The organism is Neorhizobium alkalisoli, from assembly GCF_007829835.1.
In the GTDB taxonomy this organism is placed as follows: Bacteria; Pseudomonadota; Alphaproteobacteria; order Rhizobiales; family Rhizobiaceae; genus Neorhizobium.
The window spans coordinates 1-56,505 of the sequence record NZ_VIWP01000006.1; the positions used below are offsets into that span (position 1 = coordinate 1).

The window sequence follows — 56,505 nt, forward strand, 5'->3', positions numbered from 1 at the left end:
CCCCCGCAACCAAATCTTTCCTCAAAGAATACCGGAATAAACGAAGGCAAACGCAGCGCGACGCGGCGCCAGCCTCAAGGCTCAACCGCGCGGGTTCCCGAAAACCATAAAAATGGCGCGGAGAGTGTAAGCTCACCGCGCCTGAAACGATAATGCTCTCGTCGGAATATCATTCACGACAGGGCATTACAGCTGAGCTCGCCCTTAACCCTTCCGGCCGGCAGCCTCCAGAATGAGCTCTGCGACCTCATGCGGACGCGAGATCAGCGACAGATGGCTTGCCTTCAGTTCTATCGTCTTCGCGCCCATACGCTTCGCCAGAAACCGTTCCAGATCCGGGTTGATCGTGCGGTCTTCGCTCGATACCGCGTAGAAGCTCGGCTTTGAGCGCCAGGCGGCGTCTGTGACATTGCCGGACAGCAGGGCTTTCTGGAACGGATACTGGGTCGCATAGAGAACTTCCGCTCTTGCCCTGGGAATGTCGCCGGCAAAGTCGTGGAGGAAGGCCTCTTCGGTGAGCCTTCCTTCGTCACCATCGAAAACGATGCCGGCGGATGCGGGTGGGGTCGAATAGGTCTTGGCAAGCGCGCCAAAATCCTCGTTGGCGTCGGGGGCGCGGGCGGCGATGTAGACGAGCGAGGACACGTTCGGATGCATGCCGGCCTGCGTGACGATCATGCCGCCGAACGAATGGCCGACCAACACGGTCGGGCCGTCTTGACGCGCGAGAACACGTTCTGCAGCGGCGACCGATTCAGGCAGCGTGGTCAGCGGGTTTTGCACCGAGGTGATGTTAAAGCCTTTTGGCTGCAGGCGGGATATGACATCGCTCCAGCACGAGCCATCGGCAAACAGCCCGTGGACAAAAACGATGTTCTTGGCTTTGGGCGGCTTGGCCACTGCAGGCGCTGCCATGCCTCTGGTGGAGATAAATGTCGCCGCGGCGCCTGCGACCATCGTGGCTGAAAATGTCCGTCTGTTCATGATCATCGGGGACTCCTGTTCAAGATAAAGCACATGCTTCGGTGGAGTCTTTCGACCGGCGGGTCGGTGGCATTACATCCTCACGTTTAAGTGATGATAATGCCTGCCTGGCCTTTTATCTGCCATGGGGCGTAACAAAGAGTCTTGCCGAAGCGAAGTAGGGGCAGATGGATACAAGGGAAGACAGGTGGGCCAGGGCAATGCGCGCCGAGCGTCTCGGCGACAGCGCTGCTTACGAAGCCTTCCTCAGGGATTTTGCCGTTTCTCTGCGGCGTATCGTTGCCCTGCAGTTGCGGCAGATGAGGTTCAGCGTGTCGGAGACCGAGGATGTGGTGCAGGAAGTGCTGATCGCCGTGCATTCCCGCCGTGATCAATGGAACCCGGATAGACCGTTGCGGCCCTGGCTCAATGCCATAACCCGCTACAAGATCATCGATGCCGGCCGCCGCCTGCGGCGGCATGCGCGCGGCCGTATCGATTTCACCGAGGAGGAATGGGCGGCCGTGTTTGCAACCGACGAGGTCGATTTCGATCACAACGTGGCGGACATGGAAAAGCTGATTTCCGAACTTCCGCGCAGCGAACAGGCGGCTGTCCGGGCGCTCGGCCTGGAAGGTGCGTCTGCCAGGGAGGCGGCAGAACAGCTCGGCTCGAGTGAAGGTGCGATTCGGGTGGCGTTCCATCGGTCGCTGAAGAAGTTGATGGCCGCCGCAAAGGAAAGGTTTTGACCATGAGCCAGAAGGACAATGTCAGTAGCGAGAGCACGGATGCCCTGATCAGGGGACTGGCCAGCCAGGCAGGCAAGCGGCGCGCCGGCGGATTGGCCTTTGACGCAGCCTTTCCTGCCGCATTGATCATATCGCTCCTTGCTGCGATTGCGGTGGTTCTCATGACGGCAGGTGCGCGCTCCGATCTGGTGGAAATCCTGTCGACATGGACCTTTCAGTTCAAGGTTTTCGGCATGATCCTGATCGGGGCAGGCGCGCTGCGGGCCGTCAGGGCCTCGGTGCGGCCCGGCAGCGGGGTTCACCCGGTGATCGGCCTTCTTCCGGGTGCAGTGTTTCTGGCTGGAGGCGCCGTGTTCGACCGTAGCGGGTTTCCGATATGGGGCGTGCACACCTTTTCGGTCTTCAATTGCGGCGGCATCATCGTCATGTCGTCCATCCCGGCATTGCTCGGCATCCTCGCTGCGATGCGCAGCGGTACGCCGACGCGTCTGGCACGGTCAGGTGCCGTCGCCGGCCTGCTTGCGGGATCGATCGGCGCCCTTGCCTATACGATCGCCTGCCTGAACGACGGCGCGGCTTTTGTCGCCTTATGGTATTCCCTCGCCATTGCCATGGTCGCGGTACTGGGAGCCCTCGTCGGTCCGCGGGTTCTGGCATGGTAAGGTGATGCAGGTGGGTGTGTCATCATGGACGACTGCCGGCCGGTTCCGGATGACGAAAGGGTTGTTGCCCATCATCCGTCAGTCCATGACGTGTTGTTTCGGCTTGACGTCAATTTTTGGTTGCGCAAAGCTTTGATCATCAGAAATCCGAGTCTGCTCATCGCTGTTTCGGCGGGACTTGATTGCTGCTTTGGGCGAAGGGGGCGAGATGAGGCGTGTTCTTGCATGGGCATCCGTGGCCCTGCTCGCAGGTTGCGTGACTGTCGATTATGCGAGCCTGCAGCCCGGCCAGTTCAAGGGCAGCGTCCTCGTCATGTGGGTGGATGAGGGAAGTACCTCGAGCGGCGATGGCAAATTTGTCTTCGTGCCCGATCCATCCGATCCGCTCACTTTTACGCGTGCGGGTAACGGGCCGGCGAAGGTGATCCGACCGGGTGTCATGTATACGGATGGTGGATCGATCCCGAAGATAGCGCAGGTGTTCAAGGGGCTCAGCCCTTGGGGGTATGCACCGGCTCACATGATCCATGACTGGGTGTTTACCGCGCATCACTGCCTGGTCGATGGTGAGAGCAATGCCGAGTATGACCGGATCTCAGGCGTGGAATTCGAGGATTCCGCCAAAATCCTCGGTGAAGCCATTCGCGGTCTCGTGGCGGCCAACAAAGTTCAGAAGAACGATGTCGCGGGTGGCGCGATCACCTGGGCCGTCGGAACGAGTATCGCCAGGGATCTGTGGGAGGTTAAGGGCGCCTGCAGCCGCGACAAGGTCAGTGCAGTCGATCTCGCCAGGATCGAGCAGGCCGTTCCCGGAAGCTCCGGTCTCGGTGCATCCGCGAGCGGACTGAGGACCTTGCGGAAGGCTCAACGGGCAGCGCCCGGAAGCGAGCCTGCCCGTCTGGTATCGAGAGTATCATTCTAATGTATATCGATCATCAGGCCGCCTGTAACGGCCTGATGAAGCTCGGCGATCCTGATCATAGATCCAGGTAACGCTCGGCGAGACGTGCCCACATGGCGGAACCGGTGGTCAGGCTACCGTCGTTAAAATCGTATTTCGACGAATGCAGGATGGCTGAATCCTTGCCATTGCCGAGGCGCAAAAAGCTGCCGGGGCGGTGTTCGAGGAAATAGGCGAAGTCTTCGCTGCCCGGCAGGAGAGGGCAAGTCGAGACATTGTCCGCGCCGATCAGTTCCTGAGCCACTTCATTGGCAAAGGCGGTTTCCTTTTCGGAATTCACCACGACCGGATAACCGTGCTCGTAGTCGATTTCGGCGGTGGCGCCGTGGCCTTCGGTGACGCTCGCCGTCAGCTTGCGGATGCGCTCTTCGAGGAAGGCGCGGATGGCCGGATCGAAGGAGCGGACGCTCATGGCGATCTTGGCCGTATTCGGAATGACGTTCGAAGCTTCACCGGCATGGATGGTGCTGACCGTGACGACGGCCGTCTGGGTCGGATCGACATTGCGCGAAACGATCGACTGCAGGGTCATGACGAGGTTGCAGGCGACGAGGACCGGATCGATCGTCAGGTGCGGGCGCGAGGCGTGACCGCCCTTGCCGGTAATGGTGATCTTCACCGTGTCGCCGGCGGCCATGATCGGGCCGGAGCGGGTCAGAAGCGCGCCGGCCGGCATGCCCGGATGATTGTGCAGGCCAAAAATCGCGTCGATCGGGAAACGGTCGAACAGGCCGTCATCGATCATGCGCTTGGCGCCGCTGTTCTTGCCTGCCTCTTCCGCCGGCTGGAAAATCAGCGTCACGGTACCGTTGAAGCGCTTTGTGCGTGCCAGATATTCGGCGGCGCCGAGAAGCATGGTCGTATGGCCGTCATGGCCGCAGGCATGCATCTTGCCGGAAACGGTGCTGGCATAGGCAACGCCCGTCTCTTCCTCGATCGGCAGCGCATCCATGTCGGCGCGGATGCCGATGCTTTTCGTGCCCGTGCCGTTCTTCATGACAGCGACGACACCATGGCCACCGACATTGCGGGTCACATCGTAACCCCAGGCTTCCAGCTTGTCGGCGACGTAACGGGCGGTCTCGGCCTCTTCGAATGAGAGCTCCGGATGGGCATGGAGATGGTGGCGGGTCGCCTTCAGGTCGGCTTCCATGGCATCGAAATCGGAGACGCGGGCGTAGAGATTGTCTTGGGCAGGCATCGGAGTTCCAGACTTTTGATATTGCAGGAAAAAAGACCCCGGCCTTTGGGGCCGGGGCGAGTTGGGGAGGAGTTCTAGAGGAAACGCGACAGGAAAGCCTTGGTGCGCGGATGCTGCGGATTGCCGATCACATCCTCGGGCTTGCCCTGTTCGACGATGACGCCGCCATCCATGAAGACGACGCGGTCGGCGGCTTCCCTGGCAAAACCGATCTCGTGGGTGACGACGATCATGGTCAGGCCCTGTTTCGCCAGATCCCGCATCGTCGCCAGCACCTCGCCGACGAGTTCCGGATCGAGCGCCGAGGTCGGCTCGTCGAACAGCATCAGTTTCGGCTTGATCGCCAGCGCGCGGGCGATCGCGACGCGCTGCTGCTGGCCACCGGAGAGCTGGCGCGGATAGTTTTCCGCCTTTTCCAACAGGCCGACGCGCTTCAGCAGCTGTTTTGCGTTTTCGATCGCATCCTTGCGGCTCTGGCCGTGAATGCCGACCGGCGCCTCGATAATGTTCTGCAGCACCGTCATATGCGGGTAGAGGTTGAACTGCTGGAACACCATGCCGATCTTGCGGCGCTGTTTTGCAATGCCGTTGGCGGATAGTTTTTCCAGCCGGTCGTTCTTCACCCGGTAGCCGATCTGTTCGCCATCCACCTCGATAAAGCCTTTCTGGATGGCTTCGAGGTGGTTGATACAGCGCAGGAAGGTCGACTTGCCGGAACCGGACGGTCCGAGAATGACGACGACTTCACCCGGCATGACATCGAGATCGATGCCCTTCAGGACTTCGAGATGTTCGAAGGCCTTGTGGACGTTACGGGCCTGCACGAGGGGCTTTGCATTGGCAATGGGGGTCAATGGCTTGCCTCCTCGGTAACAGTGGCGGCCTTGGCCATGCCGGCATTGCGGCGGTCACTGCGGCCGTAATAGGCCTCGATATAGCTCTGGCCGATATTCAGGACCGAGGTGATCAGCAGGTACCAGAGAACGGCGACCAGCAGCATCGGGATGATCTCGAAGGTGCGGTTATAGATCGACTGGACCGAATAAAGCAGGTCGGCCATGGCGATAACGCTGACGAGCGAGGTCGCCTTGATCATGCTGATCAGCTGGTTTCCGGTCGGCGGCACGATGGAGCGCATGGCCTGCGGAATGATGATCCGCCACAAGGCGCGCGCCTTGGTCATGCCGAAGGCTTCAGCCGTTTCGGCCTGGCCGCGATCGACCGAAAGAAGACCGCCACGGATGATTTCCGCCATATAGGCCGCTTCGTTGAGCGCCAGGCCGACGATTGCCGCCGTCATCGGGGTGATCACCGAATTGGTGTCCCAGCTGATCAGGGTCGGGCCGAAGGGAATGGAAATCGAGATCGCCGGAAACAGCGTCGACATGTTGTACCAGAAGATCAACTGGACGAGCAGCGGCGTGCCGCGGAAGAACCAGATGAACAGCGAGGCGAAGCCGCTCGCGAGCCGGTCGGTCGACATGCGCATGATGGCGATGATGAGGCCGACGATGACACCGAGGATCATGCCGACAACGGTGAGGCCGAGGCTGACATAGAGGCCCTTGATCACGGTCGGATCGAAAAAGTATTTCGCAACGACGGGCCAGCCGAAATTCTCGTTATTGGCGACGATCCAGCCGAAATCGATCACGACAAGCGCGATGACGATCCAGAGGACGAGGCGACCGGTGCGGAACGGCGTGTGGGCGGTTGCCACATCGCGAAAGTCTGCAGCGCCCGAAGGCGCTGCTGGTGTTGTGGTGCTTGTGCTCATTTGGGAAGCTGTCCACCGAGGTTGAGACCGGGCTGCTTGATCATGTTGTTCTCAAGACCCCACTTCTTCATGATCGCGGCATAGGTGCCGTTATCCATGAGAACCTTGATCGTATCGATGAGGAGCGGGCCAAGCGCCGAGCCCTTCGGCACGACGGCGCCCTGGAAGATGTCGTCAAAGCCGTTCTTCTGGCCGACGCCGGTCAGTTCCAGCTGGCCGTTCGCCTGGGAGACGAAATAGGTGAGCGGCGCCTGCGAGGAGAAGAAGGCGTCGGCGCGCTTGGAGCGGACGGCGAGGATCGATGCCGGCTGGTCGGTATAGGACTGGACTTCGACGGCACCCTTGCCATTGGCCACGCACTTGTCCGACTGGACCTTGATCACGCGCTCAGCCGAGCCGCCGGCCATGACCGAGACACGCTGGCCACAGGCGGTGTCGAGCGAGCTGATGCCCTTCGGATTGCCCTTCAGCGTCGCGAAGACCACGAATTCCTGAACCCAGTCGACGAAATCGTTGGCGGCTTCGCGATCCTTGTAGTCACCAACCGGGCCGAAGGCGAACTGGTAGCGGCCCGAATTGACGCCGGCCAGAAGCGCCGGAAGGCCGCCGACCGTTGCATGCTCGATCTTGACGCCGAGAACCTGTCCCATCGCGTCGGTCAGATCGGCGCTGGCGCCGGTCATTTCCGTGCCGGTGACGATCTCGTAGGGAGGGAAGGAACCATTGTTGACGGAGGTCATCTTGCCGGCCGTCTTGATGTCTTCGGGCAGCCGGTCGTGAAGCGCCTTGTTGACTTCCAGCTTCGGCGCATCCTCGGCCTTGGCAAGGCCGGCAAAGGCAGCGCCGGCGAGTGCAAGAGCGATCAGTTTCTTATGCGACATGTTCATTCCCCTTTGTCTTACCAAGTTACGTTTGTTGCGGTGTTTTGGTTCAGGCGCTCGCCATTTCGATGCGGCTGCCATCGGTGTCGTATTCGAAGAGCTCTTCCGGCCGCATGTGGCGCTTCATGATGCCCTGGGCATGCAGCTCGCCGGCGAAATCGTCGATCATCTTGCGGTTGGCGGCAAAGCCGCTGGCATCCCAGCCCTTGGGCAGGTCGCGCGAGGTCTTCAGCACCTCGTCGAACATCCACGGCGTGGTTTCGGCATATTTGCGGCGCTTCTCGGTCCACATCTTCTGCGATTCATCGACAAGCCGGCTGATTTCGGCGATCACCCACGGGTTTTCGGCAACGATCTCGGACTTGATGCCGATCATGTGCATGCCCGGGACATAACCGACAGCATCGAAATAGCGCTGCTCTTCGGAACGGAAATCCGCCAGAACCTGACGGAAGGGTGAACCCGGTTCGAAATAGCCATTCGGCATGAAGGGCGTGAAGATCGCATCGAGGCCACCGTCGCGGAGCAAGTCGACCATCGGGCGCTCGCCCGGGCAGGCTTCGATCAGGCCGGGCTGGCCAAAGCCGTCAAGGCGGTCGGTGATCGGATGTGCTTCCGTCAGGCGGCCAGCATACCACATCGCATCCTTGACCTCGACGCCTTCGCGGCGGATCGCGGCGCGGGTCCAGGTATTGCCGCTGTCGCGCCAGCCGGTGACGCCTATGCGCTTGCCGGCCAGCTGTGAAAGTGTGGTGATGTCGCTGTCGGCCATGGTCATGATGCAGCGATGGCGAAAGCCGCGCATGATGAAATTCGGAATGCCGACAACGCTGTGATCGCCATCATGACGCAGCTGCGTATAGCGGCTGAACGACATTTCGGCGGCGTCATGGTTGGGGTCCTTGCCGACATGCGAGACCAGCGTACCGATACGGTCGACCTCAAGGTCGAGCTTGTCCGAGATGATATCGCCGAGGACCAGCGGCGTCATGTAGTCCCAGTCACGCAGTGCAATTCGAAGGCGCAGTGTCATTTGAGATACTCATGTCAGAAAATGCTGATATACAGAGATTAAAATGTTCATTTACAAATGATCAAATGTTATTACGTTATTGAACATTAAATTTGGTGACAAAATGAGCGATGCCTACGATTCGAACTGGTTTGCCGAAAAATTAAGCGACCGCACAATTCGCGGAATCGCTTTGGAAACCAGTGCCTTGATCAGGGCGGGAGCGCTTCCGGTGGGCGTCAAATTGCCTCCGATCCGGGATCTCGCTTTTTCGCTCGGGGTGAGCCCGGCAACCATTTCGGAGGCCTGGAGCGAGCTTCGGCGGCGAAAGATCATCTCCGGAAGGGGCAGAAACGGCACCTGGGTGAGCGGTGATCGCTTCATTGCCAAGCCCGAACGGCTGGCAAGTTCCGGCCATTACGGCGCCGACGTGCTGGATCTGACGATGGCCGTACCGGATCCTCTGCTGCTGCCGCCGCTGGAAAAGGCGTTGGCCTATGGTGCCTTGGCGGAAAACCTCAACAGCTATGAACGCAGCCGCATCCTGCCCGAACTGGAGGCGGAAGTGCGCAAGACCTGGCCTTATGAGGCGGAGGCATTTCTGGCGACCAATGGCGGTTACAATGCCGTTTATACGGCGATCCATGCGCTGGTAACGCCGGGGGCGCCCGTCGCGATCGAGGAGCCGACGGCCATGCGTCTTCTCGATATTCTCGAACATCAAGGTGCCCGCATCCTGCCGGTGAAATGCGATGAACAAGGGCCATTGCCGTCATCGCTGAAGGAAGCAATGCATTACAAACCGGTCGTCTTCCTGTTCCAGCCGCGGCTGCATTCGGTGACGGGCAGGACCGTGACGACGCAGCGTCTTGGCGAACTTGCAGACGTCCTGCGCGACAGCGATACGCTGATCATCGAGGATGACGGCATTGCCGAAGTTGCAGCGACGCCGCGTCATTCGCTGGGCAACGCGTTTCCCGATCGTGTCATCCACGTCCTGTCTTTCTCGAAGACGCTCGGCCCGGATCTTCGCCTGGCGGTCCTGTCCAGCACCAAGCCGATCGTCGAGCAGATCCAGTCTTATCGCAGCTTCAGCGCCGCCTGGACCAGCCGTATCCTGCAGGCCGCCGGCGCCTGGCTGCTGCGCCATCCCGAAACCGCAGATTGTGTTTCGTCGGCAAGGGCGATCTACAAGAACCGGCGCGAAAAGCTTGCCGAAGCATTGCGCGCCAAAGGTCTCACCATCGGAGATGGCGACGGCCTGTCCCTCTGGGTGCCGGTCGCCTCGGAACCATTTGCGATCGTGACGCTTGCCGCGCGCAATATCGCGGTCAATCCGGGCAGCAAGTTTTCGGTCTCCCAGAGCAACAATATTCGTGTCGCGACATCGATGCTGGAGGACCGTTGCGAGGAAGTGGCCGACGCGATCGCGCTTGCACATGTGATGTAGCCTGAGGCCGGATCACCAGTCCTTTTGCCTGCAGATCCTGATTACCTATCGCCAAAACAAGCCGTTTCGGCGGTCTCGACATTGGTGGATGGCATCGACTTTTGCTGTGGGTTGCCGATAAGCCACAGGTTGTGCCTCCGGGATGTCACATTTGCCTTTTTCTTCGGGCCCGGTATTGCCGGGGTGACATCGCTTGATAGTTATCAATTCACGAAATTCTATCAAAGGTTACGTGATGCGGAAGCTGACCCCACTCGTTTTCCTCGCGCTTCTCACTGCATGCGCATCCCCATCCGATGGACCGGGTGCCGGCAGTTTCTATAGCGCAAAGGATCCTCGTACCGGTCAGCCCATTCCCGTTACCCGGCTTGCGAATGCGCCGATGACGCCGGTCACGGCGACACCACTCGCTTACGCGCCGAATGATCCGGGTCTCAGCAAGCTTTATTCCGGTGGTTTTGCCGATACGCGCCTGCGCAAGGGCGATGTCATCGAGGTGACGATTCTGGACACCGGCGAGGACGGACTGTTTTCGTCGACCCAGGCCAAGACGCTCAATCTCGGACGTTTCACGGTCGACTCGGCCGGCAGCGTCACGCTTCCCTTCGTCGGCAAGCAGCGGGTGCTGGAATCCTCACCTGAAGCTTTGCAGCAGAAGATTGTCAGCGGCCTCAAGGGCTCGGCGGTCAATCCGCAGGCGGTCGTGACCGTCGTGGACAAGCCGAGCAGCGGCTTCACCGTCAATGGCGATGTGCGCTCGGCCGGCCGTTTCCCGCTGACCGCGCGCAAGGAGCGGGTTCTTGACGGTATCGCGCTTGCCGGCGGCTCGTCTTCGGCGGCAAGTGCTGCGAGCGTTACCGTCATTCGCGGCAAGCAGCGCGCCACCGCGCCGCTGCAGCGGGTGATCGACGAGGATCGCCAGAATGTCTATCTCCTGCCGGACGATCAGGTTTTTGTCGGCAAGGATGCTCCGAGCTTCACCGCCTTTGGCGCCTTCAAGAGCGTCGGCGAATTCGAGTTCGAGCCTGGCAAGATGACCTTGATGCAGGCCTTCAGCCGTGCCGGTGGCCTGCTCGACGACCGGGCCGATGCCAGCAATTTCTACGTGGTTCGCAACCAGCAGGTCTATGGGCCGGTCTCGACCGTCAACGGCATTAAGGGCCCGGCTGCGGTCACCACCAAGCCGGCTATCTATCGCGTCGACATGAATGACGTGTCCAACCTGTCGCTGATGCAGCGTTTCCAGATCATGGATGGCGACATCCTCTACGCCAGCAATTCCAAGATGGTGGATTTCGCAAAACTCTTCACGATCTATCAGAAAAGCGCGCCGACGGCTGCAGCACCGCTGCCCGGCAGCAATTGAACCAATCCGCAATCACTTTTGAAAGCCGTCCAGTGCAATGAGGGCGGCTTTTGCATTTTCGGGCCGCGCCGTCCGGTCCTGTTCGCATAGCCTTCCTGCGAAAAATCTGAGCGGCTCGCCATCCGGGCCGCTGGCGTCGGGACAGTGATCAAGCAGGATCAGCAGCAGCCGGCCGGCCGAATAAAGATCGGTGCGCCCGTCCAGCACATCGCCATCCCGCTGTTCCGGCGCAGCCAGATCCGGTTGTCCGGCAAAGGAAAGGTCGAGATCTGCGTGCCGGCGGCCGATCTCGAGCGCAATTCCGAGGTCCGACAGTTTTATGGAAACGGGGCTGTCTCCGTAAAACAGAAGGTTGGAAGGCGAGACGTCGCAATGGACGTAACCGGCATCGTGCATGGCGGAGAGGCCTGAAAGCAGGCTTTTCATGATGGCTTCGATATCGGTGAGCGATACGGAATGGAGGCGAAGATGTTCCGCCAGACTGTTTCTGCACCATTCGGAGATCAATGCGGGGCGTCCATCCGCCAGGCGCAGCAAGGTCTGCGTGGTAACAAGATTCGGATGACGGAGGCCAAGGCCGATGCCCGCTTCCCGCAGCAGCAACCGTTTTGCCACCGGATCGTCCGCATGCTCCTGCTTCAGCAGCTTGATGGCGTGAAGCGTACCGAGATCCCGGTGGCGGGCGCGATGGATTTCCACGATCCTGCCATCATAAATCCTCTCCTCCAGCGTGAACGTATTGGCAAGGATCGTCGCCTGCTTCTCCGAAAGCCGGTCTTCGGCGCGGTCCAGTGCATCGCGCACCTGATCAACAAGCAAGGCCCGTTCTTCGGCCGGGCGAAGCGCATCGCCATCCTTCGTCAGGACATTCCAGAGCGCTGAAAATCTTTGCCCTATATCGTCGAAACCGGCCGACATCGTCCAGCCTCAGGCCACGCCCGCATCGATCACGATGGCGCTGAAATTGTCGCGGCAATTGGCGATCAGCGCCTCCTGGCCCAGCACGGCTGCGGTTTCGTCGAGATCGGTCGAGATCAGAATCTCGGCAATGCTGCGCTCCGGCAGAACCCGGCAGAGCGGATTGCTGCACAGAAGCAGCCGGTCGCCGTCATGGAGATTGTCGACGAGGGTTTCGGGGCTGAACTGGCCGGGCCGGCCGAGATAACGCGAAAGGCCGCGTTTCAGCCCGACCTCCAGATGATCGCGGGTGATGCAGCGCATCATGCCGTCGCGCAAAAGATAGCAACGAACATCGCCTGCCCAGCTCAGTGCGAAATCCCCGCCATGAACGGCGAGAACCGCGATGCTGGCCGCGGGCGGCTCCCTGTCGGCGGACATTCTGGCTGCCTGGATCAGCCCATGCGCGCGCCCGAGCTTGCCTTTTACGGTTTGCAGCAGGTCGTCGACCGTTTCCTGCGGGGTGATTTCCTCGAGCGCGGTGATCGCGATCCTTGCTACCTCGACTGCCGCATTGCCTTCTCCTATGCCGTCGGCAAGTGCGAAAAGGCCGCGTTTCGGCGATGCGAGCAGATGATCGGCATTGATCGAGAGCCGCGTGCCGGGATGGGAGACATCGCTATAGGCAAGCCGCAGCCTTGGTCGGGACGCGGATGTCGGTGCCGGTCTTTGTCCTGGTGTCGCAGCCGCGGCTGGCGGAGCGATAGCCGGTTCGGGGCGGGCAAGTGGTGCCGGATGGACAGGTCTTGCGGCCGTCCGGGTGGGCGTCTGATGCTCGCCAAGCAGTTTCAGAACGTCGGCGGGTTGTGGTGCGCCGGAGGTGCGAAAGCCGATCAGGCGCCGGTCATCGCCGCTGCGCCACCAGAGCGTGCCACTTGATCTGCCAGTTCCGGCTTCCGGCTCGATATCGCCGGGATGCGGGCTTCTCAGCCGTCTCAGCCTTGCGATGAACGCGTTGATGTCAAAATCCCGATGGGCAGAGGTTTCGGCAATTCCTTCCGCCGCGGTGAACCAACTGTCGTCGAGGCAAAGGCCGCGCGGGTCGCCGGTAAAGCCGGGGATCTGGGATGCGATGACGAGCGGAAAGCTGCGCCCGACCCGGTCGAGGCTCGGCAGGATGATGCCGACAAGGGTCGAAGGACCCCAATGGCCGCGCTCGACAACGAAACGCCAGGTCGGCATCGCCTTGAACCACGCTTCCCAGTCGTCCGGAAAGGCCTGCTGCAGGCGTTGCAGTCCCGACTGCAGCCAGATGTCGAGCATATCCTGCAACCCGCGGCCAAGGCCGGTCGAAACGAAATCGCCGTGGCTCGGCAGCTTGCCGAAAAAGCCGATCCGGTCGGCCTCCGTTGTGGTCGGTGTCGTCGTCTGGCGAAGGGCGGCCCGCTCGTTCATGTCCGTCCGATCAGAATTGCGTCGGGCAGGCAAACGCGGACAGCGCCTCCAGCCGGAATGGATTGAGGATCGAGCCGAACTGCACGTCGAATTCCGCCGTCTGGTTGCCCTGGGTGAAGGCGGCGCGGAAGAGGTCGCCGCCCTGTGTGTTGACCTTGGCATCATCGAACAGGCGGAAGGGCGACCAGTCGCCGCTTTCCGTCAGAGCCTGCTGAAGGCCACCCGGCTGGAAGGCGAGACGGGAGACATTGGTTGCCTTGTCCGAAGGCCAGTTGATCGTTTTCGATTGCACCCGGCCGTTAAAATAGAGGATGCGTTCGCCCTCGATCTCGAGCATGACGGCCGTGGCGGCTTCCGACAGCGAAACCGGCTTGATGTTGATCGCCACGGACGGGTTCTCGCTGCCGGCCGGGAAGAAGGCGCGATTGATCTTGTCGGCATTTTCGAACTGGGCGATCGCCGCGCTCGGAATGCTTTTTGAACCGAACGTGCCCTTCCAGCCCCAGGGTGTCGAACTGGTATCGACGAAGGCGGCCAATTTTTCGGTAAAGAAGGTCTTGAACAGCCCCTGCGGACCGAACAGCCGGATGAAATCGGTCATGGTCACGTCGCGCGGCGATTCCCGGTCGAACGGATAACGGCCGGCAACGACGCTGGAGCAGAAGCTTGCGCCCTCGGCGGTCCAGGCCTCGCTGATGCGGCCGCGTGCCGATTTGACGGCCAGCGATCCGACATCGGCCGCCACGCCCGCCATCCATGTATCAACCGGCGCCGGCAGGCGGCGGGCCTGCTGCAACAGATCCTGATTGGCGGTTGTGAGCTGGCTGTCGACATCGAAGACCTTTGCCACTTCGGCGGTCGAGGTCGCAGCGCGCGACAGTTGCTCATGCACTTTCTGCAGTAGCGGTTTCAGCTGGCCGACCGGTGATTTCGGTGCGTCCTTCGATTGCTCGGTCAGAGCCTGGCCGGTGGGGGCTTCAAGGGCGGACCGCAGAGGGCCGAACGGATCCGGCGCATTGACGGCGCCGGCAAGTGCGGTCGTTGCTCCGGCAAGGCCATCATCGCTTGTGGAGGCGACTTCGGTGCCGGGCGCTCGCAGATCCGTGGAAGCGACGATAGATTTTACCAGGGTCTCGACCGGGCTCGGTTCGCTCGACAGGATGCGTGTCGTCTCGGCGGCGTCACCAATGGTTTGCGACGGCTTTACCCGCATATCGGTCAGCATTGCCGTCCAGCGCTGTTCGAAACTGTTGAAATAGAGCTGGATTGCGGCCTGGGCGGTCATATCGATCGTGCTGCCGGCGGGGTTGGCCTCACCGCGAACCCATTGTTCATCGAGCGCCTCGCGCGAAGCCTCGGTGATTTCGGGCAACACGACGGTTCGATAACCGGTGGTCGAGAAAAGCCCGGGAATGCCATCCTGCAAAGGTGTTTTCGAGGCGCGTTCGAAAGCCTGTTCACCAAGCGGGCCTAGAGCGCTTGCGGGCGTCCATGCCGGCAATATCCGGGCCGCCGGCCCATCGCCGAGAATGTCATAGGCGCGGCTTGCAAGACTTTGCGTGCGGATTGTCTCGCGGGCCTTGGTGATCAGCGCATTGTCGAGCTCGATCGGCGGAAGGGCGCCCTGTGCCATTGCCCTGGCATGGGCGATCAGCGCCTGGCGGGTGGCGGTGCGTCCCTCGCCGGGATAAAGGGCGGTGAACATGTCCTCGGCCTCGACAGCCACGAAGCCCGGGTTCATCTCGCCGAGACCACCAAGCATGCCATAGAGTTTCAGGGCATTGAACGTCGTCTTAACGTCCGTCGTCTCGGTCATCTGTTTTTGCAGCTGCACCAGCATGCGCGGCAGGAGCAGCGCGTTGAGGGCACGCTGATAGGCGTCGCGCTGGCGGCCGGCGATCTTGCCTTCCTGATCGAGGCCGAAACTGACCGGCCAGACACGGGTTTTCGAAAAGCCGGTGGTGACGGCGGCGAGATTGTCGAGCGCGGGCAGGACGCGCAGGAAATCTGCATCCGTTACGTCGCGCACCTGCACGCCGCGTATGGATTGTTCATAGGCGTTGATGCGCTGGTCGGCGGCGGCGATCGCGGCCGTGTTCTGGAAATAGGTGGCCGTCCAGCTGGTCAGCACGACGGCGAGAGCCAGAACCGCGGCGGCATAGGCCGCCCGGCGGAAATAGAGTTGTCGGCGCGAGAGCCGCTTGTCGCGTGCAACAAGCGAGGCTTCCTCGAAGATCACGTCCTTGAACAGGCGCGAGAGGAAATAGCTGCGGCGCGACTGCGCGGTGGCCGTGACGGTTTCGCGGCCCTGGGTGCCCGAAGCAAAATAGATGCCCCGCAGCATCGGCGGATCGATGAGCTTTGATCCGGAGCAGAGCTCGGTCATCACCTCGTGCAGTTTTTCCTTCAGCGCCGCAAGTTCGGCCGGGAAGCGAAAAATGCGGCCGCGCAGTTCCGGGTTCGGCTCCTGCTGCAGGCGCTCGATCAGCATCGAGCCGACCCGTTCCTGGAGAAGGGTGAATTCCTCGAGATAACGATCGGGCAGGCTTTCCGCCTTGTAGCTCTCGTCGAGGCCGAAGGTCGTGCCCCAGACCTGTTCGCGGTCCGACTTGTTGAAGCCGTCGAAGAATTCCACGAAACCGGTCAGGAGATCGGCTTTTGTCAGAACGAGATAGACCGGGATGCGCGCCTGCAGATGCTCGTCGAGTTCGGAAAGCCGCTGGCGGATAGCGCGGATTTCCTCGCGCTGGGCTTCGGAATCGCGGGTCAGGAGATCGCCGATCGAAAGGGTCAGAAGCGCGCCATTGATCGGCTGCGAGCGGCGGTATTTGCGTAAGAGGCCGAGAAAACCTTCCCAACCGGCCTTGGCGGTGCCGTTCAGGTCGTCCTGTGTCGTGTAGCGGCCGGCGGTATCGATCAGGATCGCCTCGTCGGTAAACCACCAATTGCAGTTGCGCGTGCCGCCAATGCCCTGAACCGAATTGGCGCCGAGTGCATCGCCGAGCGGGAATTTCAGGCCGGAATTGGTGAGCGCCGTCGTCTTGCCGGAGCCGGGCGCGCCGAAAATGACGTACCAGGGAAGCTCGTAAATGTAACCGAAGCGCCTCTTGGTGATGCGCCGCAGAAGCTGCAGTGCCTCCTTCAGCCGATTGTGAATCTCGCCGACTTCGGCATTCTGGCTTGCGGCGGCCTCCGCTGCCGCATCCCGCTCTATGCCTTCGACAAGCTGCTTGTCGCGGCGACGGTCGCGGATGACCGTATAACCGAGATAGACCAGCCAGCCGACGATGATGAGGCTGATCAGAATGATCCGGTTATTGGCAGGCGCCAGCGGCCGGAACGTGCCATAAGCGGCAAGCGAACCGTAAAACCAGATGACGACGCAGATCGCGGCGACCCAGATGATCGAGATGAACCGCCGGCCTATCAGGCCGGCATAGGCCTCGACATAGGAGCGGAGCGAATAGAAGAAACTTAACGGGTTCATCGCGAAGCCCCTGGCGCCGGTTGGGTTGCGGGCGTGTTGGTATCGGCATCCGGCCGGTCGGTTTTGCCATCGGTCTGGGATGTGGTCGGTTGCTCGGATCCGACTGCCGGGACCTTGAGACCGGCATCGCTCAGTTTCTCATTCGGGTCCGTGAGAACCAGGATTTCGGTGCGCCGGTTCATCTCACGTCCCTCGGGCGTGGAATTGTCGGCGATCGGATCGCTGTCGGCGCGGCCTTCGGTCAGGATTGCGCCGGGGCCAGTAAACGAGGTCAGCAGTTCGCCGACGGCCTTGGCCCGTGCCTCGGACAGATGCCAGTTGGAGGGGAACTGGATCGTGCGGATCGGCACGTTGTCGGTATAACCAACGACGACAGCGCGGAAATTTTCCGCCGCAAGCGCGTTGCCGATGCGCTGGATCAGGTCGCGGAACTTGTCGCTGACCTCGGCGCTGCCGACCTCGAACAGTCCGGAATTGTTGATCCGTACCAGCAATTTGCCGTTGGAATCCGACAGGGTCACCAGCTTCTTGTCGACTTCCGGCTGCAGGAAGGCGAGGAGGTTTTCCATGCGTGTCGGCGGCGGTGGGCTCAGCGGTGGCGGCTGAACCGGTTCGACCGGCTTTGCCTCCACCACCGGTGGCTTCGGTTCGGGCGCCGGTTCCGGCGTCTTGATCAGCACGCTCGGCGTGTCGCGCGGCGGCAGGCTGGCGAGCCGCTGGAAGGTCCCGTCCGAGGCGCCGTTGAGCGACAGGGTGAAGAAGAGATAACCGAGCGCAAAGACCAGCGCGAGGATGGAGAGAAGCGTCCAGAGCGCGACTGCGGTTCTCAGCGGCTTGTGGCGAGCGGAAACGCCTTTCCAGTGCGGTGAAAGCTCGCGTTCGAAAATGCCGTATTGGCCAAGCAGCGTCTTGTAGAGGCTGTCGCGGATGCGGCCGAGTTCGAGATTGCCGCGCGGCGAGACGCGGGTGCGGCCTTCGAAGGCGAGCGACAGGCTCAGATAGATGAGGAGCAGCAGATCCTTGTTGGCGCCGGGGCTCTGTTGGAAATGGTCGAGAAGGTCGAATACCCGGTCACCGCCGGTGACGTCGTTGTGAAAGGTCGAGACGAGGCCGGACCGGGCCCAGCCGGCGCGTACACCCCAGGGCTTGCTCAGGATCACGTCATCGACCGTGGCGCAGATCACGTAATGGGCGGCGCGGGCGCGTTCCTGGCTGATCCGGGCACCGGCAAGGTCGCGCTCGTAACGGCCGACGGCTTCCACCGCGACACGGCGGAGCTGGTCGATATCCGGCTGTTCGTCGGTATAACGCAGCATATGCGCAAGATTGAGCAGCGGCGCGGCCGAGCGCACCAGCGTCGGCACTTCCTCGCCGCCGAAGCGGAATTCCCTCACCATCGTCTCGACGGACCAGCCGCCGGGCGTCGATGGTCGCGACGACATCGCGGCCGGGGCGTTGTCGGGAAAATCGAGAACGTCGTCGAGCATTTCCGCCATCTTGCGGGCGGACTGCGTCTTCTTCACACCCTCTTCCGTCACTTCGACGAGGGTCGGCTGATCCTGCCAGGTGGATGCGGGTTCGTTCTTCATTCTCTAAGCGCCCACAGTTCCATTTCGAGGCCAGGAAAATCGCCTGCGAGATGCAATGCGATGGCGCCCGAAGTGTCGAGTTGTTTCCAGAGAGGGTTTTTGGTGTCGAGTTCGAAATAGATCGTGCCGGAGCGGTAAGGCAGCTGGCGCGGCAGAACGGGCAGCGGCCTGACCGGAATGCCCGGCAGCGCGACATTGACGAGATCGGCGATGCGCTCGACCGGGCCGACCTTGATCTGCGCCGGCAGCTTGCGGCGGACATCTTCCGCCGACATTTCGGCACGCACGGCCAGCACGAAGCCGGCATCCTTGAGAAGTGTCCGATCATTGATCGTGCCGACCCGCACGCCATGGCGGCGTTCGGCAAGTTCGATCGAAACGGCCGACTGTTCCAGTACCGCCGAAAGCGAAGCGCGCAGGTCGTCGAAGACGGCAGCGAAGGTCGCCTTCAGGTCGTCATGGCGATAAGGCGGAAAATCGGTGGCGCGCTTGCGATCGGTCGTGAAGGTCGCAAGTTCGCCGGCCAGCTGGATGCAGGTCTCGTAGAAATCGATCGGGTGCATGCGCGTCGCATTGGCACCGATATGTTTCAGCATCGGATCGGCGCGGTTGAGGATCTGCAACAGGAAATAGTCACCGACCTCGGCCGTGCCGCGGATAGTCGGATCCCCGATCCGCTCAGCGATCGCCTCGGCGCGGTGGCGGACGATGCCGAGAAGCTCGGTCATCAGCTCCGTCAGCCGCGCTTCGGCGGCGCAGTTGAGGCTCGGCGCAATGAATTCCGGATCGAGGATGACGGCCCGGTCGGAGCGGACCTCGATGATCCGGGCAAGGCCGATCAGTTCGTAACCGGCCAGTTCGTCACCGGTCTTCAGGTAACGCAGGCTCAGCCGGCCGACGTCGATCGGCGCCATGAAATCGGTTTCGACATTGGCGTCGGGAGCTTCGTAATTGGAAGCGACGAGGCGCACGCTGTTCAGCCGCGCGCCGCCGTTCAGCGCCACATCCGCCTTGCCGGGCTGGCGGGCGGGAAGTGCCAGATAGATGACGGCGTTTTTGGTGTCCTCGTCGAGATCGAGCGCCGGCGGCAGGTCCGCGTCGATCGGCGCCTCGAAGGGCGTGCCATCCGGCATGATGCCGCGCAGGTTCGACAGGGCGAACTGACCGATCGCCAGCGCGCTGCGGTCGATGCCGATTTCCGAGACGCCCCAGGGATAGGGCGTCAGCCCGCGCGTGGTGGTGCGCACCAGCCGTTCGGTCCAGCGATCAGCCTGCTGAAAATGCTGTACGCGAAGGAACATGCCTTCACTCCAGGCCACACGGTTTTCATTCCTCATCGCCCAGCCTCATCATTGTGATTCATATGTCCGTTCTCCGCCGCTGCCGTTTCGCTGGTCATCGCGGCGCGAAAAATGTCGCGGACGGAAAGCGGCCTGCCGTTCTTTTCGAATTGCGCCTTATAGGCCTGCCAGAAGTCGCGGTTCTTCGCCCAGGGCAGGCGGCGACCGGCGGCCTCGACGCGCGATTCAAGAATGCGCGGCTCCATCATCCGGCCGGCCTCCTGCATCAGTCCGTCGAGCGCATTAGCAAGCCAGACCTGCTGCGCCAGCAAGGTTTCCGCGCGGCTGACCAGCACGTCCTCGCGACTGCGGCCGAACATATCGGGCTCGCCGCCTGGATGGGGCGGCGCCATGTCGAAGACCTCGAATGTATTCTCCATGGCTTCTTCCATGCGGGCCATCACGGCTTCCATCCGGTCTGCGAGCTCGCCCGAACGACCGATCGAAAGGCGCGGAAAATCCTCGTCCAGGTCTTCGTGCTCGGGTTCCGGTGCCGGGATATTGTCATTGACGATATCGAGGGCTGCGATGGGTTTGGGACGGGAGATCGGCACCGAGACATGGGTTGCCGATCCATGTTCGAGATGGCTGCCAAAGCTCGAGTCTCCGTCGATATTCCAGTCGTCGGGCAGGAGTTTCGTTGCCGATTCAAGCGTCGGCGGGCCATTCCAGCCGATCTCGACATTGCGGGATGTGCTTTTGCTGTCCGGATCGCGCGACGACATGGACCATGGCTCCACCTCGCGATCGCCGAGAATACCGCCGGCACTGCTGCCGCCCGGCGCGATGTCGGCGAGGATGGCGGAGATCGTCAGCGGTTCGTCGCTGAGCGCAAGGCCTGCCTCGGGATCCTCGATCTCGCGGCTCCGTTCGCCTGAAATCGATACCGAGAAGGCGAGCCCGCCGACTTCAAGGCGCGACTGGTCGGAAAGCCTGGCCGTCTCGCCTTCATGCACGATGATGCCGTCCACTTTCGATCCATTGGCGCTCTTGTCGAGCAGGACGAAACCGTCGCGGTCGCGTTCGATGACGCAATGCAGCTTGGAGACCGAACGTTGCTCCTGCGGCAATTGCCAGTCGCAATCAGCGGAGCGGCCGAGCGTGCGGCGCCCGCGCTCAAAATACCATTTCAGCCGGGCAGCCGAGGATATCGATGAGGATGGCGGCGTATTTCCGCCGATCTGCCGCAGTTCAAGCCGCATGCGCGCCTCCCTCGGATCGGTGCGGTTCGGTGATGATCGCATCGCCGCTGTCTGTCGCTGCCGGCGCTACGCGTGCCCAGGTGTTCCAGCCAAGCCGTGGAAGATCAGTCTCTTTTCCCTGACCAAGCTGGCAGAACGGGACGTCTTCTTTTTTCAGGACGACCTGGATATCGAAATCGAGCGCGCTGCCGACATAAAGCCGCGTCAGCGCGAACAGTTCGGTGATGTTGCGGCCACCGGGGGTGAGCGAAAGATAATCCTGATACCCGAGCGGTCCGATGACCACGCGGAAACCGCCGCTGAAATCGTGGATCGCGGCGCCGGCGGTGGCGTTGACGCCGAGCTGTACGGCCTGGGCCGAGCCCATGCGGCTGCGCTCGTTTTCCGGAATGGTCAGCCATCGGGGCCGGAACAGTTCGACCTCGACCGGCAGGCCGGTGAACTCTTCCAGCATGGCCCGAAGATTGGCCGGGTTGCGGTTGCGCGCGGCGAAAAAGCCGGAGAAACGCAGGATGAGATCCTCATCGACACCGCTGCGTTCGGTCAGGCGTTTGGTGCCGAAGCCGGACAGGGCCAGAAGCGAGGTGACGAAGGCGTTGTTACGCCGATTGCCGCCCCAGCGCAGGCGGCGGGCGATCCGGTATTTCTCGCAGGCATCGGCGAAAAGTTCGGCCATACGGGCGCTGAAGAGGTCGAAGAAGCTCGCAAGCCCGCGTGAGCGGTTGCGCTCCTGGCGCATGATCTGTTCGTTATAGGCCGACGGCATCGAGCCGAGAGGGCCGGTCAGGCCTGCAAGCGCGCTTTTCAATGCGCTGCCGCCGCCCTTGCGCTTGAAGCCGCTGACGGCAAGCGGGGCCGGCGAGACGCCCATCGGGGCGGCGATATCGAGGTCTCCATCCGCTGCCGCCTGGGCGATGCGCAAGGCCGTGACCGGCTCGAAGCGACCGGGGTCGCGTTCGAGCAGATCGACGAGCGCCCCGGAGGGGATCCCGGTCGGCGCATCGTTTTTCTGGGCGGTCGTCAGGTCCATGGAGGCTCAAAAATCCTTTCAGAGAAGCGGTCGCTGGGCGGCGCGGGCCGGCCAGCGGGCGATTGGTTCTGACTGGCCCTTCATCGAGACCGTTAGCCGGGTAAAGCTGTTGACGGATGTGTAGAGACTGAAGAAACGGTCGAGCACGGCGCCGAACAGGTAGGCCGAAGGGCGGTCGATCGCGGCCGGGTCGAATTCCAGTGTGATGTCCGTGCCCGGCACCATGCCGCCGCTGCCGAGCCTCGCGGTCGAGTTTTCGGCGCGGATGCGGATCAGCGCGTCGACGAGCTGGCGGGTCTCGGGGCTGTCGCGGAAGGCGTAAAGCGAAAGAATGTCCTTCAGCGCGCCACCTTCATTGTCGAACAGCGAGAGGTGATTGAGCAGGAGATGTGACATCAGGCGCCAGTTGCGGCCCTCCTGATCGTTCATCCGTACCGAAGGTGTCGGCGGGATCAGTGCCTCGACGCCGGCAACCGCTTCATGTCCGGAAGCGAGCTGCAGGAAGGGATGACCGCCACCGAAGGGCAGCTGTTCCGGCAGGTCGCGGTTGATGCAAAGTGTGTCGACGCTTGCGACCACATCCATCGGTCCAGCGAAACGGCTATTGCGATCGACAAAGGCGATGTCCATGTCGCTGGTGCCGTCATCCTCGTCGAAACGGCGGTAGGACTGCCAATATGAACTGCTGTTTCCGGCGCGTTGCGAGCGGCCGAAAAACGGCTGGCAGAATTCCTCCTGCCCACGCGAGCCGGTTAGCAGCACCCGGTCGATCGAGTAGATCTCGCGGGTCTTCTGGCGGCGGGCATCGGGCAGAAGCCGGTATTCGGTGCGGGTTCCATCGACCGAGATCGGCTCGCAGGTCTGGCGGAAGAGATTGACGACCGGTGCCGCATTGAGCGCGAAATCGCGGGCGGCTAGAGCGCGCTCCAGCTTGGCGTCGGTTTCCTTGAGATAGATGAAGATTTCCAGCGTTTCGCCCTTCCAGGCGCTCAATCCCTCGATGTCGAGGAACAGGAATTTTTGCGGCAGGGCGAAAAATTCCGTCAGCAGCCGGTAGCCGATGAAGCTTGGAGCCGGATAGGGCAACATGGCCTGCTGCGGCTCGAAACCGACTGGTTTCAGGTTACGGGCGGGCAGGAAGATCGGCGCCTGGTCGTCGGCATGTTTGGCAAGCGCAATGCCGAGCGTGTTGTTGGCGAGAAGCTCGTGGATCGCGACCGCCTGCTGCCAGGGCGAAGCGATGTGAAGGCAAAGCCGGTCGAGGCCGAATTCGCCGATCGGTTTGCGTGGATCGAGCGAGCGCAGAGACAGGCGAACACATCCGGCCGCACCGCCATAAGGGGATAGCGGGGCATCGATCGGCTGGCCGGTCAGAGCCGCAGCGGCGATCTCGATCGGCGCCATTTCGACATCCTGGGTGGTGCGGAAACGGCAGGCTTCGCCGCCGATCGGTTCGGCGAGGATTTCCGTATGACGTGGCACGGTCTGGACCGAGGCGAGCGTCGCGCTCGGCTTGAAGCGGACGATGCTCATCGAGGGAAGCGGCGCGAGATAATGCGGGTAGAGCGTTTCGAGCAGGCCGTCGGTCAGTTCCGGAAACTCGTCGTCGAGTTTCTGGCGCACGCGGGCGGCGGAATAGGCAAAGCTCTGGATCAGGCGTTCGACATGCGGATCGTCGGCAACGTCGCCGGTCATTCTGAGGCGCCCGGCGATTTTGGGGAAGGCATCGGCAAACCGCGCCGCCCGGCGGCGCAATGCCAGAAGCTCGTCATTATAGCGGTTCAGGAATCCATCAGCCATTTGCAGCCTCCACGAGGAAACGCTGGGTCGAGGGATCGATGGTGGATTCGAAGCTGATTGGCGGCATGCCTTCATGCAGGCGGAAGGTGGCCTGGATGCGCATCCGGAGCGCCCGTTCGGTCATGGTCCGGCTTTTCAAGATCGTTACGCGCACATCCGAAAGCCGGGTCTCGAACATGGAAATGCGGCGCTCGACCATCTGGGCGAGCCGCAGCTTGGCCTCGTCGGTGGCGAGATTGGCAGACACCATGCCATCGACGCCGTAGCTGACAAGCGCGTCCTTCAGCTCGCTATAAGCTGCAGGCGGTGCTTCGGGACAACGGCGGGTGTTGAGCAGGGCTTCCAAATCGCGGCGGATCGATTCCCGCACCTCGCGGACCTGATCGACCATGTTAATCTGTGGATCGAACAGGCGATCGGGCTCGTCGTCGATCAGCCGGTCAAAGATCGAGCGGGCCAGGATGCGGTCGCGCGGCCGGTAACGTTCGAGCGGATCAGCCATGAACAGCTTTCCTTCCGGCCGAAACGGCCTGCGGTGCGTCGAGGCTCGACATGTCGTGGAAAGAAACGAGATCGTCGCCCGCAAGGAAGCAGCGCTGGCCGCGGCCGCTGGTGATGCCGGTTTTTGTCTCCATCCAGTCGGTCTCGCGGCTGAGTCGCAGCTTGTTGTCGTCCGTCGTGCCGGCATAGATGGCCGGCAGCAGGACATTGGCCATGGCGCCATCGATCAACGACAGTTCGGCGCTGCGGAAGGCGAGGTCGCGTGGCCGTGTGATGGGCTCGACCGAAAGACCGGCAATTTTCGAAAAATCGATCCAGAGATAACCGCCGCCGGACATGATGACTTCGAGCGCATGGGGAATGCGGTCGTCGAGGTCGCGGAAATCGGATACGGGTTTGCCGTTCCAGAGCATGGACCGTTCGCCACGGTTTTCTTCCAGCGCTTCGAGGGTCTTTTTCGCGCCATCGGCATCGCCCATGCGTTCGGCAATGCCGAGGCTGACGGCGAGCTTGTCGCATTCGGTCGGGCCGCCCGGAAATTCCGGCACGGCGCCGGTCGCAAACCAGGCGTCGCGTGCGGCCATGCCGCGCAGCGTGTTGCGCAGCAGAACGAAACCCATGGTCGCTTCCGGCGAGAATGTTGCGGCAAGGCTGCATTGATTGTCGGCGCGCTCGTAATCACCGGCCAGGATCAGCAGGTCGATATAGAGGTGGCGGGCATCCTGATCGGAGGGTTTTGCCTTCAGGTAAGCCTTTGCTTCCTGCAGCGCCTCTTCCAATGCCTCTTCGCCAAGCGCCTTTGAAATGCTTTCGGAGAGCGTCATGCGGACATCCTTTCGGGCATGGAGGCCGAGCGGCTGAGCGCTTCGGCAGCGTTTGCAGTTTCAGCAATCAGGTGGAAGCTGGTGGAAACATCGTCGAGCTGGAAATGCGGCTGCAGCCGGACGGTGCAGGAGAAGGTGCCCGGCTTGCCGGGGATCTCGTGGACACTGATGCCGGCCGAGCGCAATGGAAAACGGGTGCGCAGCGAAAGGTCCGCATCGTCATTGCCGAGCGTGTAACCGGTCAGCCAGTCCTCGAGTTTGCGCTGGATGGAGATGGCGTCGGAGAGCTGACCGATCTCGTCGCGCATGATGACCTTCAGATAATGCGAGAAACGCGAGGCACAGAGCACATATTGCAGCATGGCCGCCAGCCGGGCGTTCTGTCGCGCATGCTCGTTGGAATAATGCGGCGGCGCATGCAGTGACTGGTTGGAATTGAAGATCGCCGAGGCCGACAGGTAGGTGGTGGCGACGGGGATCAGGCCGAGATCGCAGAATTGCTGCTCCTGCACGCTGGTCAGCCGGATTTCCACGGGTGCCTGGGCGGAAAGGCCGTTGCTCTCGGTGCCGAAATCATAAGGCGAAAGCTCGGCCGTGCTCAGCATGCCGCCATCGATCGCATTCTGGCTGACGCCGCGGATATCGGCGAACCAGCCGGATTCGATGAAGTTGCGGATGACGACGGTGGCGAAGGCAAAAACGCCATTGCCCCAGAGAAGCGAACTGCCATCTGCGGCAATGCTTTCGCGGAAGGGAAAGCCGTCGTCGCGTCGGCGATCGAAGGGTTCATGCGGCGAGCGCATCAGGATGCGTGGCGCGACAAGGCCGAGGAACCGAGAATCGTCGCGGGCGCGAAGACCGTTCCAGCGCAGCCGTTTCGGATCGTCGGCCAGCCAGGAGAAATCCTGGACGCGGTTGAGCTCGTCGAATTCCTCCAGCCCGATCGCCTGCGGCGAGGCCCCGGCGACGAAGGGGCAGAAGGCGGCGGCGGCCACCATGCCGAGCTGCACGAGCGTGCTGATCGCATCGCCCTCGGCAGGCTGGGTCGGCGCGAAATGATAATCCCCGACGAGAAGGCCGAAAGGCTCGCCGCCGGGCATGCCGAATTCGCGGCTATAGACGAGTTCGAAAAGGTGGCTCTGGTCGAAATCGGCGGCGCGTTCCATGCTGCGGGCAAGTTCCCGCCAGCTGAAGCTCAACAGCTTGATCTTGACGTCGCCGCTGCGGCCGGATTCGCGCACGAGCATGGCAAGCCCGCGCCAGCGTGCCTCCATCGCCTGGAAATCGGCATGATGGAGGATCTCGTTGACCTGCCGGTTCAGCGCACCGTCGATCAGTGCGATCAACTGGTCCGCCCGGCGCCTCCACTCTGTGCAAGAACCCATCGTCATCCTGGTCTCAAATGCAGATCAGTTCCGGATGAAACGCGGTGCGCTTTCCTGTCGGAACTGCGTGAAACAAAGTCTGGAAGGCACGCGCGGCGAGGGAACGCGCCGCGCGTGTGATCGCATTAGGATTTGGAGGGAATCCGGGCGACCATCCTGAGCGAGGTGGTCAGCTCTTCCATCTGCAGCCAGGGGCGCATCCAGGCCACGGCATTGTAGGCGCCCGGCTTGCCCGGGATTTCCTGAACGGTGACCTTGGCGTCGCGCAGCGGATATTTGGCGCGGGATTCTTCGCCGGCCTCGTCATTGGCGTTGACGTAATTGGAGATCCAGCGGTTGAGCCAGGTCTCGCAATCCTTCGCTTCCATGAAGGAGCCGATCTTGTCGCGGCCCATGACCTTCAGATAATGCGCAAAACGCGAGGTCGCCATCATATAGGGAAGGCGGGCCGAGACGGCGGCGTTGGCAGTCGCTTCCGGACGGTCGTAAAGCTTCGGCTTGTGGGTCGTCTGGGCACCGAAGAACACGGCATAATCAGTGTTCTTGTAGTGGCAGAGCGGCAGGAAGCCGAGCTTGCCGAGTTCGGCGTCACGACGGTCGGTAATGCCGACTTCGGTCGGGCATTTCAGATCGAGGTCGCCGTCGTCGCTGGCAAAGACATGCATCGGCAGGCCTTCGACCTTGCCGCCGTTTTCGGCGCCGCGGATTGCCGTGCACCAGCCGCTTTTGGCAAAAGCTTCGGTGAGACGCGTGCCCATCACGTAAGCGGCGTTCATCCAGCAGTAGTTTTCATGCGGCAGCTCGCCGTTTTTCGAACCGCCGGTTTCGTCGAAATTGAATTCGTCGATCTTGCTGGTCTGCGGGCCATAAGGCATGCGGGCGAGAACACGCGGCATGGCGAGCGTCACGAAGCGGCTGTCGTCGCTGTCGCGCAGGCCGCGCCATTTGGCATATTCGACCGTTTCGAAGATCTTTTCGAGATCGCGCGGCTTTGCCAGTTCGCGATAATCGTCGAAACCGAACATGCGCGGGCTGGCGGCCGAAATGAAGGGCGCGAAGGCGGCGGCCGCGATCGACGAGATGCCCTGCAGGGTCTGCACGTCATCGAAGGAATTGTCGAATTCATAATCGCCGACGAGGGCGCCCATCGGTTCGCCGCCCGGCGTGCCGAATTCGTCTTCATAGACGGACTTGAAAAGGCGCGACTGGTCGAATTCGACAGCCTTTGAGAGATCCTTGCTGATGTCGCGCTTCGACGCGTTCAGCACGCGGATCTTCAGGTTGACGCTCGTCTCGGAATTCTTGATCAGATATTGCAGGCCGCGCCATGTGCCTTCGAGCTTGACGAATTCCGGCGACTGCATGATCGCAGCCAGCTGTTTGGAGATCGTCTTGTCGAGCTCGGCGATCGCGTTGTTCAGCGTGATCGTCAGGTTGCGGTCATAGGTGACCGTTCCTTTCAGAGCCTGGTCGGTCAGGGTGCGCAGCAGATCCTGGGCACGGTTGGGTTCCGTCTGGCGGGTCGCCGCGACGACCTTGGACAGGAGGTCCTGTTCAGGCACGAAATCGACGTCTTGCTTGGCCTGCAATTGCGTATCAGCGCTCATGGGTCAAATCCTTCTTACGGAGCTGCGGCCCTGGTCGTTGGAAAAATTGCTAAAGGTACCGCGTCTCGAACATAGGGATGGTCAGGAATGGCTTTTGGCGCACGGGGGATCCCCCGTGCGGGACGTCAGTTCACGGGATCTTTCTTGCCTTCCGGTCCCTTGTTGCCGAGCTGGGCAACGAGTTCGGAAAGATCGGCCTTGTTCTGCAGGATGTCTTCAAGCAGGCGTTCCAGCTCTTCCGAGCGGTCGGCCTTGCTCATCAGGTCGCGCAATTCGTTGCGGGCATCGAGAAGAGCCTTCAGGGCCGGAACCTGGTTGACGATCGAGCCCGGCTCGAAATCGTCCATGCTTTCGAATTTCAGGGAAACCGGAAGCCGGGTTCCGTCATCCTTCAGCGTGTTTTCGACCGACATGGTGAGGCCCGGGGTCATGCGGCGCATGACGTCGTCGAAATTATCACGGTCGATCTGGACGAACTTGCGTTCGCCGAAAGGCTTAAGCGGCTGGGTCGGATTGCCGGAAAAATCGCCGAGCACGCCAACGACGAAAGGCAGTTCCTTGACCACCATGGCGCCTTCCGTTTCCACTTCATACTTGATGTGGACGCGGGGCTTGCGGACCCTTTCCAGTTTCTCATGCACACTTGCCATCGGAATTCTCCTTCCTGCCATCGGCAGATTACGAGTTCAAATTGTTGCAGATCGCTGTCGGGCAAGGCCCGGTTACGTGTATTTTCTGGATTTAAGCTCCCCGGTTGTCGGTCGAGGGTTGAATGCCGGCCGCGGTCAGCACCGCGTGGCGCATGTTCTGTTCGGGCAGCAATTCGGCGAGGAGCTCGGAAAAATCCATGCGGCCGCGGCGCACCAGCGTCTCTATGGAAAGAGCGATCGGCGAATGCGGTTCGGTGCGGCGGAAATAACGCGCGACCGTCGCCAGGATCTCGAACGCCTGTTCGCGGGAGCGGATCGCATCGACCGTCAGCGGTTTGGCCGCTGCCGGGTCTTCCACCGGATCGTTGACGTTGGCAGCGTGAAGCTCGGGGGCCGGCGCAGCGGGCGTTTCGGCGACACCCGGGTCCTCGATCCCGGCTAGAATACGGATTGCGGCCGCGGCCTCCTGTAGAGCATTGCGTGTGTTCGAACTGGGTGGAGCCTGGTCACCGCAGCGTTCGTCAAGTATTTCGACGAGGCGGTCATAGGCGGAAATGCACTGCGTCAGGGTCGCCAGATGGCCTGCCATGGCTGCGACACCGGCTTCCGTTGCCGCCTGCTGCAGCTCTTCGCGGCGGTCTATCTGGCCCTGGCGCTGGCCGAGCTGGAAGTCCCAAAGCGAAAACTGCGCGAACTTTCCGTTCGGAATCAACGAGGTCAGACGGATCGGCTGGATGATCGTGCCTTCGCCGCCAATACCGTTCAGGCCGGCAAGCGGCGCGAAACGTTCCTCGAAATCATCGTCGCCGATCGAATGCAGGGAATCGAAATAATTGTCTAAAAGCGACACGGTTGCCTCATAGACATCGCGCAACCCTTCGAAGCCCCTGAGCCTCAGCTGGGCCTCGGCAAGCCAGGCCAATACTTCGATGTCCTTGCTCTCGGAAGAAAGAATTTGCAATCCTAGATTGCTGACATCCTGCCAGGCAGGTGAAACGCCAATAGTTTCACCTGGGTCTATTCCTCGTTCTGCGGTCCGCGCAGCGTTCCTTGCATCCTTAATTCTATAGTATATTTCACGAGACGAAGTATTAGTCCGCACGTTTTCTCCGCACGGGCCGTCTTTTTCAAGTGGATCGGCAATCTGGAGCACATTCACGCTTAAAAATTCTCCAAATTTGACAGAATAGTCAGGGTGTCCGGTATCTTGGGAGCCCTATACTGCCTTGTCAACCTCCTGAAGATCGCGACAGATTTATGACAACTGCCGAAATCGCTAATTTTCGAAATAGAGCGTTTTTTGATCTGGACAAGCCCGAATGTGCGCCCTAGTTGTTGCCTCGCATCTCGAAGAACACTGAAACTGCATAAACAGGCAGGACTTGCTGGATGTCGAATATCGATCTCAACCGTCTGATCAGAACGCTTGAGCCCAATCTTCGTGTCGGTCTTGAGACAGGCGCATCGATTGCTGCGCGCCACCGTCACCCGGTCGTGGAGGTTGCCCATTGGCTGCGGGCTCTTACCGATATTCCGGAATATTCTTCGTCATTCGGCGATCTGAACATCTCTGCCGAGGCGCTCCGCACGGAGCTCGACTCGGCGATCGGCGACATGTCGGGCGAGGATGGAAGTTCGCTTGCGCTTTCCCAGAACCTGCTGGCCCTTGCCCGGGAAGCATGGCTCGTCGCATCGCTGCAATACGGTCGTGGCAGCGTGGTTCTGGCCGATTTACTTGCTGCACTAACTATTGATCGGAGCCTGCGCCTTGTTGCCCGTGGCATCGCGCCGTCTCTGCGCGGTATCGACAAGGTGGCACTGGATCGTCTGCTGGAAAAGGCGAGTACCGGACAGCGTGACGACCAGAAGCCGGCGCCGACATTGCCGGCTTTTTCGTCTGCGGATAACGAATTTTTGCGGCTCTATACCCGCGATATGACGGCGGACGCCCGGGAAGGTCGGATCGACCCGGTAATCGGCCGCGATGGCGAACTTCGACAGGTCGTCGATATCCTGATGCGGCGCCGGCAGAACAACCCGATCCTCGTGGGCGAGGCAGGGGTCGGCAAGACGGCGGTGGCCGAAGCCTTCGCGCTCGAGATCGCGGCCGGCAACGTGCCCGACCGGCTAAAAGACGTCTCGCTTCTGCTGCTCGATCTCAGCCTTTTGCAGGCTGGCGCCGGTGTGAAAGGCGAATTCGAGCGGCGGCTTCATGGTGTCGTCGACGCGGTCAAGGCTTCGGCCAATCCGGTCATCCTGTTCATCGACGAGGCGCATGGCCTGATCGGTGCCGGTGGCCAGGCCGGCCAGGGCGATGCCGCCAATATCCTCAAACCCGCGCTGGCGAGAGGCGAGCTGCGGACGATCGCTGCGACGACCTGGAGCGAATACAAGCGCTATATCGAAAAGGATGCTGCGCTGACCCGCCGCTTCCAGACGGTGCTGGTGGCCGAGCCGGATGAGCAGACTGCGATCCGCATGTTGCGCGGCGTTTCGGAAAATCTGAAAAAGCATCATGGAGTGCGCATTCGCGACGAGGCGATCGTCGCGGCCGTGCGGCTGTCGGCGCGTTACATGCCGGCGCGGCAGTTGCCGGACAAGGCGATCAGCCTTGTCGATACGGCGGCGGCCGCAGTTGCGCTTTCCCGCCAGACCACGCCGGAAGCTTTGCAGCAGCTGGCCGCAGAAAACGAGCTTTTAAGCAAGGAAGCGGACTGGCTGAGAAATGAGCCGGAAAGCCCCGAAATGCTTGCCCGGCTGGCGGAAATCGTTGCGGAGCAGATCACAATCGGCGGTGAAATCGAAACCGTTCGTGCCAAACACGACGAAGAGATGCGTCTGGCACGTGAGGCCGATCGTCTGGAAGCCGTTTTCAGCCAGGATGACGCTATCAAGCCGATGGAAATGGCCGACGAAGCAGCGGCGCCCGGCGATAATGTCGCGTCCTTTCCGGCACAGCCCATGTCATCCGAAAGCGCCAGGGCAGCTCTCGCCGCAATCGAGCAGAACCTGTCTTCGGTCGCAGGCGAAAAACCGCTCGTGCCGCGTGTTGTCGACAAGGATGTGGTTGCCTCGATTGTTGCCCGCTGGACCGGAATTCCGGTCGGCAAGCTTTTGTCGGATCAGGTCGAGACGGTGAAATCGCTCGATGCGCACCTGAAGCAACGGGTTCTGGGGCAGGATGCGGCGATCGAACGGATCGCATCGGCCATGAAAGCCGCCCGCGCCGGCCTGTCCGATCCGCGCCGTCCGCCGGCTGTCTTCCTGCTTGTCGGCATGTCCGGAACGGGCAAGACCGAAACGGCCCTGTCGCTGGCCGACATGCTCTATGGCGGACCGCAGCACCTGACGACAATCAACATGTCCGAGTTCAAGGAGGAGCATAAGATCTCCATGCTTCTCGGCTCGCCGCCCGGTTATGTCGGTTACGGCGAAGGCGGGGTACTGACGGAGGCGGTACGTCGCCGGCCCTACGGCGTCCTCCTGCTCGACGAGATCGACAAGGCGCATCAGGGCGTCCAGGAAATCTTCTATCAGGTGTTCGACAAGGGCATTTTGCGCGATGGCGAAGGCCGCGACATCGACTTCAAGAACACCACGATCTTCATGACGGCCAATACCGGATCGGAGCTTCTGACCACGCTTGCGGCAGATCCCGACACGATGCCGGAGGGCGAGGCGCTTGAGACGCTGCTGCTGCCGGAATTGCAGAAACATTTCAAACCGGCCTTTCTTGGCCGCACCACGATCCTGCCCTTCATGCCGCTCGGCACGGAATCCCTGTCGGGGATCGTCGATATCCAGATCGAGCGCATCCGGCAACGCGTCGGTTCCGCCTATGGCACATCGCTCGCACTTTCACCGGAAGCGCGCGACGCTCTCGTCGCCCGTGCGAAAACCAGCGAGATGGGCGCGCGCGCGATCGAGGTCATGATCGCCCGCGACCTTCTGCCGGTTCTGTCGACCTTCTTCCTCGATGCCGTCGCGGAAGGCCGCAAGGTCGCTGAGATCACCATCCAATTTAAGGACACTGCCTTCGGCGTAAACGCCGTCGAGGCCGAGGTCCCGCCGAAATTCGCCACGTCGGAGGAAAACCGGGAGGCGGATGAAAATCCCCGAAACGCCAAGCGCGGTCGGGGAGCAGTAAGACGAGAGGCAAATAGGCCTTAGACGCAACTAGGCAAAAATCCGATCACAGGAGCTTACGCATGCCGATTTATCTGCAGATCGACGGTATCCAGGGTGATGCTACGCACGAGCAGCACAAGAAGTGGATGGATATCGAGGCCATTCACTGGAATGTTGCCCGCAACATGAACACGTCCGCTGGTTCCGCAGCGAACCGTGAAGCTTCCGAGCCGACGATTTCGGAAGTCATCCTCACCAAGGTCAGCGACTCTTCGTCGACCAAGCTTTTCCAGGAAGCGTGCTCGGGCCGTACCGGCAAGCGCACCACGATCCACCTGGTCACGACCGGCAATCCGGGCGACACCTATATCGAATACAATCTCACCAATACGCTGATCGCCAGCTACTCGATCGATTCCAACGGCGACCGCCCGATCGAAACGATCAAGCTCAACTTCACCAAGCTTGAAGTGAAGTACACGCCGTTCGACGAGAACCAGGCGCCGCAGTCGCCGATGATCGCCTCTTACGATCTGGCCACGACCAAGGCTGCCTGACCCCAGAGGTCAGACCCAGAAATCAGAGAAGGGGCGCCGGATTTCCCGGCGCCCTGTTTCCCGATCATTCCGTTCGCAGTGCATCCCGTCCCTATCCCGTTTCCGGCTTTGGAGGAGATTGTCGATGAGCAATCTGGACATCGATAAGGTGGCATTGACCGACTACAATCTGATCATCGAAGAGATCTTCGACGAGAGCACGTTCGGCATGGTTGCGCCGAGCAAGAAGGTTGGCGGCGTAAAAATCATCGGTACCAGCCATAGGCAGGTTTTCCGCCGCGTCTACACGATCACGACCGGCGAGGACGTCTATTTCAAGGGCCGCAAGATCAAAGGCATGCCCGGCGCACGCGAGTGGCTTTCCGAACTTCTGGAACCCGGCAAGCAGATCACGACCAAGCCGAACGGCCATGTCGGCGTGCTGAACCGCTATGTCGGCAAGAAGAACATTTTCACCGCCAAGGCGCTGGAAACCTACAAAAAGTCGGTGACGTTGCCGTTCCTGCGCATCTATGGCGAGGATCCGGCGCCGACGCGGCTGCTCTACGGTAATCCGGCCGTCACCTTCCTGCAGAAGGGCGACGAACATCCGATCGCTGCCGCCTATTTCAACACGCGGACCAACCGGCTGGATCTCATCCATTATTTCGAGCGCCACACGCTGCTCGACAATTTCGTCAAGCGCTTCTCGCAGCCGTCGCTCGCTGCAGCGAGCTGAGGTTCCGGGAAAGAACAGCATTTACGTGACGGCCGGGCCGGAAACGCCATGGTCACAACTGGATTGAACCCATGAACGAAATGTCGTCCGCTGCCGATTTCACTCAGGCAAGCCGTATTCTGAAGATCGTCTCACCGCTCGGCGAAGATCAGCTTCTGCCGGAACGGGCGTCGATCCAGGAAGGCATTTCGCAGCTCTTCGAGATCCGCATCTCGGCGCGCACGAAAAAGCCATCGGTCAAACCGGAAGAGCTGATCGGCCGGCTGATGGATGTCTCGATCGAGGTGAAGCAGGGCGATGGCGAGGCCGGCAGCGCCGTGCGCCGGCCGTTCAACGGGCTGGTGACGGAGCTTAACGAAGGTCCGCCGATCACCCGCGGGCTTCGGGCCTATGCCATGGTGCTGCGGCCGCAGATGTGGCTTTTGTCACAACGTTCCGACTGCCGCATCTGGATGGACAAGACGGCGGTCGAAATCGTCGAGACCCTGTTTGCCGAGCATGGCATCCCGGCGCCTGACACGTCCGGCATCGTGACGCCACCACCGCCGCAGCATTATTCGGTGCAGTGGAACGAGACCGATCTCGCCTATCTGACCCGCCGGTTCGAAGAGGATGGCTTGTTTTACTGGTTCTCCCACGAGGACGGTAAACACAAGCTGCATGTGGCCGATAGCGCATCCGGCTGGCTCGGGCCGTCGCCCTCTTCCGAAGGTGAGGGCCGTGTGCGGCTGGCGCAGGGGTCAGCTGACCGCAACCATATCAGCGAATGGGCGCGGCGGTATTCCTATGTGCCCGGCCAGCGCGCCGGCGCCGACTGGAATTTTGAGACGCCGCGGATGGTGCCGGGCACGATGACGCCGTCGCTGGTACAGATGCCGGAGGCGACGAAGCGTGAGCTTTATGAATATCCGGCACGCATCTCGACCGTGGCCGAGGCCGAGCGGGCGGAAAAGCTCAGGATGCAGTCATCGGAAGCCGATCATGACCGGGTGTTCGGTGCCTCGACCTCGCGCATTCTCGAGACCGGTCGTCGGTTCACGCCCTACGAAGTGGCCCATCCCGATCACGCCTATGAGGAACACGTGATCATCCGGGCGGAATACGAGATCGTCGACCGCTCCTACGAGACGAATACCAACGAGCCGGAATATCAGAACCGTTTCGAGGCGATCCCCGCACGCGTGCCGATGACGCCGCATCGAGACACGAAACGGCCGCGGATCGAGGGAAGCCAGGTGGCGATCGTCGCCGGCCCTTCCGGCGAGGAAATCCATCCGGACGAATATGGGCGCATCAAGGTCTGGTTCCCATGGGACCGCAAGGCGAAGAAGGATGGCTCGGATACCTGTTGGGTACGCGTGAGCCAGACCTGGGGCGGCGGTACCTGGGGTAGTCAGGTCATTCCGCGCATCGGTATGGAGGTGATGATCTCCTATGTCGATGGTGATCCGGATCGACCTCTGGTGACCGGGGTCGTCACGAACCCGTCGAATGGCGTGCCTTACGATCTGCCGGCCAACAAGACGCGCATGGTGATGCGCTCGAACACGCATAAGGGCTCGGGCTTCAACGAGATGACGTTCGAAGACGAGAACGGCAAGGAGAACATGTTCTTCCACGCCCAGAAGGACCAGACGACGCGGGTGCTGAACGATCGTACCAAACGTGTCGACCGGCACGAAGTGGCATCCGTTGGCGGCAACCGTGCCGTGGAAGTGTCCGGCAATCAGAAACACGAGATCGGCGGGTCGGTGAACACGGTTGTCGGCGGCACGGGGCCGATGGCGATGCTGGCCATGGCCGGCGTGCAGGCGCTCTCCGGTCAGACGGCCGGTCTTTTGGGGCAGGCCGCACAGATTGCCGGCGCCGGCGGCGGTAATATCGGCAGTTTCGTCACCTCACTCGCCTCGTCTGCACTCGGTTTCCTCGGTGCAGGCGGACTATCTGCACGGGAAGGCGTCGTCTCGGGACCGAGTCCGAGGGCGGATGCAGGTACCGGACTTGCAGGCTCCGGGACGGGAGTTGGCGCTGATGCCGGCAATCTCTTCCCGTTGCCAGGCATCATGAACACCATTGTCAGCACCTTCAAATCGGACTCGATCGGTGTGGCACGGGCCGAGCAGATAGGCGTGAGCAAGGTGACGAATGTGGGACAAACCCATGTCACGAATGTCGGCAAGGAGCAGCGAACGACGGTCGGCACGACAATTCGGGTCGATGTTGGCAAGCTTTATAACATCGTCTCCGGCGAGAAATATCATGGCGAGGCCAAGGTCTGGGAAATCTTCGCCGATGACGAAATCAGACTTTCGGCGCCCGGCGGCTATATCTCGATCACCAAGAGTGGCATCAAGCTCTATGCGATCAATATCGACATTGAAGGGAATCGCATCAATTTCAAGAAAGGCGGGCCCGGAAAAGGCGCCTCCTGCCTCAAGAACATGTCGCAGTCATCGACCCCATTCGTGAGGATGTAGGATGACGGCCGATAGTCTCGAGTGGCAATCGACGCTCGATGTGTCATCACGGAAAAGGATCCTGCGGCAGGTCCTGGACGAAGCGCCCGCACCGTTGTTTGCGGTTATCGACGGCGCATATTTCGATGATCTGGAAACGGAACTCGCTTCTCTCGATATCGTTTGCAAGTCGCTTTTCCTGGATGGTGGCGATCCTGATCTTAGAAAAGAAGGTCCTTGGATCATCGCTTTGACGGATGAGGCGCGGCGATCGCATGTGGAAATCTTGTCGCTTGAAAAGCCCTGTGTCGTCTTCTGGTCCTGTCAGGAGGGGGAGCGGGCACTGGTGCGGCATCTCCGCAGGATCAACCAGATCCTCGTGCCGGATGACAGGCAATCGAAGGCGGGCGCCGAAAGTCGTGTCCGATATGAGAGAGTTCTCTTCCGTCACTGGGATCCGAACGTTCTCGGCATCATCCTCCCGGTTCTCGATAGGGTCCAGTATTCTCGCCTGCTTGGTCCAGCCGACATCGTCGTTGCCGACGCTACCTATTACGGCGGCTTGAGACGTGGTTCCCGACCAAACGAGGCGGTGGAGCTGGGGGGCGGCGTGCTGCAGCTTCGGCCGGACCAGATCGACAGGCTTTCGCAGGCAATGGCCGATCGCTCCCGCCGCAGAACGCTCGGGTTCCTTCGCGAATATTCAACCCCGCAGATTGCTGCGCTTGATGATGAGCAACTGATTGAGAAAATCAAAACCTATGAGCGCCAGGCGGGTGACTTCGGAATTGATCAACACCGCGCCAGGATGCGTTTTTCCTGGCTGATGATTGCCGGAAACGACCGTTTTCTGGAACAGCGCGGCGTATCCGATTATCTGCGAAAGGGGCCAGGTAATCCAAATCAGCGGATGAACCTTCTTGCGGAAGCAATGGCCGAGGCCTCTTACAGAAGAGGGGCGCCATGAGCGGTGAAGTCGCAATCGCCAAAGCGGTTGGCGGTCTGGCCGCGCGTGGCGGCGCACGTCTGCTTGCCCGTGGAGCGCTGGCGGCATTGGGGCCTGTGGGATGGGTCGCGATCGGTGCCCTGACACTCTATGACGCATATGCCGTTTACAATGCGATTGCCGGAAGCGACGATGACGCAGACAAGAAGCCCGAATGCGAAACCGGCGATTGCGACAAGCCGGCGGAAAAAATCGACAAGAAACCTCCGTTCAAGGGCGAACCGAACTCAACGGTTCAAGGCCCGGACAACAGCAGAACCTATGGCAGCGACGGCTATCCATTGACCGATCGTGACGCCGGGCATCAAAACGAATCCGGGATAGGCGCAGGCGACCACGTTCACGATTGGGGACGTCCGGCGAATGGCGATCCCCCGACCAATGCAGATCGCGGCATATCGCGCCTGCCGCAACCGGGCGATCCTCCGGTGCCGTGGCGCAATACGCCGAGTTCATAGATTTTCAGGAGAATGACATGAATTTCAGTACAGACGACCGCGGGCGGCTTGCGCTGGGCGGTATCCATGACAGCACAATAACGCAGTTTTCTCTGGATGCCGCAGCAAAGCGCATCGGTATCCAGTGCCTGTCCGATGCTGGCATTATAACGGATTTTGCCGCGACCTCTCTTTATACGCTCAATATTTCCGCGCTGTGGGAGGGATCGGTGATCTCGGACATTTTCGTCTGGGATTTCACAGACGTCCCTGACGACTATTTGTTTGATCCCGAAATCGGCTGGCGGCATCTTTTCGAAGGCAGAATTGACGACAGAAACCAGCTTCTCGCTCAGATCGAAAGATATAAGGAGCGACTTCCAAAGGCAAAGCTGGTCTCCATCGGCTGTAGCTATGGCGGAAACATATCCTTCCTCTGCCAGGAATTGCGCATCGAGCAGACACATCCCGTCTCCTCGTCACAGGCCTCCTGAAACCAAAAGAGGACGCCATGCAGGAAGTCTTGCAGACCGATGAGGCACGGATCTCTCCCGAGACGCTGGAACAACTCCCGGCGCCGCTTTTCGCTGTGCTTGACGGAGCCCATTTCGACGATATCGAATCGGAGCTTCTGACCCTCGGCATCAAGAGCCGCTCGCTTTTCCTCAAGGGCGGCGATGATGATCTGCGTCGTGACGGCCCCTTTCTGGTCAATCTCAAGAACCGGGAGATTATCGAGGCCGTTTGCCGGATCGCCAATCACGGCCCTTGTGCAGTCTTCTGGTCCTGTTCCGAAGGAGAGCAGGTTCTGTGGCGGCACCTGAGAACGATCAATGAAATATTGATCCCGGACGAGCGGTTGCCGGACAATGACGGGTCTCAAGGGCGCGCAGTTCAATACGAGCGCGTTCTTTTCCGCCATTGGGATCCGAATGTCCTTGGTGCGATCCTGCCTTTACTGAGCAGGGCGCAGTTCGCGCGCGTCCTTGGACCGGCGAGCCATGTCTGCTTCGATTCGCCGGATTACGGCGGCTGGCGGCGAGCCAGAACCTCCGAAAATCTGCCACGGCCGGAGCGTGGCACGTTACGACTGGAGCCAGAGCAGATGGAGCGGCTCAAGACGGCCATGCTGCATTCGTCACGGTTGCGTATCGCACGGTTTCTCAAGGCGAATGTTCCACCGCATTTCTCCGGTGTCGATGACGAGTTCGTATGGGGGGCAACGCTCGCCAGCGAAAGATCAGCCGATGAACTCGGCATCAAAACGGAGCGTGGTCGTGCGCGCTGGGCCTATGTGATGATGATGTCCGACGGAAAAGCCGCGGGCGCGCCCGAGGTGCGAAACTATGTGCGTGACGGCGGCGATACGCCGGATAACAGGGTCAAATCGCTGATCCAGCACGCGGTCGATTCGCTTCGCTCGGGCTCTTATGCATCGGGAGGGCGGGTATGAGCACGACGACGGAGGTCGCCGGCGCAGGCGGCGCAATCGCGGGACAATGGCTCGGCCGTATCGTCGGCGGCGCGATCGGTACTTTGGTGGGGCCGGAAGGGACGGTTATCGGCGGCTGGATCGGCGGACGTGTCGGCGCCGTCGCAGGTCGCGCAACCGCATCTGCCATCGCATCCTATATGGAAAGCGCCAATGCCGATGCGGAGAAGAAGACAAAGGAAGGGGAGCAAGCCAAGCCCTGCGTCGATTGCGGAGAGATCGATTGCTTCAATCCGCCTGAAGGTGCCGACGATAAGACGAAAGAAGAGTTTCGCCGCCAGCTCAAGGAGCAGCAGGACGAAATCAATCGGATGGATCCCGACGATTTGATCCGAAATATGGACAATTACGCGAAAAATGGGCGACCCGAGAACGATGCAGCAGATCGTCGTTTGGCGAGAGAAAGTTACCGGAGAGCACGTGAACGCGAGCTGTCTGACGAGTATCAAAGCCAAGGGAAAGATAATTTCGAAGAGCTGGCCGCTCAAGAAGTTGCAAAAGAATTGAGCAAGCTGGCGGCAACGCATACGCTGGACCTCGTCGCTGGAGGAGACGGCTCTATTTCGGGATTGGGGAATAAGACAATCAATAGTTCTCTCGGCGCTCAGTGGAAAGGCCGGAGGGCCGCTCAATTGAAAGCGCATGCCCAAAAAGCGAAAGAACAGGGAAAGAAGATGAACGCCAAACTTGAAGAGTGCCCGCCAAAGAGTGGTTCAGGCTCATCAGGCGCGGATGGAAACGGTGGCAAAACGGGTGCCGGCAAGGGTAAAGGCGCAGGTGATATTCCAACGTCCTAAAAACCGGCTTTTGCCAATTCGTTAGCCTATGGAGTGAATATGACGGAACTCTTTATCAATTATCGGCGATGCTTGGAAAAATACGGTGAGCCACTGGGTGGAGAACGCCTGTCGGACGAACGTATTGACAGCTACCAGAACCGTATCCCGGAGACATTTCTGGTATTTTTGCGGGCATATGGCACGGGAAAATGGCTGAATGGATACTTTCAGTTATGCAGTCCCGACAAGTATCAGTCTTTATTGAACTTGGTTTTCGATGGGGACGCTGAATTTTCTAAAGAAAAGACCTACGCCATCGGCTTTTCCGCTTTTGGAGAGATCCTTGCGTGGAATGAGACGCATAGAGTTGTCGAGATAAATTTCTTGTATAATCGGGTCAGTTGTTCCGATCTTTTCAAACCAAAGCCTCATATCAGCGAAGATATTCGCCTGGGTGGTGCCATTGGCGGTGTTTCGGATGAGGCATACGACCTGCCCGATCAAAACGGAAAACCGATGTTCAAACGTGCATTGAAAATGCACGGCGAACTTGAAGTCGGACAGATCTATGCGCCGAAACTGCATCCGGCGCTCGGTGGTGCGATAACCGTCGAAAATCTGAGGCCTGCCGATGCGCTCGTTGCCATGACAATTGCTGCGCAGGCTGGCCCCTTCACGCTTTTCGATACGACTAAACCTAATGTTCCTGCTGTCCGCCATATCGGAGAATAGGTTTAAGCCATGCACTAAATGCTTCTTGCGCATAAATGCCGCGTAAATTTTGCTGCAAAAGGCAAAGGGGCAAGTGCTGTACCTTAACTTGGTTGGAGCTCGATATGTCAGACCTGTCTATTGACTATGTCCGATGCCTGAAAAAGTTTGGCGAGCCTGTCCGAGGAACACGCTTGTCGGAAAACAGCTTGCTCATTTACAAAAACAAGTTGCCTTCGACATTTCTTGCTTTCGAAGAAAACTATGGACTGGGGAAATGGCTGCAGGCTTACTTTCAACTGGCCGAGCCAACGCAATTCAAATCAGTCATCAACATCATTTTCGAAGGAGACAAGCAAATCCTCCCTGAAAAAACCCATGCTATAGGGTTTTCCGCATTCGGGAAAATATTGGCTTGGAACCAGTCTTACGGCGCCGTTCAGATTGACACCTTGTATCAGCGGGTGACCTGCAGCGACTTATTCAAGCCAAAACCAAACGTCGATGAAGATATTAATCTCGGTGTCGTCATGGCGAATGTTGATAGTCCATCTTACGATCCTCCCGATCAAGACGGAAAGCCTATGTTCAAGCGCGCCCTGAAGATGCACGGTGAGCTCGAATTCGGACAGATCTATGCGCCGAAACTGCATCCGGCGCTCGGTGGGGCGATAACCGTCGAAAATCTGAGGCCTGCCGATGCGCTCGTTGCCATGACAATTGCTGCGCAGGCCGGTGCCTTCACGCTCTACGATACGACCAAACCTAATGTTCCCGCTGTCCGCCATATCGGAGAATAGGTTTAAGCCATGCCTGGAATGCCCGTTACTCTCAAAGGCCACATGCATGTTTGTCCCATGGTTGATCCGGGGCCCAAACCTCATGTCGGCGGCCGAGTTTCATCCACGCAGCAATCTTTCGTCTGCGTCGAAGGCGTGCCGATTGCGACCGTCGCCGACAAATGCACCTGCACGGGTGTACCAACGAAAGCCGGCATTACCGGCGGATCATCGGTCGCCAATATCGGCGGCAGGAAGATCGCCCGGTTCGGAGATGCATGCGAACATGGCGGGCGGCTTGTTCAAGGCGTGCCTTGGATCACCTTTGAATAACGGTGCCGCGGAAATTGTGGTCAATCGTTTCGGTTGCTCGATCAATACGCGGCGCCAACAATGTCAAAGCCGCGAGATCGCCCTCAGCTCGTCGGCGCTTGTCGTCGGAAAGTCGAAGAATTCCAGATAGGCCGGGATCTGTTCGAACAGCATGTCGGTGCCGACCTGATAGGCGCAGCCGCGGTCGCGGGCGGCGGCGAGGAATGGGGTGATCGCAACGCTCATGACGACCTCGCCGACAAAGGTCGAGGGCGAAAGGCGTGAAACATCGACCGGCAGCGGGTCGCCCGGCCGCATGCCGAGCGGCGTGGCGTTGACGACGATGTCGAAACCGGCCGGGTCGGGCGGACCGACCGTCACTTCGGTTGCCGGGTAATAAAGATTGAGGCGGTCGCGCAGGCCGGCGCTCGAGGCCTCGTTGCCGTCATAGAGTGCGATTTTTCGCGCACCTGCATCGGCGAGCGAGGCGGCGATTGCGGATCCGACACCGCCAGAGCCGACGATCAGGATGCTGGATCCCGCGATCGCCTGCCCCTTGCGGGCAAGGCCGCGGGCAAAGCCTTCGCCATCGAACATGTCGCCAACGAGACGGCCATCCGGCCCCAGCCTGATCGCATTCGCGGATCCGGCGACCCGCGCCCGGTTCGACGTCTCGTCGAGCAGGTCCATGGTGGCGACCTTATGAGGCATGGTGACGAGCGCGCCATGGATATTGGAGAGGCGGAAGACGAGTTTGACGAAGGCCGCGTAGTCCGCCGGCCTGCATCCCATCGGGATGACGACCGCGTCTATGCCGGCCTTGTCGAAATAGGGATTGTAGATCAGCGGCGCCTTGAAGGACTCGGTCGGAAAACCGAGATGGGCGATCAGTTTCGTGGTGCCGCTAATCATTGTCCTGATGCCTTTGCCTGCGTTTCTGCCGACATGAGATTCGCGCCGATCGCTAATGACGGAGGATTTCGCCGAGGAATTGCCGCGTGCGTTCGTGTTTCGGATTGGTGAAGAACTCGGCCGGATGCGCCTCTTCGACGATCGCACCGCTGGCCATGAAGACCACCCGGTCTGCGACCTGACGGGCAAAGCCCATTTCATGGGTGACGCAGATCATCGTCATGCCCTCATCGGCGAGGCTGATCATCGTATCGAGCACTTCCTTGACCATTTCCGGGTCGAGCGCCGAGGTCGGTTCGTCGAACAGCATGACCTTTGGGCGCATGCAAAGCGCACGCGCGATCGCGACGCGCTGCTGCTGGCCGCCGGAAAGCTGCAGCGGATATTTTTCCGCCTGTTCGAGGATTTTTACGCGGGCGAGCAGGGAGCGGGCGCGTTCTTCTGCCTCCGCCTTGCCGAGACCCAGCGCACGCATCGGGGCGAGCATGCAGTTCTGCAGCACGGTCAGATGCGGGAAGAGATTGAACTGCTGGAACACCATGCCGACCTCGCGGCGAATGGCGTCGATCGCCTTTGCCTGATGGCCGAGCAGCACGCCGCCGACGCGGATCTCGCCCTTCTGATGGGGTTCGAGATAGTTGATGCAGCGGATCAGCGTCGATTTTCCGCTGCCCGAAGGGCCGCAGAGGACGATCTTTTCGCCCTTGCGCACCGTCATGTTGATGTCGTGCAGAGCCTGGAAGGCGCCGTACCATTTTTCCACGTGATCGAGGGTGATCATGGTTTCGGTCGTCGCTGCTGAAACTTGGGTCATGGTCTGGATGTCCATCGGTTTTCTCAGGGGTCAGCGGGCTGAGGCGGCGAAGCGGCGTTCCAGACGGGCGCCCAGGATCGTCAGCGGGCAGCACATCAGGAAATAAAGGATGCCGACGATGCCGAAGACGGTCAGCGGCTGAAAGATCTGGTTGGAGATCATGTTGCCGGCACGGGTGAGTTCGGTGAAACCGACGATCGAGGCGAGAGACGTTCCCTTGATCAGCTGCACGAGGAAACCGACCGTTGCCGGAAGCGAAATGCGCAGCGCCTGCGGCAGTACCACGTCCTTCATCCGCGACCAGTATTTGAGGCTGAGTGCCTTGGCGGCCTCCGTCTGCCCGCGCGGGACGGCCTCGATCGAGCCGCGCCAGATCTCGCCGAGATAGGCGCTGGCATGCAGCGTGAGGCCGATCGCAACGGCGATCCAGGCGTCGAGCTTGAAGCCGATCAGGGCAAGGCCGTAATAAACGACGAAGAGCTGCATCAGGAGCGGCGTGCCCTGAAAGATCCCGATATAGCCGGCTGTGATGCGCTCGACGATGCGGTTTTCGCAGGTGCGCGACAGCGCCACCGCAAGCCCGCCGATACAGCCGCAGACGAAGCCGATGGCGGAGAGAAGCACGGTCCATTTCAGACCGATGAGGAGGAAGACAAATTCGTCGCGACCCATCGTTTCGCTCCTACTTGACCGGATAGGTGAAATAACGGGCAGAGAAGAGCGCGAAGATGCGCATCATCACCCAGGAGATGATCAGGTAGAAAGCCGTCACGGTGAAATAGACCTCGAAGCTGCGGAAGCTTTCCGACTCGATACGCTGCGATACCGAGGTCAGCTCGTAGGCAGAGATGGCCGAGGCGACACTGCTGGTCAGTGTCAGCAGCACGAACTGGCTGGTCAGCGACGGGTAGATGGCGCGCAGCGCTGGCTTCAGGATGATCAGCCGAAAGACCTGCGCCTTGTGCAGGCCGAGCGCGAGGCCTGCCTCCATTTGTCCTTTCGGAATGGATTGCACGCCGCCGCGGATGATCTCGATTGCATAGGCGCCGCCGTTGATACCGAGCGCGATGATCGCCGTCGGGGTCGGGTCGAGCCTCAGGCCCGTAAACGGCAGGGCGAAATAGAGGAAGAAGATCTGCACCAGAAAGGGTGTGTTGCGAATGATCTCGACGAAGCCGATCACCAGGTAGCGGAAAGGCTTGAAATGCGAGTCCCTTAAGGCCACGCCGCCGATGCCGATCACGGTTGCCAGCAGCATGCCGCAGATCGCCAGCAGGAATGTGCCGAGACAGCCGAGAAGCAGGTTTGGCAACCCGTCGATGACGGGGGTGAAATCGAGTTTATAGTTCATGATGCTCCTCTGGCCCGTCTTCCGTTTCCGGCCTAGTGGCCGTTTGCCCGCGCAACCATGCCCGCCATGGCGTCGATCGCCAGCTCGTAGCCGGGCGCGCCGAAACCGATCAGGATCGCCGTCGCGATCCGCGAGATCAGCGAGTTATGGTAGATTTCTTCGCGGGCATGCACGTTTGAAATGTGCAGCTCGATCTTGGGCGGGTCAAACGTCTTGAGCGCATCGAGAAGTGCGATCGATGTAAAGGTGTAACCGGCGGGGTTGATGATGATGCCGCAGGCCGCATTGCGCGCCTGATGCACGCTTTCCACCAGTTCGCCCTCGAAATTCGTCTGGCGAAAATCCACGTCGAAGCCGAGCGACGCAGCCTTTGCGATGCAGGCCGCCTTGATATCGGCAAGCGTGGTCTTGCCGTAGATGGCGGGTTCGCGCTGTCCGAGCAGGTTCAGGTTGGGGCCGTTCAGCACAAATATCGTCTTTGTCATGATCGCGCTCCTTGAACGCGCAGATTTGGGAAAGGCGCCGGCCCTATGACTGGAAATTCCGGAGGGCGCAGAGATCCGGCCGGCGGCCGGGTAAGGGCCGCCGGTTTGTCATTTCGAACGAGAGATCTGGCTCAGTTGACGGTGAAGGGGATGTTCTCAAGACTTGCCGGGAATTCCGGGACCGGCACCTTCATCCACTTGTCGTAGACCTTCTTCAACTCGCCATTGGCCTTGATCTTGTCGACGAAGGCGTTGATCGAGGCGTTGATTTCCTTCTCGCCAAGGCGCGTGCAGGCGCCATTGTAGAGTTTCTGGAATTCGAGCTTGTTTTCGAACTCGCCGGGACGGGCCTTTTCGACGCGGTCCATGTAAAAAATATTGCCGCCCAGCGCCTGAACCTGGCCGGAAGCGAGGGCCTGGACGCTCGGTGCATCGCCGTCATACCGGCGGATCGTGGCAGTCGACGGCGCGTTCTTGGTGACCTGGGTATCCTGTGCGGCACCCTTGGCGACGGCAATCGTCAGGTTGGCCATGTCCTCATTGGTCTTGATCGACATCGATTTCGGGCCGATCAGCACGATCGCGTTGGCGACATAAGGCTTGCTGAACTGCACGGCCTTGGCGCGATCCGGCAACATGGCCATGGTGGCGAAAAGAACATCGACGCGGCCGGTCGTCAGTGCCGGGATGCGGTTGTTGACTTCGAGCGGCACGAATTCCACCGGTACGCCCAGTTCCTTGGCGTAAAGCGTGGCGATATCGGCATCGAGCCCGTCCTGCTTGCCGGCGCTCGTCACAAAACCCCAGGGCGGGTTGTCGCCTTGAATGCCGACAACGAGCTTGCCCTTGGCCTTGATTTCATCGGGTGTAATGGCCGCAGCGGGGCCGGCCAGCCCGGCTATAGTCGCGAAAGCGGCAGCACACAACATCGCGTTGCGACGCGTCAGCATCGACTTGAGCATGATTTCCTCCTCCTTTTGGTGGTCGCGTGGACCGACAGTCGTCCTCACTCGACTGCATGGCTCATATTAGGCAGACGGGACGTGATAAATCAACAGAGTTTTTTAAAATCATATGAGACTTTCAATTTAGCCAATTGAATTGAAATCCTCGTGACATTTGCCATAATGCCTTCAGGAGGAGGATGCGTCGTTGCGGGCCAGGCTGCTTGCGCCGCGTATCCGGCAATACAGCTGGAAAGGTTGGGTATCATGAAGACCTCGATTGCGACGGTAACGCTGAGCGGCGAACTGCCCGACAAGCTGGAAGCGATCGCCAAGGCGGGTTTCGACGGCGTCGAGATTTTCGAGAACGATTTTCTGGCATTTGACGGAAGCCCGTCCGATGTCGGCCGGATGGCCCGCGATCTTGGCCTGACGATCACCCTCTTTCAACCGTTTCGCGATTTCGAGGGCATGCCGGAGGGGCTGCGGAGCCGGACTTTCGACCGGGCGGAGCGAAAGTTCGACGTGATGCAGGAGCTGGGCACCGGCATGGTGCTCGTCTGCTCCAATGTCTCTCCGGCAGCGCTCGGAGGCATAGACCGGGCGGCCGCGGATTTTCGCGAGCTCGGGGAGAGGGCGGCGAAACGCGGGTTGAAGGTGGGCTATGAAGCGCTGGCCTGGGGGCGTTTCGTCAACGACCATCGCGACGCCTGGGAAATCGTCCGGCGCGCCGATCACCAGAATGTCGGGCTGATCCTCGACAGCTTTCATTCCCTGTCGCGCAAGATCGATATCAACTCGATCCGTTCCATTCCCAAGGACAAGATCTTTATCGTCCAGCTAGCCGACGCGCCGCTGATCGATATGGATCTGCTCTATTGGAGCCGGCATTTTCGAAACATGCCGGGCGAGGGCGATCTGCCGGTGACGGCTTTTACGGAAGCGATCGCCTCGACAGGGTATGACGGCTATTTTTCGCTGGAAATTTTCAACGACCAGTTTCGCGGTGGCTCGACCCAGGCGATTGCGGCCGATGGCCATCGGTCGCTGATCTATCTTGCCGATCAGGTCAGGCGGAAGGTCGAGACGCCGATCGGGATCGCCATGCCGGAACGCGCCAAGGTTAAGGGTGTCGGTTTCGTCGAATTCGCGACCAGCGAGGATGAGGCCGACGAGCTGATCGCAATTCTGCAGGCGCTCGGTTTCCGCAAGGCGGCCAAACATCGCTCCAAGAAGGTCAGCCTGTTCGAACAGGGCGAGATTCGCATACTCGTCAATGTCGATACGGCCGGTTTTGCCAATGCTGCTTATGCCGTTCATGGCACCTCGGCCTATGCGCTGGCGATTGCCGTGGACGATGCGCAGGATGCCTATAACCGGGCGCTTGCGCTGGATGCCGAGCCCTTCCGTCAGCCGGTGGCTGAAGGAGAGCTGGAATTTCCGGTCATTCGCGGTGTCGGCGGCGGGCTGATCTATCTGATCGACGACAAGAGCCAGCTTGGGCGGTTTTCAGAGATCGATTTTGAAGTCGTTGCCACGGATCCCGGTACCGATGCGGCGGATGCCGGTCTGCTGCGCATCGATCACATCGCCCAAACGGTCGCCTATGACGAGATGCTGACCTGGTTGCTGTTCTACACCTCGATCTTCGATACGCGCAAAACGCCGATGGTCGATATCATCGATCCGAGCGGCGTCGTGCGCAGCCAGGTCGTGGAAAATGAAAGCGGCGCGCTGCGGCTGACCATGAATGGTGCGGAAAACCGCCGGACGTTGGCCGGTCATTTCATCGCCGAAAAATTCGGCTCCGGCATCCAGCATCTCGCCTTTTCGACGGATGACATTTTTTCGACCGCCGCATCACTGCGCGCGAAAGGTTTTCGACCGCTGCATATCTCGCCCAATTATTACGACGATATTGAAGCCCGTTTCGGTCTCGGTGAAGACCTGACCGAACGGCTGAAGGCGGAAAACATTCTTTATGACCGGGACGAGCACGGCGAATATTTCCAGCTCTATAGCCGGACCTATGGCGAGGGCTTTTTCTTCGAGATTGTCGAACGCCGTGGTTATCGCGGTTATGGCGCGGCAAACGCCATATTCCGCATCGCCGCTCTGAAGAAGCAGATGCGGCCCGAAGGCGTGCCCAAGGATGCCGGCATCTCGCTTTAGGTGATATTGCCGCTTTTCAGCACATGCTCGACGCCGCTCTGCACATGCCGCCGGATGACGGCGCATGCGCCTTCGACATCGCGTTTCAGTGCCAGTTCGAACAGCAGCTTGTGGTCATCGACCACAGGCACGCCGCGAAAACTGCGGGCTAGCATGTGATAGCGCAGAAAGCGGTCGAAGACGGAGGAGAGGGTCTTCATCAGCGTCTCTGAATTGCAGGCGGAAACGATTGCCTGATGGAATTCCCAATCGTAACGGACCCAGTCGACGGTGCGGGATGCATCGCCGGCAAGCAGCTTTTTCTCGGCGGCCGCGAGCTTGTGGTGGGCGGAGACGATGCGCCCCTCCCATTCGAGATTGCCGGCGGCAAAGGAAAGGCTGATCGCATGGGTTTCTAGCACGCTGCGCAGATCCGCCAGTTCCTCCAGTTCCTTGCGGGAGGCGGGACTGACCTCGAAACCGCGCTGGCCTTCGGCGAGAACGAGATTTTCCGTCGTTAGCCGGCTCAGAATTTCGCGCAGCGAGGAGATGCTGATCGAATAGCGTTCCTTGGCCTGTTCGAGCTTGATCTTGGCGCCGGGGGCGAGCGCTCCGGAAATGATGTCCTGGCGGATCTGTCGGAAGACGACGTCACTGACGGTCTCGGAAGTATCAACGACAGTCTTCAGCATGGAATGTCTCGTTGTTCGCGACCGTCATCAAAACGGAGGATGAGGTGATGTTCCGAAGGAAAGCAGGTTCAGAGCAGGCCTTTGCCAAGCGCATGTTCGACGCCTCCCTGAATATGGCGCTGCAGAATCTTTTTGGCGGTGGCGCTGTCGCGCTGGAGTGCGGCTTCCAGCAGCTGCTTGTGTTCCTGTTCGGCGACGCCGCCGCGATAGGAAAGCGCTACCATCTGGTAACGCAGGTATTTGTCGAAGACCGACGAATGGGTTTCCATCAGAAGGCGCGATCCGCAGGCGGCGATCAGGGCCTGATGGAATTCCCAGTCATAGCGTTTCCAGTCTTCCGCATGGCTGGTATCGCCGGAAGCCATCGCCTCTTCCATGCGGGCCAGCTTGTAATGGGCGGAAACCAGCTTTGCTTCCCATTCGACATCGCCCTGCTCGAAGGATTGTTCGAGCGCGTGTTCTTCGAGAAGCAGGCGCAGGGCGGCGATCTCTTTCAGGTCGGTGACCGAGATCGGCGTCACCACGAAACCCTTCTGGCCTTCGGCGACCACAAGGCCTTCCGAAGTCAGGCGGTTGAGGATTTCCCGCAGCGTGCTGACGCTGGTGTCATAGGCGCCTTTGAGGTTTTCCAGTTTCAGCTTCTGACCCGGCAGGAGGCGACCGAACAGGATATCGGCACGAATCTGTCGATAGCCGCTTTCGGCGACAGTTTCGTCTGATATTTCGCGCCGCACGGCATGTCTCCGATATTTCTGGTTTCGTCATATATATGCGTGCGCGCCTTGAAAATGCAATCACGCCGATATCGTCCTACAGGATCGCCGTGTCGCGAAACACATCGGAACGGTTGCTTTTCATCGCCGGCTTTTCGTGTGAAGACTGCCGCTGCAACCAAAGACAGCCTTGCAACAGGAGATGTTTATGTCGCTGAAGCTCAATATCATCATCGGCAGCACCAGGCCCGGCCGCGCCGGCCCGACGATCGGCAAATGGGTCGACGAGGTGGCGAAGGAGCAGGGTGCGTTCGAGGTGGAGCTGGTCGATCTCGCCGATTTCCGCCTGCCGCTGCTGGACGAAGCGGCGCATCCGCGCGCAAGGCAATATCAGCACGAACATACGAAGAAGTGGAGCGAGAGCGTCGCTGACGCCGACGCCTATGTCTTCGTTACACCCGAATACGATTATTTCCCGCCGGCCTCGCTGGTGAATGCCCTGCAGTGCCTTTCGGCAGAATGGGAGCACAAGGTCGCGGCCGTCGTCAGCTATGGCGGCATTTCGGGTGGCCTGCGGTCGAGCCAGGAGCTGCGCCAGCTGATCGGCAATCTCAACATGATGGCGATCCCGCAATCCGTGCCGCTCGTGTTTTATGCCAAGTCGATCAATGACGATCAGGTGTTTGCGCCGGCCGAACAGTCGGTCGAAGGACTGAAGTCGGTCTTGAGCGAATTGCAGAAATGGGCCGCCGCATTGCAGCCGATGCGGGCGAAATAAGCTTCGGCTTTCGCATCATCCGGTCGATGTGATAGCAGTCCGGCCAAGGCGGCTTCCTCAAGCGAAGCCGCCCCCTTGTTCTCAGATCAACGCGAAGGCGTCCGGCATGTTTTGCAAACTCATCGGTGTTCCCCTCCAGGATGGCGCATCGCAGCTCGGCTGCGAAATGGGTCCGAGCGCCTTGCGCGTTGCTGGCCTGCAATCGGCGCTGACGGAGCTTGGACATCAGGTCAGCGATCTCGGCAATGTCGTTCTGCCGCCCGTCTCTGACATCACGCATCCGAATGCCGCAGTGCGCCGCCTGCCGGAAATCGTCGCCTGGACGGAGCTTCTGACCGCAACGGCCTATCGCGAAAGTGCGGAAGGCATGCCGATCTTTCTCGGTGGCGACCATGCCATGTCGGCCGGCATCGTCGCCGGCCTTGCCCGCAAGGCTGCGGAAAAGCAGAAGCCGCTCTTTGTTCTGTGGCTCGATGCCCATACGGATTTCCACACGCTGGAAACGACCGATAGCGGCAATCTGCACGGCGTCCCGGTCGCCTATTTCACCGGCCGGCCCGGTTTCAAGGGCTATTTCCCCGAGCTCACCCATGCCGTCGATCCGGCCAATGTCTGCATGATCGGTATCCGCAGCGTCGATCCGCAGGAGCGGGCGGCGCTGAAGGAGAGCGAGATCATCGTCAACGACATGCGCGCCATCGACGAAAACGGCGTCGGCGCAGTGCTGCGCCCCTTCATAGAGACGGTCGAGGCGGCCGGTGGCCTCCTGCATGTCAGCCTCGATGTCGATTTTCTCGAGCCGGCCGTGGCGCCGGCCGTCGGCACGACGGTGCCGGGCGGTGCGACATTCCGTGAGGCGCATCTCGTCATGGAAATGCTGCATGACAGCGGTCTCGTCACCAGCCTCGATCTCGTCGAGCTCAACCCGTTCCTTGACGAGCGCGGTCGCACGGCGACGCTGCTGGTCGACCTTGCGGCAAGCCTGATGGGCCGCAAGGTTCTGGACCGGCCGACGCGGCGCTACTGATTTCGCTTATTTGCCATCCTGCTGGCGGGCCGCCGCATAACGGTTCGCCGGCATGGAAAGGCCGAGGTTTTTGCGCAGGGTGCTGCCCTCGTATTCCTCACGGAACAGGCCGCGGCGGCGCAGTTCCGGCACGACGAGCTGTGTAAAATCGGTGAGGCTTGACGGCAGGGTCGGGAACATCAGGATAAAGCCGTCGGCAGCGCGGGCTTCGAACCATTCTTCCATGAAATCGGCGATTTCGGTCGGCGTGCCGGTCATGCCATTGCCGGTGCTCTTTTCCGCGTAATGGCGGATCAGGTGGCCGAGTGTGTGGCCCTGCTTGATGAAATCGGTCAGTTCCTCGAACAGCGCCTTCGATCCCTTCGGTTCGGCCGGCAGGCGTTCCATCGGAAAAGGCTTGTCCAGTTCGGCGCCGGAAAGATCCGTTTCCAGGAATTCGCCGAGCATCCAGCGGCCGACATCGGGATGCAGGTTGTCGATCAGGAAATCGACCTTGGCCTGGGCTTCCGCCTTCGTTTCCCCGACATTGACGACGATGCCCGGCATCATCTTCAGGTCGTCGGGGCTGCGGCTGTATTTCGGCATGCGGTCCTTGACGTTGCGGTAGAAGGCACCGTTGCGCTCGATGCTGGAGGCAAGGCTGAAGACGATTTCGGCGGTGCGGGCGGCAAGCTCCATCCCGGCTTCCGATCCGCCGGCCTGGGCGATCACCGGCCGGCCCTGCGGCGAGGCTGCGATATTCAGCGGCCCGCGCACCTGAAAGTGTTTGCCCTTGTGGTTGAGGACATGCAGCTTGTTCTTGTCGTAATAGACGCCGCTTTCCCGGTCGAGCAGCAGCGCATCCGGCTCGAAACTGTCCCAGAGGCCGAAGACGACATCGACGAATTCCGCGCCGCGCTCATAGCGCAGGGCATGCGGATCAAGCCCTTCACGGTTGAAATTGTAGCCCGTCTCGTCATGGTCAGAGGTAACCACGTTCCAGCAGGTGCGGCCACCGCTCAGATGGTCGATCGAGGCGAAGATGCGGGCGAGGTTGAAGGGCTCGTAATAGCTGGTCGAGGCGGTGGCGACGAAACCGAGCTTTTCGGTGAGGGTCGCGAGTGCGGTGATCAGCGTCAGCGGCTCGAAGCGATTCATCTTGGTCGGCGAGCGCGACAGGGCTTCGGCATCGCCGACGGCTGCGGCCGGTGAATCGGCCACGAACATGAAGTCGAGTTTCGCCTGTTCGGAAATGCGGGCGACATTCAGGAGATGATCGATCTTGTTGGCGCCGTTCACATCCGCTGCCGGATGCAGCCAGCTCGCCGGGTTGAAGCCGAAGGTATAAACGAATGTGCCGAGTTTCAGTTTGTCGCTGCGGGCCATCGGACTTTATCTCTCCTATGCTTGTTATTACGGCTATTGAGCTTGGGCTGGCGTAAAGCGCGCCGTCAGGATGTGGCTTTCGCCGGGATAGGTCAGGCGGACACGCGTCACCGATTTTTCTAGCCGCCAGGTCTGGCGCTCGACGACCATGACCGGCGCGCCGGGGACAAGACCGAGATGGCGGGCTGCCAGATCATCGGCGCCGCGGGCGGCAATCGTGTGTTCGGCGGCGCTCCAGGGGACATGGTCGAGCAGCCAGGGGCCGGGGGAGAGCGTCTTGAACTCTTCCTCGGCAGCTTCGGGCACGGTCGAAAGATTGATGAGGCGCTGTTCGAGGCAGAACGGTTTGCCACCGGCGAAATGCAGGCAGGTGATGTCGGCGATCTTCTGGCGGGCGTCGATATCCATCAGGCGTCTCTCGGCCTTGTCGGCTTCGCGCAGGCTGCGGCTCAGGATCTCGTAGCGATAGCCGCGGCGCAGCGCCTTTACCTCTTCGCGAATGTCGTAGATTTCGAGGATGGCACTCTGCGCTCTCTGGGGCAGGACGACGCTGCCAACGCGGCGGCGGCGCTGCACGAGGCCGGCCTGAGCGAGTTGGGTCAAAACCTTGTTCACCGTCATGCGCGAGCAGGCGTAATCTTCCGCCAGCTGCTGTTCGGACGGCACTTTGTGGCCGGGCGGCCAGCGCCCGGTCAGAATGTTCTGTTCGATATCGCCGAGAATGCGCTGATGCAGCGAAAGCGTCGGGACGATATCCTGGCTCTCCTCCGTCGCCATGGCCTCCCTCGTTTCCATGTCAGACAAGCATGCTCGCGCCGCGATCGAGATAGGTATCGAGGAACTGGTCGAGACGCGGGTGTCGAGGTTTTGCAAAAATCTCGGTCGGCGGACCGGAGAAAAGCAGGCGGCCGTGATCGAGGAAGCTGATCTGCTGGCCGACCGTTGCGGCAAAACCGATCTCGTGGGTGACGACGACCATGGTCATGCCTTCGGCTGCCAGATCGCGCATGACGTTCAGCACTTCGCCGGTCAGTTCCGGATCGAGCGCCGAGGTCGGCTCATCGAACAGCATGATTTTCGGCTCAAGCGCCAAGGCACGGGCGATCGCCACACGCTGCTGCTGGCCGCCGGAAAGCTGCGACGGATAATGGTTGGCGCGGTTTTCGAGTCCGACCTTGCGCAGCTGGGCCATGGCCCTTTCTTCGGCTTCCGCCTTCGGAACCTTATGCACTGTCTTCAGAGCCTCGCTGACATTGCCGAGCGCCGTCATGTGCGGCCACAGATTGAACTGCTGGAAAACCATGCCGGTCTGGGCGCGGACAGTGCGGATCTGGGCTGCCGGCAGGCGTTCGCGCTTGCCGTCCGGTGTCTGGAAGAAGCCGAGTGCTTCGCCATTGATGGTGATCATGCCGCTGGTCGCTTCCTCCAGGAAGGCGAGGCAGCGCAGCAGCGTGCTCTTACCCGAGCCGGAGGGGCCGATCAGGCAGGAAACTTTCCCTTGCGGGAATTCAAGATTGATATCCTGCAGCACGGTTGTTTCACCGAACCGCTTGACCAGATCTTTGACGGCGATGGCGGGAAGACTCATGCTTTTGAAAACCTCAATCGGGCAAGGCGGTGTTCGGCGAGACGGCCAAGCCGGTCAGTTGCCTCCACAAGAACCCAGTATATCACCGCCAGCAGGAAGATCGCTTCCAGGAAGGCATATTGCTGGGAACCGATGGCGCTGACGGTGGCGGTAAGTTCGGGAACGGTGATGATCGAAAGGACGGCCGATTCCTTCAGGAGGATGACCGACAGGTTGACGGCCGGCGGCAGCACGATCAGCGCCATTTCCGGGATCTGGATGCGGCGGATGATCTGCATGCGCGTCAGGCCGAGGCATTCGGCCGCCTCGACATGGCCGGGCGGCACGGCGGCGAAACCGGCGCGAAAAATCTCGCTGTAATAGGCGGCGCTGTAGACGGTGAGGCCGATCAGGCCGCAGGGTGTGGGATCGAGCATCAGGCCGACGAACGGGCCGCCGTAATAGAGGAGAAAGATCTGGATCAGGAAGGGCGTGCCGCGCAGCACCTCGACCACGAAGCCGAGCGGCAGGTTAACCGCCGGCCCGCAGAAGCGGCGCAGGGTGGCCACGACGAAGCCAAGCGCCACACCGCCGATCATGCCGGCTGCCCAGAGAATGATGGTGACGAAAAGGCCGCTGCCGATCTCGGGCAGTTTTTCGATGATGACCTGGGGATCGAACATCATGCCGATGTCCCCGCCAGCGACTTTTCGGCATAGCGGCCGAGCATTGCGATAACCCAGTTGATGACGAGATAGATCAGCCCGGCGGACAAGAAGATCGGGATCGGCAGATAGGTGCTGGATGCGAGATCCTGCGCCATCTTGGTAATCTCGATAATGCCGACGACCGAAACCAGCGACGAGGATTTGAGGATCATGATCGCTTCGTTGACCAGCGCCGGCAAAGTCAGTCTCAGCGCGATCGGAACACGGATGCGAAAGAATGTCTGGGTCGGGTTGAGGCCCGTCACTTCGGCCGCTTCGATCAGGCCTTTCGGTACGCTTTCAAAACCGCCGCGCATGTTTTCCGCCTGATAGGCGGCCGTGCAAAGCGACAGGCCGATGATCGCGGCAACGACGCTCGGGACATTGATGCCGATGACCGGTAGCAGCGTATAGATCAGAAGCAGCTGCACCAGCAGCGGTACGCCGCGGAAGAAGCTGATGAACAGCTGCGTCGGCGCAACATAGATCGCCTTTCCGGACAGGCGCGCCGCGGAAAGCAGGATGGCGATGACGAAGCCGATCGCGATCGACACCAGACTGATGCCGACGGTCGAAATCGCCGCCTGAAGGAGAAGCGTGAAAAGTTTCAGCGTCATCGGTCGTTGCTTCCGTCACCACAGATGCAGCGCGCATTGGGGCAAACCTGGGGGCAAACAGAAATGGCGATCATCGGGTGGAATGCGCCAAGCGCATTCCACCCTTTGGATGTCGTCCGGATGCTTAGAATGCCGGGTCGTTGACTTCATCCGGCGTGTCGAACGTGGTGCCGAACCACTTTTCCTGCATCTTGCCGAGACGGCCGTCCTTCTTCATC

The 56,505-nt window shown here is 60.5% G+C and carries 54 protein-coding genes (1 of these 54 only partly in view); 20 read left to right on the top strand and 34 right to left on the bottom strand.

Annotated features, from left to right (window positions below; all coding sequences use genetic code 11):
• Positions 1–204 precede the first annotated feature (204 nt).
• Positions 205–990: an alpha/beta fold hydrolase gene (locus tag FHW37_RS21725; protein WP_145640194.1), complete on the bottom strand. Its 786-nt coding sequence runs from the start codon at positions 988–990 to the stop codon at positions 205–207.
• A 161-nt stretch (positions 991–1,151) separates the two neighbouring features.
• Here FHW37_RS21725 and FHW37_RS21730 point away from each other — a divergent pair, with 161 nt between their 5' ends.
• The 3 genes from FHW37_RS21730 to FHW37_RS21740 all read left to right on the top strand — a co-directional run bounded on the left by FHW37_RS21730 (position 1,152) and on the right by FHW37_RS21740 (position 3,296).
• The gene (locus tag FHW37_RS21730) at positions 1,152–1,712 is read left to right on the top strand and encodes a sigma-70 family RNA polymerase sigma factor (protein WP_145640196.1); all 561 of its coding nucleotides are present in this window, start codon (positions 1,152–1,154) and stop codon (positions 1,710–1,712) included.
• Positions 1,713–1,714: 2 nt separating this feature from the next.
• Positions 1,715–2,374, top strand: a complete 660-nt coding sequence (locus FHW37_RS21735) for an NrsF family protein (protein WP_145640197.1) — start codon at positions 1,715–1,717, stop codon at positions 2,372–2,374.
• Positions 2,375–2,582: 208 nt separating this feature from the next.
• On the top strand, positions 2,583–3,296 hold the full coding sequence (locus FHW37_RS21740) for a hypothetical protein (protein ID WP_145640199.1): 714 nt from the start codon (positions 2,583–2,585) through the stop codon (positions 3,294–3,296).
• A 55-nt stretch (positions 3,297–3,351) separates the two neighbouring features.
• Here the strand turns inward: FHW37_RS21740 and FHW37_RS21745 are convergent, their stop codons facing one another.
• The 5 genes from FHW37_RS21745 to FHW37_RS21765 all read right to left on the bottom strand — a co-directional run bounded on the left by FHW37_RS21745 (position 3,352) and on the right by FHW37_RS21765 (position 8,227).
• On the bottom strand, positions 3,352–4,536 hold the full coding sequence (locus FHW37_RS21745; protein WP_145640200.1) for a M20 aminoacylase family protein: 1,185 nt from the start codon (positions 4,534–4,536) through the stop codon (positions 3,352–3,354).
• A gap of 74 nt (positions 4,537–4,610) precedes the next feature.
• A complete protein-coding gene (locus tag FHW37_RS21750) occupies positions 4,611–5,390 on the bottom strand; it encodes an amino acid ABC transporter ATP-binding protein (protein WP_145640201.1) in 780 nt (259 codons plus the stop codon).
• The gene (locus tag FHW37_RS21755; protein WP_145640203.1) at positions 5,387–6,313 is read right to left on the bottom strand and encodes an amino acid ABC transporter permease; all 927 of its coding nucleotides are present in this window, start codon (positions 6,311–6,313) and stop codon (positions 5,387–5,389) included. Before FHW37_RS21755 ends, FHW37_RS21750 begins: the two co-directional genes overlap by 4 nt.
• A complete protein-coding gene (locus FHW37_RS21760; protein WP_145640204.1) occupies positions 6,310–7,194 on the bottom strand; it encodes an ABC transporter substrate-binding protein in 885 nt (294 codons plus the stop codon). Before FHW37_RS21760 ends, FHW37_RS21755 begins: the two co-directional genes overlap by 4 nt.
• Positions 7,195–7,243: 49 nt before the next feature.
• Positions 7,244–8,227: a nitrate ABC transporter substrate-binding protein gene (locus tag FHW37_RS21765; protein ID WP_145640205.1), complete on the bottom strand. Its 984-nt coding sequence runs from the start codon at positions 8,225–8,227 to the stop codon at positions 7,244–7,246.
• A gap of 103 nt (positions 8,228–8,330) precedes the next feature.
• Between FHW37_RS21765 and FHW37_RS21770 the strand changes: the two genes are divergently transcribed.
• Together FHW37_RS21770 and FHW37_RS21775 are read left to right on the top strand one after the other, a co-directional pair.
• Positions 8,331–9,656: a PLP-dependent aminotransferase family protein gene (locus FHW37_RS21770; RefSeq protein ID WP_145640207.1), complete on the top strand. Its 1,326-nt coding sequence runs from the start codon at positions 8,331–8,333 to the stop codon at positions 9,654–9,656.
• 235 nt (positions 9,657–9,891) lie between these two features.
• Complete coding sequence (locus tag FHW37_RS21775; RefSeq protein WP_145640209.1) at positions 9,892–11,022, top strand: polysaccharide biosynthesis/export family protein; 1,131 nt, start codon at positions 9,892–9,894, stop codon at positions 11,020–11,022.
• 12 nt (positions 11,023–11,034) lie between these two features.
• Here the strand turns inward: FHW37_RS21775 and FHW37_RS21780 are convergent, their stop codons facing one another.
• The 14 genes from FHW37_RS21780 to tssA all read right to left on the bottom strand — a co-directional run bounded on the left by FHW37_RS21780 (position 11,035) and on the right by tssA (position 29,891).
• On the bottom strand, positions 11,035–11,940 hold the full coding sequence (locus tag FHW37_RS21780) for a protein kinase domain-containing protein (protein WP_145640211.1): 906 nt from the start codon (positions 11,938–11,940) through the stop codon (positions 11,035–11,037).
• 9 nt (positions 11,941–11,949) lie between these two features.
• On the bottom strand, positions 11,950–13,374 hold the full coding sequence (gene tagF / locus FHW37_RS21785) for a type VI secretion system-associated protein TagF (RefSeq protein WP_145640212.1): 1,425 nt from the start codon (positions 13,372–13,374) through the stop codon (positions 11,950–11,952).
• Between the two features lie 10 nt (positions 13,375–13,384).
• Positions 13,385–16,861, bottom strand: coding sequence for a type VI secretion system membrane subunit TssM (gene tssM / locus FHW37_RS21790; protein ID WP_145640214.1), 3,477 nt, complete (start codon positions 16,859–16,861; stop codon positions 13,385–13,387).
• Positions 16,858–18,450, bottom strand: coding sequence for a type VI secretion system protein TssL, long form (gene tssL / locus FHW37_RS21795; protein ID WP_145640215.1), 1,593 nt, complete (start codon positions 18,448–18,450; stop codon positions 16,858–16,860). Before tssL ends, tssM begins: the two co-directional genes overlap by 4 nt.
• On the bottom strand, positions 18,447–19,787 hold the full coding sequence (gene tssK / locus FHW37_RS21800; protein WP_145640217.1) for a type VI secretion system baseplate subunit TssK: 1,341 nt from the start codon (positions 19,785–19,787) through the stop codon (positions 18,447–18,449). Before tssK ends, tssL begins: the two co-directional genes overlap by 4 nt.
• Positions 19,784–20,992: an FHA domain-containing protein gene (locus FHW37_RS21805; protein ID WP_145640218.1), complete on the bottom strand. Its 1,209-nt coding sequence runs from the start codon at positions 20,990–20,992 to the stop codon at positions 19,784–19,786. Before FHW37_RS21805 ends, tssK begins: the two co-directional genes overlap by 4 nt.
• The gene (gene tssG, locus FHW37_RS21810) at positions 20,982–22,022 is read right to left on the bottom strand and encodes a type VI secretion system baseplate subunit TssG (RefSeq protein WP_145640220.1); all 1,041 of its coding nucleotides are present in this window, start codon (positions 22,020–22,022) and stop codon (positions 20,982–20,984) included. Before tssG ends, FHW37_RS21805 begins: the two co-directional genes overlap by 11 nt.
• An 18-nt stretch (positions 22,023–22,040) precedes the next feature.
• A complete protein-coding gene (gene tssF / locus FHW37_RS21815; RefSeq protein WP_145640222.1) occupies positions 22,041–23,822 on the bottom strand; it encodes a type VI secretion system baseplate subunit TssF in 1,782 nt (593 codons plus the stop codon).
• Complete coding sequence (gene tssE / locus FHW37_RS21820; RefSeq protein ID WP_145640224.1) at positions 23,815–24,324, bottom strand: type VI secretion system baseplate subunit TssE; 510 nt, start codon at positions 24,322–24,324, stop codon at positions 23,815–23,817. Before tssE ends, tssF begins: the two co-directional genes overlap by 8 nt.
• Positions 24,317–25,147 carry a type VI secretion system accessory protein TagJ gene (locus tag FHW37_RS21825; protein ID WP_145640226.1) on the bottom strand — a complete coding sequence of 277 codons (831 nt, stop codon included), beginning with the start codon at positions 25,145–25,147 and terminating at the stop codon, positions 24,317–24,319. Before FHW37_RS21825 ends, tssE begins: the two co-directional genes overlap by 8 nt.
• A complete protein-coding gene (gene tssC / locus FHW37_RS21830) occupies positions 25,144–26,532 on the bottom strand; it encodes a type VI secretion system contractile sheath large subunit (RefSeq protein ID WP_145640780.1) in 1,389 nt (462 codons plus the stop codon). Before tssC (FHW37_RS21830) ends, FHW37_RS21825 begins: the two co-directional genes overlap by 4 nt.
• A gap of 125 nt (positions 26,533–26,657) precedes the next feature.
• A complete protein-coding gene (gene tssC, locus FHW37_RS21835) occupies positions 26,658–28,139 on the bottom strand; it encodes a type VI secretion system contractile sheath large subunit (RefSeq protein ID WP_145640228.1) in 1,482 nt (493 codons plus the stop codon).
• Positions 28,140–28,264: 125 nt separating this feature from the next.
• Positions 28,265–28,789 carry a type VI secretion system contractile sheath small subunit gene (tssB, locus tag FHW37_RS21840; protein WP_145640230.1) on the bottom strand — a complete coding sequence of 175 codons (525 nt, stop codon included), beginning with the start codon at positions 28,787–28,789 and terminating at the stop codon, positions 28,265–28,267.
• Between the two features lie 91 nt (positions 28,790–28,880).
• The gene (gene tssA, locus FHW37_RS21845; protein ID WP_246690870.1) at positions 28,881–29,891 is read right to left on the bottom strand and encodes a type VI secretion system protein TssA; all 1,011 of its coding nucleotides are present in this window, start codon (positions 29,889–29,891) and stop codon (positions 28,881–28,883) included.
• Positions 29,892–30,178: 287 nt separating this feature from the next.
• Between tssA and tssH the strand changes: the two genes are divergently transcribed.
• From tssH to FHW37_RS21905, 12 genes are all read left to right on the top strand, one after another.
• The gene (gene tssH, locus FHW37_RS21850; protein WP_145640234.1) at positions 30,179–32,959 is read left to right on the top strand and encodes a type VI secretion system ATPase TssH; all 2,781 of its coding nucleotides are present in this window, start codon (positions 30,179–30,181) and stop codon (positions 32,957–32,959) included.
• 38 nt (positions 32,960–32,997) lie between these two features.
• Positions 32,998–33,474 carry an Hcp family type VI secretion system effector gene (locus FHW37_RS21855; RefSeq protein ID WP_145640236.1) on the top strand — a complete coding sequence of 159 codons (477 nt, stop codon included), beginning with the start codon at positions 32,998–33,000 and terminating at the stop codon, positions 33,472–33,474.
• Positions 33,475–33,598: 124 nt separating this feature from the next.
• Positions 33,599–34,192, top strand: a complete 594-nt coding sequence (locus tag FHW37_RS21860) for a hypothetical protein (protein WP_145640238.1) — start codon at positions 33,599–33,601, stop codon at positions 34,190–34,192.
• A gap of 71 nt (positions 34,193–34,263) precedes the next feature.
• Positions 34,264–36,669: a type VI secretion system tip protein TssI/VgrG gene (tssI, locus tag FHW37_RS21865; RefSeq protein ID WP_145640240.1), complete on the top strand. Its 2,406-nt coding sequence runs from the start codon at positions 34,264–34,266 to the stop codon at positions 36,667–36,669.
• Position 36,670: 1 nt separating this feature from the next.
• Positions 36,671–37,615 carry a DUF4123 domain-containing protein gene (locus FHW37_RS21870; protein ID WP_145640241.1) on the top strand — a complete coding sequence of 315 codons (945 nt, stop codon included), beginning with the start codon at positions 36,671–36,673 and terminating at the stop codon, positions 37,613–37,615.
• Positions 37,612–38,112, top strand: coding sequence for a hypothetical protein (locus FHW37_RS21875; protein ID WP_145640243.1), 501 nt, complete (start codon positions 37,612–37,614; stop codon positions 38,110–38,112). Before FHW37_RS21870 ends, FHW37_RS21875 begins: the two co-directional genes overlap by 4 nt.
• Positions 38,088–38,585: a hypothetical protein gene (locus tag FHW37_RS21880; RefSeq protein WP_145640245.1), complete on the top strand. Its 498-nt coding sequence runs from the start codon at positions 38,088–38,090 to the stop codon at positions 38,583–38,585. Before FHW37_RS21875 ends, FHW37_RS21880 begins: the two co-directional genes overlap by 25 nt.
• Positions 38,586–38,602: 17 nt before the next feature.
• The gene (locus FHW37_RS21885) at positions 38,603–39,544 is read left to right on the top strand and encodes a DUF4123 domain-containing protein (RefSeq protein ID WP_145640247.1); all 942 of its coding nucleotides are present in this window, start codon (positions 38,603–38,605) and stop codon (positions 39,542–39,544) included.
• Positions 39,541–40,380: a polymorphic toxin type 15 domain-containing protein gene (locus FHW37_RS21890; protein ID WP_145640249.1), complete on the top strand. Its 840-nt coding sequence runs from the start codon at positions 39,541–39,543 to the stop codon at positions 40,378–40,380. The genes FHW37_RS21885 and FHW37_RS21890 overlap by 4 nt, the downstream gene beginning before the upstream one ends.
• A gap of 39 nt (positions 40,381–40,419) precedes the next feature.
• The gene (locus FHW37_RS21895) at positions 40,420–41,094 is read left to right on the top strand and encodes a GAD-like domain-containing protein (RefSeq protein WP_145640251.1); all 675 of its coding nucleotides are present in this window, start codon (positions 40,420–40,422) and stop codon (positions 41,092–41,094) included.
• Positions 41,095–41,198: 104 nt separating this feature from the next.
• A complete protein-coding gene (locus FHW37_RS21900; protein ID WP_145640253.1) occupies positions 41,199–41,873 on the top strand; it encodes a GAD-like domain-containing protein in 675 nt (224 codons plus the stop codon).
• 9 nt (positions 41,874–41,882) lie between these two features.
• Positions 41,883–42,185 (top strand): PAAR domain-containing protein, encoded by a 303-nt coding sequence (locus FHW37_RS21905; protein ID WP_145640256.1) that lies wholly within the window; start codon positions 41,883–41,885, stop codon positions 42,183–42,185.
• Positions 42,186–42,248: 63 nt separating this feature from the next.
• Here FHW37_RS21905 and FHW37_RS21910 read toward each other — a convergent pair whose 3' ends face one another.
• The 6 genes from FHW37_RS21910 to FHW37_RS21935 form a co-directional block, all read right to left on the bottom strand.
• A complete protein-coding gene (locus FHW37_RS21910) occupies positions 42,249–43,076 on the bottom strand; it encodes a shikimate dehydrogenase family protein (RefSeq protein WP_145640258.1) in 828 nt (275 codons plus the stop codon).
• A gap of 52 nt (positions 43,077–43,128) precedes the next feature.
• A complete protein-coding gene (locus FHW37_RS21915; RefSeq protein ID WP_432442886.1) occupies positions 43,129–43,890 on the bottom strand; it encodes an amino acid ABC transporter ATP-binding protein in 762 nt (253 codons plus the stop codon).
• A gap of 30 nt (positions 43,891–43,920) precedes the next feature.
• Positions 43,921–44,562, bottom strand: a complete 642-nt coding sequence (locus tag FHW37_RS21920) for an amino acid ABC transporter permease (protein ID WP_145640260.1) — start codon at positions 44,560–44,562, stop codon at positions 43,921–43,923.
• 10 nt (positions 44,563–44,572) lie between these two features.
• Positions 44,573–45,241, bottom strand: coding sequence for an amino acid ABC transporter permease (locus FHW37_RS21925; protein ID WP_145640262.1), 669 nt, complete (start codon positions 45,239–45,241; stop codon positions 44,573–44,575).
• 32 nt (positions 45,242–45,273) lie between these two features.
• Complete coding sequence (locus FHW37_RS21930) at positions 45,274–45,726, bottom strand: type II 3-dehydroquinate dehydratase (protein ID WP_145640264.1); 453 nt, start codon at positions 45,724–45,726, stop codon at positions 45,274–45,276.
• Between the two features lie 131 nt (positions 45,727–45,857).
• Positions 45,858–46,688, bottom strand: a complete 831-nt coding sequence (locus FHW37_RS21935; RefSeq protein ID WP_145640266.1) for a transporter substrate-binding domain-containing protein — start codon at positions 46,686–46,688, stop codon at positions 45,858–45,860.
• A gap of 249 nt (positions 46,689–46,937) precedes the next feature.
• On the opposite strand from FHW37_RS21935, the gene FHW37_RS21940 reads away from it, so the two are divergent.
• Positions 46,938–48,842 (top strand): bifunctional sugar phosphate isomerase/epimerase/4-hydroxyphenylpyruvate dioxygenase family protein, encoded by a 1,905-nt coding sequence (locus tag FHW37_RS21940; protein ID WP_145640268.1) that lies wholly within the window; start codon positions 46,938–46,940, stop codon positions 48,840–48,842.
• Here FHW37_RS21940 and FHW37_RS21945 read toward each other — a convergent pair.
• A complete protein-coding gene (locus FHW37_RS21945) occupies positions 48,839–49,513 on the bottom strand; it encodes a GntR family transcriptional regulator (protein WP_145640270.1) in 675 nt (224 codons plus the stop codon). The two genes, FHW37_RS21940 and FHW37_RS21945, sit on opposite strands and share 4 nt — an antisense overlap.
• A 68-nt stretch (positions 49,514–49,581) precedes the next feature.
• Entirely contained in the window at positions 49,582–50,247 is a 666-nt protein-coding gene (locus FHW37_RS21950; RefSeq protein ID WP_145640272.1) for a GntR family transcriptional regulator, read from the bottom strand.
• Positions 50,248–50,434: 187 nt separating this feature from the next.
• Between FHW37_RS21950 and FHW37_RS21955 the strand changes: the two genes are divergently transcribed.
• Positions 50,435–51,004, top strand: coding sequence for an NADPH-dependent FMN reductase (locus FHW37_RS21955; protein ID WP_145640274.1), 570 nt, complete (start codon positions 50,435–50,437; stop codon positions 51,002–51,004).
• 106 nt (positions 51,005–51,110) lie between these two features.
• Complete coding sequence (gene rocF / locus FHW37_RS21960; protein WP_145640275.1) at positions 51,111–52,031, top strand: arginase; 921 nt, start codon at positions 51,111–51,113, stop codon at positions 52,029–52,031.
• A 6-nt stretch (positions 52,032–52,037) separates the two neighbouring features.
• On the opposite strand, the gene FHW37_RS21965 is transcribed toward rocF, so the two are convergent.
• From FHW37_RS21965 to FHW37_RS21990, 6 genes are all read right to left on the bottom strand, one after another.
• On the bottom strand, positions 52,038–53,396 hold the full coding sequence (locus FHW37_RS21965) for an LLM class flavin-dependent oxidoreductase (protein WP_145640277.1): 1,359 nt from the start codon (positions 53,394–53,396) through the stop codon (positions 52,038–52,040).
• 33 nt (positions 53,397–53,429) lie between these two features.
• Positions 53,430–54,173, bottom strand: a complete 744-nt coding sequence (gene hutC, locus FHW37_RS21970) for a histidine utilization repressor (protein ID WP_145640278.1) — start codon at positions 54,171–54,173, stop codon at positions 53,430–53,432.
• A 19-nt stretch (positions 54,174–54,192) separates the two neighbouring features.
• Complete coding sequence (locus tag FHW37_RS21975) at positions 54,193–54,984, bottom strand: amino acid ABC transporter ATP-binding protein (RefSeq protein ID WP_145640280.1); 792 nt, start codon at positions 54,982–54,984, stop codon at positions 54,193–54,195.
• Positions 54,981–55,649 carry an amino acid ABC transporter permease gene (locus FHW37_RS21980; RefSeq protein WP_145640281.1) on the bottom strand — a complete coding sequence of 223 codons (669 nt, stop codon included), beginning with the start codon at positions 55,647–55,649 and terminating at the stop codon, positions 54,981–54,983. The genes FHW37_RS21975 and FHW37_RS21980 overlap by 4 nt, the downstream gene beginning before the upstream one ends.
• Positions 55,646–56,287, bottom strand: coding sequence for an amino acid ABC transporter permease (locus FHW37_RS21985; RefSeq protein WP_145640283.1), 642 nt, complete (start codon positions 56,285–56,287; stop codon positions 55,646–55,648). The genes FHW37_RS21980 and FHW37_RS21985 overlap by 4 nt, the downstream gene beginning before the upstream one ends.
• Before the next feature lie 124 nt (positions 56,288–56,411).
• On the bottom strand, positions 56,412–56,505 hold the 3' portion of the coding sequence (locus FHW37_RS21990) for a transporter substrate-binding domain-containing protein (protein ID WP_145640284.1). It continues 731 nt past the right edge of the window; 94 of the gene's 825 nt are visible here — the last part of the coding sequence; its start codon lies off the right edge, out of view — the gene reads right to left on this strand; the stop codon is at positions 56,412–56,414.

Bases quoted from the DNA above. Each gene is read 5' to 3' on its own strand.
- FHW37_RS21725 (WP_145640194.1), bottom strand. From the start codon at position 990: ATGATCATGAACAGACGGACATTTTCAGCCACGATGGTCGCAGGCGCC.
- FHW37_RS21730 (WP_145640196.1), top strand. From the start codon at position 1,152: ATGGATACAAGGGAAGACAGGTGGGCCAGGGCAATGCGCGCCGAGCGT.
- FHW37_RS21735 (WP_145640197.1), top strand. From the start codon at position 1,715: ATGAGCCAGAAGGACAATGTCAGTAGCGAGAGCACGGATGCCCTGATC.
- FHW37_RS21740 (WP_145640199.1), top strand. From the start codon at position 2,583: ATGAGGCGTGTTCTTGCATGGGCATCCGTGGCCCTGCTCGCAGGTTGC.
- FHW37_RS21745 (WP_145640200.1), bottom strand. From the start codon at position 4,536: ATGCCTGCCCAAGACAATCTCTACGCCCGCGTCTCCGATTTCGATGCC.
- FHW37_RS21755 (WP_145640203.1), bottom strand. From the start codon at position 6,313: ATGAGCACAAGCACCACAACACCAGCAGCGCCTTCGGGCGCTGCAGAC.
- FHW37_RS21760 (WP_145640204.1), bottom strand. From the start codon at position 7,194: ATGTCGCATAAGAAACTGATCGCTCTTGCACTCGCCGGCGCTGCCTTT.
- FHW37_RS21765 (WP_145640205.1), bottom strand. From the start codon at position 8,227: ATGACACTGCGCCTTCGAATTGCACTGCGTGACTGGGACTACATGACG.
- FHW37_RS21770 (WP_145640207.1), top strand. From the start codon at position 8,331: ATGAGCGATGCCTACGATTCGAACTGGTTTGCCGAAAAATTAAGCGAC.
- FHW37_RS21775 (WP_145640209.1), top strand. From the start codon at position 9,892: ATGCGGAAGCTGACCCCACTCGTTTTCCTCGCGCTTCTCACTGCATGC.
- FHW37_RS21780 (WP_145640211.1), bottom strand. From the start codon at position 11,940: ATGTCGGCCGGTTTCGACGATATAGGGCAAAGATTTTCAGCGCTCTGG.
- tagF (WP_145640212.1), bottom strand. From the start codon at position 13,374: ATGAACGAGCGGGCCGCCCTTCGCCAGACGACGACACCGACCACAACG.
- tssM (WP_145640214.1), bottom strand. From the start codon at position 16,861: ATGAACCCGTTAAGTTTCTTCTATTCGCTCCGCTCCTATGTCGAGGCC.
- tssL (WP_145640215.1), bottom strand. From the start codon at position 18,450: ATGAAGAACGAACCCGCATCCACCTGGCAGGATCAGCCGACCCTCGTC.
- tssK (WP_145640217.1), bottom strand. From the start codon at position 19,787: ATGAGGAATGAAAACCGTGTGGCCTGGAGTGAAGGCATGTTCCTTCGC.
- FHW37_RS21805 (WP_145640218.1), bottom strand. From the start codon at position 20,992: ATGCGGCTTGAACTGCGGCAGATCGGCGGAAATACGCCGCCATCCTCA.
- tssG (WP_145640220.1), bottom strand. From the start codon at position 22,022: ATGGACCTGACGACCGCCCAGAAAAACGATGCGCCGACCGGGATCCCC.
- tssF (WP_145640222.1), bottom strand. From the start codon at position 23,822: ATGGCTGATGGATTCCTGAACCGCTATAATGACGAGCTTCTGGCATTG.
- tssE (WP_145640224.1), bottom strand. From the start codon at position 24,324: ATGGCTGATCCGCTCGAACGTTACCGGCCGCGCGACCGCATCCTGGCC.
- FHW37_RS21825 (WP_145640226.1), bottom strand. From the start codon at position 25,147: ATGACGCTCTCCGAAAGCATTTCAAAGGCGCTTGGCGAAGAGGCATTG.
- tssC (WP_145640780.1), bottom strand. From the start codon at position 26,532: ATGGGTTCTTGCACAGAGTGGAGGCGCCGGGCGGACCAGTTGATCGCA.
- tssC (WP_145640228.1), bottom strand. From the start codon at position 28,139: ATGAGCGCTGATACGCAATTGCAGGCCAAGCAAGACGTCGATTTCGTG.
- tssB (WP_145640230.1), bottom strand. From the start codon at position 28,789: ATGGCAAGTGTGCATGAGAAACTGGAAAGGGTCCGCAAGCCCCGCGTC.
- tssH (WP_145640234.1), top strand. From the start codon at position 30,179: ATGTCGAATATCGATCTCAACCGTCTGATCAGAACGCTTGAGCCCAAT.
- FHW37_RS21855 (WP_145640236.1), top strand. From the start codon at position 32,998: ATGCCGATTTATCTGCAGATCGACGGTATCCAGGGTGATGCTACGCAC.
- FHW37_RS21860 (WP_145640238.1), top strand. From the start codon at position 33,599: ATGAGCAATCTGGACATCGATAAGGTGGCATTGACCGACTACAATCTG.
- tssI (WP_145640240.1), top strand. From the start codon at position 34,264: ATGAACGAAATGTCGTCCGCTGCCGATTTCACTCAGGCAAGCCGTATT.
- FHW37_RS21870 (WP_145640241.1), top strand. From the start codon at position 36,671: ATGACGGCCGATAGTCTCGAGTGGCAATCGACGCTCGATGTGTCATCA.
- FHW37_RS21875 (WP_145640243.1), top strand. From the start codon at position 37,612: ATGAGCGGTGAAGTCGCAATCGCCAAAGCGGTTGGCGGTCTGGCCGCG.
- FHW37_RS21885 (WP_145640247.1), top strand. From the start codon at position 38,603: ATGCAGGAAGTCTTGCAGACCGATGAGGCACGGATCTCTCCCGAGACG.
- FHW37_RS21890 (WP_145640249.1), top strand. From the start codon at position 39,541: ATGAGCACGACGACGGAGGTCGCCGGCGCAGGCGGCGCAATCGCGGGA.
- FHW37_RS21895 (WP_145640251.1), top strand. From the start codon at position 40,420: ATGACGGAACTCTTTATCAATTATCGGCGATGCTTGGAAAAATACGGT.
- FHW37_RS21900 (WP_145640253.1), top strand. From the start codon at position 41,199: ATGTCAGACCTGTCTATTGACTATGTCCGATGCCTGAAAAAGTTTGGC.
- FHW37_RS21905 (WP_145640256.1), top strand. From the start codon at position 41,883: ATGCCTGGAATGCCCGTTACTCTCAAAGGCCACATGCATGTTTGTCCC.
- FHW37_RS21910 (WP_145640258.1), bottom strand. From the start codon at position 43,076: ATGATTAGCGGCACCACGAAACTGATCGCCCATCTCGGTTTTCCGACC.
- FHW37_RS21915 (WP_432442886.1), bottom strand. From the start codon at position 43,890: ATGACCCAAGTTTCAGCAGCGACGACCGAAACCATGATCACCCTCGAT.
- FHW37_RS21920 (WP_145640260.1), bottom strand. From the start codon at position 44,562: ATGGGTCGCGACGAATTTGTCTTCCTCCTCATCGGTCTGAAATGGACC.
- FHW37_RS21925 (WP_145640262.1), bottom strand. From the start codon at position 45,241: ATGAACTATAAACTCGATTTCACCCCCGTCATCGACGGGTTGCCAAAC.
- FHW37_RS21930 (WP_145640264.1), bottom strand. From the start codon at position 45,726: ATGACAAAGACGATATTTGTGCTGAACGGCCCCAACCTGAACCTGCTC.
- FHW37_RS21935 (WP_145640266.1), bottom strand. From the start codon at position 46,688: ATGCTCAAGTCGATGCTGACGCGTCGCAACGCGATGTTGTGTGCTGCC.
- FHW37_RS21940 (WP_145640268.1), top strand. From the start codon at position 46,938: ATGAAGACCTCGATTGCGACGGTAACGCTGAGCGGCGAACTGCCCGAC.
- FHW37_RS21945 (WP_145640270.1), bottom strand. From the start codon at position 49,513: ATGCTGAAGACTGTCGTTGATACTTCCGAGACCGTCAGTGACGTCGTC.
- FHW37_RS21955 (WP_145640274.1), top strand. From the start codon at position 50,435: ATGTCGCTGAAGCTCAATATCATCATCGGCAGCACCAGGCCCGGCCGC.
- rocF (WP_145640275.1), top strand. From the start codon at position 51,111: ATGTTTTGCAAACTCATCGGTGTTCCCCTCCAGGATGGCGCATCGCAG.
- FHW37_RS21965 (WP_145640277.1), bottom strand. From the start codon at position 53,396: ATGGCCCGCAGCGACAAACTGAAACTCGGCACATTCGTTTATACCTTC.
- hutC (WP_145640278.1), bottom strand. From the start codon at position 54,173: ATGGCGACGGAGGAGAGCCAGGATATCGTCCCGACGCTTTCGCTGCAT.
- FHW37_RS21975 (WP_145640280.1), bottom strand. From the start codon at position 54,984: ATGAGTCTTCCCGCCATCGCCGTCAAAGATCTGGTCAAGCGGTTCGGT.
- FHW37_RS21980 (WP_145640281.1), bottom strand. From the start codon at position 55,649: ATGATGTTCGATCCCCAGGTCATCATCGAAAAACTGCCCGAGATCGGC.
- FHW37_RS21985 (WP_145640283.1), bottom strand. From the start codon at position 56,287: ATGACGCTGAAACTTTTCACGCTTCTCCTTCAGGCGGCGATTTCGACC.